Here is a 56,685-nt window from a genome sequence, read left to right as displayed (position 1 = left end):
GCGGAGTCGGAGAGGCGGCCCTCAGGACCTACGAGCACATTCCCGACCCGGCGGAGTCGGGGAGTGGGCCCGGCGGAAGAACTGGATGTCAGACCTCGGTGCGCTGGGCCGGAATACCGGCCAGCAGGGCGCGCACCTCCGCCTCGCGGTAACGGCGGTGGCCGCCGAGGGTCCGAATGGACGTGAGCTTGCCGGCCTTGGCCCAGCGGGTCACCGTCTTGGGGTCCACGCGGAACATGGTGGCGACCTCTGCCGGTGTCAGCAGGGGCTCGGCGTCAGGGGTACGAGCGGTCATGAGCGGCCTCCTCGGGAGAACCGAACCAGGGCGGTTCTATCCTTCAAATTCTGCACCTTGACCCGCGATGCCCGAAATGGCACAGACGGGCCGAGTCGGTTATAGGACGAACGGCTTGTCCTGGTGTCTACAACTACACCATCCGTCCAGCCCTATCGGCCAAACCGCCAAAATTGACCCCTCACGGGTTCAAGGGCGACGGATGGCCATGGACCACCCCATAGCGGACAGTCACGCACCGGTGACGTCCGGTCACGGTGCGGCACGCCTGAGTGAGCTTGGGCTGGTTGTCCCATTTTGACACATAGGTCTGAGTTGGCGTCAACGGTGAGTAGTGTCACGTTTCTCAGCTATTGACCCGATCTGGGACCATGGTCCCAAAAACCCTCCCAATGGTATGGACCATCCTCTCCTGCCGCACTGGCATTCGACCAGGGGGCATTTTCTGACACCTCTTCAGTCCCCCTGAGCCTCCCCCGTCCCGGCACCGATCAAGCTCAGGAGGAGTACCGCAGCGCCAGCACTCGCCGCCAGCGCGCCGACAGGGCCTCGTAGTGGCGCAGCGCCCCCGCCTGATCGCCGGCCCGCAGGGCGGCCAGGCCGTCCGCGAGTTCGCCCACCGAGCGCTCCTCGGCCACCGCCTGCGGGCCGAGCAGGTGCACCAGGCCCCCGTAGTCGAGCTCCACCACGGACCGCGGATGGAACTCCTCCAGCCAGCGCCCGATCTCCTCCACGCCGTCGGCGAGGGCCACCCCCGCCGCCCTCTCGCGCAGCACCCGGTAGGCCCGGGCGATCCGGCGGCGGGCCTGCACCATCGGCGTCAGATAGAACAGCGCGGCGGGTTCCGGCCGTTCACCGTCCCCGGCGGAGCCGTACTCGCCGGCCGGCAGGTGGTGGCGGTCCTCCTCGCCGAACGCGGGGAACCAAGCCAGCGGCACCTCCCAGCGGCTGGAGCGGATCCACGGCCGGGCGTCGGGGTGGTCCTGCTGCCACTGCGTCCGGGAGTCCTCGGCAGCGGCCCGCAGGGCCGGCGGCAGCACGGTGTCCACCAGGTGCGCGGGAAGCGTCCGGCGCAGCTCCTGCAGGGCCAGCCAGCCCCTCAGCCGGGTCGTCCAGGGGCAGATGTAGGTGACGCCGTCCGCGACCCGCACGTAGGCGTGCCCGTCCTCCTGGTCGGGCAGCGGACGGGGCGTCAGGGCCGCCAGCGAGGCCAGGGCGGCGCGCTGTTCGGCCAGCGCGGCACCGGTCACCGGCCGGCCCGGCCCGTCGGCGTCGGGGCCGTGTGCGGCGGCGTAGGCCTGCCAGCGGCCCCGGTCCGGTTCGGGGTAGGCGGCCAGCGGCTCGTAGACCCGCAACTGCGCGGTGTACGGCGGGAGCACGGAGGTACGCGGGGCAGTCACGCTCCGCATGTTCGCATGCGCCTCAGGGACGCGTCAGGGTGTCGCGGAGACGGCTTCGATCGTTATAGCTCGGGGCCCGCCCAGGGGCAGATTCGAAGGCAGCCCCGGAGCTAGGCTTCGACCAGACGCCCGCACCACCGTCGCGGGCCATCATTGCTGGAGTCACCACCGTGACCGACGTACACACCACGCACCCCGCACACGGCGTGCTGGGCCGAGTCTTCGGCACCGGCCAGGAGGGCGACGGGCACGAGCAGGTCGTGCTCTGCCACGACCGTTCCACCGGCCTCAAGGCGATCATCGCCGTCCACTCGACGGCCCTCGGCCCGGCCCTCGGCGGCACCCGGTTCTTCCCGTACGCGAGCGAGGAGGAGGCGCTGACCGACGCGCTGAACCTCTCCCGCGGAATGAGCTACAAGAACGCCCTCGCCGGGCTCGACCTCGGCGGCGGCAAGGCCGTGATCATCGGCGACCCGAACAAGGACAAGAACGAGGCGATGCTGCGCGCCTACGGGCGCTTCGTGCAGTCCCTGCGCGGCCGTTACATCACCGCCTGCGACGTGGGCACCTACGTGCAGGACATGGACGTGATCGCCCGGGAGACCGAGTTCGTCACCGGCCGCTCGCCCGAGCACGGCGGCGCCGGCGACTCCTCCGTCCTCACCTCCTTCGGCGTCTTCCAGGGCATGCGCGCCTCCGCCCAGGCCCGCTGGGGCCAGCCCACCCTGCGCGGCAAGCGGGTCGGTGTGGCGGGTGTCGGCAAGGTCGGCCACTACCTGGTCGGCCACCTGGTCGCGGACGGCGCCACCGTGGTCGTCACCGATGTCTCCGAGGCCGCCGTGAACCGGGTCCGGGCCGCCCATCCGGAGGTCGAGGTGGTGGCCGACACCGCCGCCCTGCTCGCCTCCGACCTGGACGTGTACGCCCCGTGCGCGCTCGGCGGCGCGCTCACCGACGACACGGTGGGGGCGCTCGGCGCGGCCGGCACCTCGATCGTCTGCGGCGCGGCCAACAACCAGCTCGCCCACCCGGGCGTGGAGAAGGACCTGGCCGACCGCGGCATCCTGTACGCGCCCGACTACCTGGTGAACTCCGGTGGCGTGATCCAGGTCGCCGACGAGATCGACGGCTTCAACTTCGACCGGGCGAAGAACAAGGCGACGAAGATCTTCGACACCACGCTGGAGATCTTCACCCGGGCCGCCGCCGACGGCATCCCGCCGGCGGTCGCCGCCGACCGGCTCGCCGAGAAGCGGATGCGGGAGATCAGCGCGCTGCGCTCGGTCCTGCTGCCGGCCGCCCGCCGGAGCTGACCGCGACATCGTGATGCGCGGGGCCGGCGCCGCCCGGCCCCGCGCATCACGATGTGGAACCGGATTCTCAGTCAGTCCCCCGAACGGGCGATACCGCGCCTCCTTCGGGGGATAATCTCTGCAGGAACGACGGGACCGGCATCGCGCCGGACAGCCTGCAAAAGCCCCGAAATTCCCCTCTGACCTGGGAAGACCTGGTTCGAGGGGGCTTGGGTGCGCGCCACGTCACACCGGCGACGTACCGTCCGGCGGCGGAAACAGGTACCGTTAATGCTCCAAGGGACGGTTTCCCACTTCGGGCAGGCCGGACCTGATCATCAACACGTGTCAGACTCGGGGCCGTGAGCCCCACCGTTGAGGGGGTCGACCCATGGGGCGCGGCCGGGCCAAGGCCAAGCAGACGAAGGTCGCCCGCGAGCTGAAGTACAACAGCGGCGGGTTCGACGCTAACCGTCTGTCTCACGAGCTGGGTGTATCTCCGTCGACCGCGATCGAGCCTGAGCCGATCGAGGACGACGACGAGGACGACCCCTACGCGGCGTACGCGGACAGGTACAACGACGACGATGACGACGACGAGGACACCCCTCCGGCTCGTCGCCGCGCGTAACGTTCTTCGACCGGACCGGTCCGGCGCTCCCTGTGGGCGCCGGGCCGGTTTTCGGCGTACCTGATCGCGACTCGCCCGGGCGGACGGCCCTACGGGACCTGATCGCGGCCCGCCCGGGACGGACGGCCGTACGAGAAAGGCCCCGCCGGTGGCGGGGCCCTTCAGCGTGTCCGGATCAGAACGCCTCGTAGGCGTTGTACAGCGCCGCGCCGCCGTCGTGCTCGGCGTCACGGTCGACCACGTCGCCGAGCAGCCACGCCTCGACGCCGCGGTCCTCCAGCACCGACAGCACCACGTCGACCGACTCCGGCGGGACGACGGCGACCATGCCGACGCCCATGTTGAGGGTCTTCTCGATCTCCAGGGTCTGCATCGCGCCGACCTTGGCGACGGTCTGGAACACCGGCAGCGGGGTCCAGGTGCCGCGGTCCAGGCGGGCGTGCAGGTGGTCCGGGATCACCCGGGCCAGGTTGGCGGCCAGGCCGCCGCCGGTGACGTGCGAGAAGGCGTGGATCTCGGTGGCGCGGGTGAGCGCCAGGCAGTCCAGGGAGTAGATCCGGGTCGGCTCCAGCAGCTCCTCGCCGAGGGTGCGGCCGAACTCCTCGACCTTGCGGTCGAGCTTCCAGCCGGCCTGGTTCAGCAGCACGTGCCGGACCAGCGAGTAGCCGTTGGAGTGCAGACCGGACGCGGCCATCGCGATCACCACGTCGCCGGCCCGGACCCGGTCCGCGCCGAGCAGCGCGTCGGCCTCGACCACGCCGGTGCCGGCGCCCGCCACGTCGTACTCGTCCGGGCCCAGCAGGCCCGGGTGCTCGGCGGTCTCGCCGCCGATCAGCGCGCAGCCGGCCAGCGTGCAGCCCTCGGCGATGCCCTTGACGATGGCCGCGACCCGCTCCGGGACGACCTTGCCGACGCAGATGTAGTCGGTCATGAACAGCGGCTCGGCGCCGCACACCACCAGGTCGTCGACGACCATGCCGACCAGGTCGTGGCCGATGGTGTCGTGCTTGTCCATGGCCTGGGCGATGGCCACCTTGGTGCCCACGCCGTCGGTGGCGGAGGCCAGCAACGGGCGCTCGTAGCGCTTGAAGGCGGAGGCGTCGAACAGTCCGGCGAAGCCGCCCAGACCGCCCAGAACCTCGGGACGGTTGGTCTTCTTCACCCACTGCTTCATCAGCTCGACGGCACGGTCGCCGGCCTCGATGTCGACACCCGCGGCGGCGTAGGTCGCCCCGGTCTCGTTGCTGGTCACCTGGTGTGGCCCTTTCGAAGTGGTGGTGCTGCCTCCCCCGGCCTGGGCCGGGATGGGGTGCCCCCGGCCCGTGCCGGGGGCGGTGCGCGCCGTCAGGGGCGTCGCAGCGCGTCCGCCGCGCCCGCGCCACCCAGCAGCGACTGCACGCCGTCGAGGTCGCTGGTCTGCTTGCCGCGGACCGGCGGCTGCTGCTTGGCCTGGCCGCCGGCGATCTCCGCCTCCAGCAGCAGCTTGCCGAGCAGTGCCGGGTCCGGCAGCTCCATCGGGTACTCGCCGTCGAAGCAGGCCCGGCAGAGCTTGTCCTTGGGCTGCTTGGTGGCCTCGATCATCCCGTCGATGGAGATGTAGGCCAGCGAGTCGGCGCCCAGCGAGCGGCCGATCTCGTCGACCGACAGGCCGTTGGCGATCAGCTCGGCGCGGGTGGCGAAGTCGATGCCGAAGAAGCACGGCCACTTCACCGGCGGCGAGGAGATCCGGATGTGGACCTCGGCCGCACCGGCCTCGCGGAGCATCCGGACCAGCGCGCGCTGGGTGTTGCCGCGGACGATCGAGTCGTCCACGACCACCAGGCGCTTGCCCCGGATGACTTCCTTGAGCGGGTTGAGCTTCAGCCGGATGCCCAGCTGGCGGATGGTCTGGTTGGGCTGGATGAAGGTACGGCCGACGTAGGCGTTCTTCACCAGGCCGGAGCCGAACGGGATCCCGCTGGCCTCGGCGTAGCCGATCGCGGCGGGCGTGCCGGACTCGGGAGTCGCTATCACCAGGTCGGCGTCGGCCGGGGCCTCGGCGGCCAGCTTGCGGCCCATCTCCACCCGGGAGAGGTGCACGTTGCGGCCGGCGATCGAGGTGTCCGGGCGGGCCAGGTACACGTACTCGAAGACGCAGCCCTTGGGCTTGGCCTCGGCGAAGCGCGAGGAGCGCATGCCGTTCTCGTCGATGGCGATCAGCTCGCCGGGCTCCACCTCGCGAATGAAGCTGGCGCCGACGATGTCGAGGGCGGAGGTCTCGGAGGCGACCACCCAGCCGCGCTCGATCCGGCCCAGCACCAGCGGGCGGATGCCCTGCGGGTCGCGGGCGGCGTAGAGCGTGTGCTCGTCCATGAAGACCAGCGAGAAGGCGCCCTTGACGTCGGGCAGCACCTTCTGCGCCGCCTCTTCGACGGTCAGTTCGGGGTGGCCCGCCAGCAGGGCGGTCAGCAGGTCGGTGTCGTTGGTCGCGGCGGTCCGCCCGGAGCGGGAGACGTGCTCCTCGCCGGGCAGTTCGGCGACCCTCGCCGCGAGTTCGGCGGTGTTGACCAGGTTTCCGTTGTGGCCGAGGGCCAGCGAACCGTTGGCGGTCGCCCGGAAGGTCGGCTGGGCGTTCTCCCAGACCGAGGACCCGGTGGTCGAGTAGCGGGCATGTCCGACGGCGATATGCCCGTGCAGCGACCCCAGGGAGGTCTCGTCGAAGACCTGGGACACGAGTCCCATGTCCTTGAAGACGAGAATCTGGGAGCCGTTGCTCACTGCGATGCCCGCGGATTCCTGTCCGCGGTGCTGCAGGGCATAGAGGCCGAAGTACGTGAGCTTTGCGACCTCCTCGCCGGGAGCCCAGACACCGAAGACGCCGCAAGCGTCCTGGGGGCCTTTCTCGCCGGGAAGAAGATCGTGGTTGAGTCGTCCGTCACCACGTGGCACGTCTCCGAGTCTAGGGCAGATGGGGGGAACGCCCTGATGGCAGCCTCGCGGTACGCGCGTAGACCCCACCCCTTACCAGTTTTTCGGCCCGCCCGCGACCGGCTTCACGCCCTTGTCATCAGGCCTTCGCACGGCGGACGGGCGGCCCGGACGGCCCGGCGCTGTGAGCCTGCTCACCCGGCGGGCAGCAGCAGCCGCCAGGAGTCCGGACGGACCGTCCAGGTGCGGTTGCGGACCGGGCCGACCGGGCAGCCGTCGGCCTCGTAGCCGAAGCCGCGACCGGCCACGGTGAGCCGGCCGGCCCGCAGGCGGTGCGGGCTGCCGTCCAGGTCGAGGGCGAGTTCCATGGCGTCGCCGACCATGGCGACCCGCAGGTGGCGGACCCGCTGGTGGACGTCGGCCAGCAGCCGGCCGTCGACCTCGATGCGCAGTTCCTCGGATCCGGAGGGGCTCGCCTGCTCGGCCGCAGCCAGTTTCGCCCATAGCGAACGCCAGCCACCCGTTCGGCCCTGCCTCGGGCCGGTGAAACGGACCTCGGAGAGCACCACTCCGCCGCCGTCGTCGAGCAGCAGTCCGAGCCGCCGGGCGCTGCCCGCCAGCACCGTCCGGGCGGCCGCGACCGGCTCGGCCGGCACCCCCAGCAACCGGGCGGTCGCGGTGGCCACCGGACCCCCGACCGGGACCAGGCCGACCGGGTCGGCGTCCAGCTCCCGATGCCGGTGCAGGGCCTGCAACACCCGCTGCAGCGCCTGGTCGGAGCCGATCACCACGGCGCGCCTGCGACCCCGGTGCGCGAGCACCCGGTCCAGCTCGGACGGGCTCTCCGGAAGGGTGACCTTCACGTCGGCCCCGCCGCGCAGCACATCCTTGGCGATCCGCACCGATTCGCCGTCCGCCTGCCTGGCCGACGGGTCCAGCACCACCAGGAGCGGCCCGGCCCCCTCGGCGTCCGGGGGGCGGGATACGGGCGTGGACAGCGACGACACGACCGGTCCTTCCTCAGGTAATCTCTCGGTGCAAGAGCCCCTTGCGCCATTGCGCCAGGGGCTTCGTCCATCTCGGGGCAGACTGCGGTCTTCGCAGGATGCCCCAACCGGAAGGGGTGTACGCCTGTGCCGGCACTCGTGCTCGTTGGTGCCCAGTGGGGAGACGAGGGCAAGGGGAAGGCCACCGACCTGCTCGGAGGCTCCGTCGACTACGTCGTCCGCTACCAGGGCGGCAACAACGCCGGTCACACGGTGGTCATCGGCGACCAGAAGTACGCCCTCCACCTGCTGCCTTCCGGCATCCTCAGCCCGAACGTGGTGCCGGTGATCGGCAACGGCGTGGTGATCGACCCGGGTGTGCTGCTCTCCGAGCTGCAGGGTCTGAACGACCGCGACATCGACACCTCCAAGCTGCTGATCTCGGGCAACGCCCACCTGATCACCCCGTACCACCGGACGCTGGACAAGGTCACCGAGCGCTTCCTCGGCAAGCGCCGGATCGGCACCACCGGCCGCGGCATCGGCCCGGCCTACGCCGACAAGATCAACCGCGTGGGCATCCGGGTCCAGGACCTGTTCGACGAGTCGATCCTGCGCCAGAAGATCGAGGCGGCGCTGCACGACAAGAACCAGCTCCTGGTCAAGCTCTACAACCGCCGCGCGATCCCGGCCGACCTGGTGCTCGAGGAGTACCTGGGCTACGCCGACAAGATCAAGCCGTACCTGGCGGACACCACGCTGGTCCTGGACGAGGCGCTGAAGGCCGGCAAGGTCGTGCTGCTGGAGGGCGGCCAGGGCACCCTGCTGGACGTGGACCACGGCACGTACCCGTTCGTCACCTCGTCGAACCCGACCTCGGGCGGCGCCTGCACCGGCTCCGGCATCGGTCCCACCAAGATCGACCGGGTGATCGGCATCCTGAAGGCCTACACCACCCGCGTCGGCTCGGGCCCGTTCCCGACCGAGCTGCTGGACGCGGACGGCGAGGCGCTGCGGCGGATCGGCGGCGAGCGCGGTGTGACCACCGGCCGCGACCGGCGCTGCGGCTGGTTCGACGCGGTCGTCGCCCGCTACGCGACCCGGGTCAACGGCCTGACCGACTTCTTCCTGACCAAGCTGGACGTGCTGACCGGCTGGGAGCAGATCCCGGTCTGCGTGGCGTACGAGATCGACGGCCGCCGGGTCGAGGAACTCCCGTACAACCAGACCGACTTCCACCACGCGAAGCCGATCTACGAGAACCTGCCGGGCTGGAGCGAGGACATCTCGAAGGCGAAGACCTTCGGTGACCTGCCGAAGAACGCGCAGGCGTACGTGAAGGCGCTGGAGGAGATGTCGGGCGCGCCGATCTCGGCGATCGGCGTCGGTCCGGGCCGGACCGAGACCATCCAGATCAACTCCTTCCTGTAGGACGGGGCTTCGGGCCCGGCACCCCTGTCACGGGGGTGCCGGGCCTTCTGCATGGGCCGAGAGTTTTGCACTAATACAGATATCACTTGCGCCTAGTGCAAAGCTGCGCCTACGGTGTGGATCATGACTGCGAAGCTGCCCGCCCCCGTTGTCCTGACCGGCCGCCACATCCGGCTGGAGCCGCTGACCCGTGCCCACGTGCCCGACCTGTTCGCCGCCGGCGGCGGGGACGAGGAGGTGTGGCGCTGGGTGCCCGTGCCGATGCCGCGCACCCTGGAGGAGATGGCACAGGTGATCGACGCCCGGCTGGCGGACCCGCACTGCGAGCCGTACGCGGTGATCTCGCTCGCCGACGGCCGGGCGATCGGGGTGAGCTGCTACTTCGAGGCCGGCGCGGCCGAGGAGCAGGTGGAGATCGGCGGCACCTGGTACGCGCGCTCCGCGTGGCGGACGGCGGTGAACACCGAGGCGAAGCTGCTGCTGCTCACGCACGCCTTCGAGGACCTCGGCATGGGCCGGGTCAGCTGGCGCACCGACATCCGCAACGAGCGCTCGCAGAACGCGATCCGGCGGCTCGGAGCCTCCTACGAGGGCACCTTCCGGCGCAACAAGCAGCGCGTGGACGGCAGTTGGCGGGACACCGTGTTCTTCTCGATGCTGGCCGACGAGTGGCCCGCCGCGAAGGCCCGGCTGGCCGGGCGGCTGGCCGCGGGCTGACCGGGCGTCAGCGGCCGGTGCGGCTCCTCGCCGGCCGGCGGTTCGCCCGGCCCGCCGGGCCGTCCGCCGGCCGGCCCCGTGCCGGGGGACGGCACAGCACAGCGCACGGGGCTGGCGGCGGCGCGGGGCGCCCTTCAGTCGTTGTGCTCGACCAGCCGGTCCAGGCAGACCGCCACGGCGATCATCAGCGGGATGTCGACGCCGTCCTCGATGTGCACGCCGTACGCGTCACGGATGCTGAACCACTTGCGGGAGACCTCGCCGATCCGGTGCCCGTCGTGCTTGACGGTGTACTCCTTGTCGATCAGGTCGCCGTGCACCTCCCACTCGCCGCCGTCCTCCAGCTCCACGTGGTACTTGTCGTGGAACGGGGTGAACAGCTTCTTGCGGACGGTGGCGACCGCGTGCCCGTCGGCGTTCTCGATCTTCATCGCGTCGCGGACGGTCAGCACCTTCTCCCGGACGGTGGCGACCTTGTGGCCGGCGGTGTCCTGCAGCACGAAGGTGTCGCGGATCCGCAGCACCTTGCCGTCCACCAGGAAGCACTTCTCGCCGTGCTCGTCCTCGACCCAGTAGTCGTCGCCGATCGCGAACAGGCGCTCCTTGACCACGAACTTCCGACCACTCATGAAACGCTCCCTCGTCACGTGCCGGCCCGCCGTCGGGCGGCCCTCGACATGCTGCCAGCCGGCGTTACGTCAGGTCCCACAACAGGCGGTAGTACGCGAGACGTTCGTCGTCCGGGGTGACGCCGTAGGCCTCCAGCAGGGGACGCTCCCAGCCCGGGCCGTAGTTCCACACCGTGCTCCAGCTCGCCACCGCGAGGTCGGCCCAGCGGTCGGCCACCCCGAGCGTGCCGAGGTCGACGTGGCCGCTGGGGCGGCCGTCGTCGCCGATCAGGGTGTTGGGGGCGCAGGCGTCGCCGTGGCAGACCACCGCGACGTCCACCGGCGGCGGGTCGGCGAGGATCGCCAACGCCCGGTCCACGGTGCCGTGGTGGCGCAGGTCCGGGTGCCAGTCGGCCGGGTCGCGGCGCAGGGCGACGGCGCGGGCGATCCGGCCGGGGGCGGACCAGTCGTACGGGCAGTCGGCGGCCGGCAGCGCCTCGTGGAAGGCGCGCAGGCCCTCGCCGATGGCGCGGACGGTGCGCGCCGGGGTCTTTCGCGGCTCCGGGTCGACGGCGGAGCGGCCGGGCAGGCCCGCCGTGAGCAGCCAGCGCCCCGTCTCGTCGCCGCCGAGCCCGAGCACCTCGGGCACGGCGGTGAACTCCCCTGCCCAGCACAGGCGTTCGGCCTCCGCGTCGAGATCGGCCCCGCTGCCGGCGGGCGCCCACTTCACGAACCGGCGGTCCGGGCCGTCGCCCAGACGGAACGTCACCCCGCCGAGCTCGTTGCGCCACACCGGCGTCGGCGGGACGCCGCCGGCCAGTTCGGCGATCGCGGGCGGGACGACGACGTTCTCCTCGGAGGCGATGGCGCTCATCGGACCAGTCTCGCGCACCGTCCGGCGAACCCTCCTGCGGTTTTCCGTCCCGGGCCGACCTCGCGGACGCACAACGATCCGCCGCAGCCCCTCCCCACCGACCGGTCCGGGGCGCTAGCTTCTGCTCGCATGGAGATCGGCGAACTGATCGGGACCGGCCGCACCGCGGACGTCTGGGCACTGAAGGACGGGCGGGTGCTGCGCCGCTACCGGGACGGGCTGAGCGCCGACGGCGAGGCCGAGGTGATGACGCACCTCGCCGAGCACGGCTACCCGGTGCCCGCGGTGTGGGCCGCCGAACGGCCCGAGGACCTGATCATGGAGCGGCTGGGCGGCCCCACCATGCTGGACTCGCTGCTCGCCGGGACGATCAGCCCCGCCGCGGCCGGCGAACTGCTCGCCGAGCTGCTGCGCCGGCTGCACGAGATCCCGCCGCGGGCCGCCGCCCGGGCCGGCGACCGGATGCTCCACCTCGACCTGCACCCCGACAACGTGCTGCTCACCGCGCACGGACCGGTGGTCATCGACTGGTCCACCGCCGCCGAGGGCGAGCCCGGCCTCGACAACGCGATGAGCGCCGTCATCCTCGCCCAGGCCCTCCACGACCGGCCCGACGCGGCCCACGCCGTCCTGGCCCCGCTGCTGCGCGGCCTGCCGCCCCTCACCGACCGCCACCTCGCCCAGGCCCACGCCCGCCGCGCCGCCAACCCGACCCTGTCCGCCGAGGAGGTCGCCCGCCTCGACGACGCCCTCGCCCTGATCCGCGCCTGCGCTCCGCGCTGACGGGCGACCGGCTCCCCGAGCAGCCCGGTGAGGAACTCCAGCCGGGCGGTCGCCGGGCCGTGCCTGCGGGCCTCGTCGAGCGCGGCCCGGGCCTCCGCGGCCCGGCCGGCGCGGTGGAAGGCCAGGGCCGGCGTCGCGTACGCCATGGTGCGGCGCAGCGGCGCGCTGCCGGCCTTCGCGGCGGCGCGCGCCTCGTCGACGGCCGGGCCCGGCCGGCCCTCGGCGAGCTCGTGCAGTACGGCCAGGTCGCTGCCCACGCGGTACGCCCGCGGGGCGCGGCGCACGGCGCGGTACAGGGCCACCTTGACGCGGGTGTGCCCCGAGGTCTCGACGAGCCGCCCGATGTCCACCGGGTCGTCGGTGAGAATCGGCGCGTCGAGCAGTTCGATCGACGCCAGGACGACGCTCGCGTCCACAGTGTCCCGGCTTCCGGCACGGTGGCACAGCTCGGCCGCCGCCTTGGCCCGCTCCTCCGTCAGCGTCAGGACTTCGCAGCCGCGCCCGGGCGACCCGTCCCGTGAGCGCGTCGACCCGTTCCGAAGCGACCCGGCGCTCATCGGCGGTGAAGGCCCCGTGCTCGTACCGGTACTCGTGCATGGCGGCCAGGCCGTCCGCTCGGCGTTCCTCGTCGGCGGAGAAGTCCACCGGGGCACGGCTGACCACCGTAGAGGTCTGCTCCTGCCGCCGTTCCGCGACAGCGCGCAGTCCCGCCCCGGGCTCCTCGTCGATGCCGATGCTCGACTTCGTCTTCTCGCCCGTGTTCCGGCCGTCGTACGGGATCTCCCGCCACTTCGCGGGATTCGCCCGGAATCACCCGCCCCGGCCATGGGGTTGGATGGCTGTATGACCTCTCGTGCGCGTGTCCGGGCCCCTGAACTGGTCGGCAAGGGCGGATGGCTGAACACCGGCGGCAAGGATCTGACGCTCGCGGACTTCCGCGGCAAGATCGTGATCGCCGACTTCTGGACCTTCTGCTGCATCAACTGCCTCCATGTCCTCGACGAGCTGCGGGAGTTGGAGGAGCGGCACCGCGACACCGTGGTGATCGTCGGGGTGCACTCGCCGAAGTTCGTGCACGAGGCCGACCACACGGCGGTGGTCGACGCGGTGGCCCGGTACGAGGTCCACCACCCGGTGCTGGACGATCCCGAGCTGGCGACCTGGAAGCAGTACGCGGTGCGGGCCTGGCCGACGCTGGTGGTGATCGACCCGGAGGGGTACGTGGTCGCGCAGCACGCCGGTGAGGGGCATGCGCACGCGATCGCGAAGCTGGTCGAGGAGCTGGAGGCGGAGCACGAGGCGAAGGGGACGCTGCGGCGCGGCGACGGGCCGTACGTGGCGCCCGAGCCGGAGGCGGGCGACCTGCGGTTCCCGGGGAAGGCGGTGCGGCTGCCGGACGGGCACTACCTGGTCGCGGACTCCGGCCACCACGCGCTGGTGGAGCTCGCCGAGGACGGCGAGACGGTGGTGCGGCGGATCGGTGACGGGATCCGCGGGCTGGTGGACGGCGCCGAGCCGCGGTTCAGCGAACCGCAGGGCCTGGCGCTGGCTCCCGACGGGCTGGACTTCGACGTGGTGGTGGCGGACACCGTCAACCACGCGCTGCGCGGCGTGCGGCTGGCCGACGGCACGGTGACCACCCTGGCCGGCACCGGCCGGCAGTGGTGGCAGGGCTCGCCGACCTCCGGGGCGGCCACCGCCGTCGACCTGTCCTCGCCGTGGGACGTCGCGTTCTTCGACGGCAAGGTGTGGATCGCGATGGCGGGCGTGCACCAGCTGTGGTCCTTCGACCCGGTGGCGGGGACGGTCGCGGTCGCGGCCGGCACCACCAACGAGGGCCTGGTGGACGGCCCCGCCGAGCAGGCGTGGTTCGCCCAGCCGTCCGGTCTGGCGGTCGCCGCGGACGGCGAGCGGCTGTGGGTGGCCGACTCGGAGACCTCGGCGCTGCGCTGGATCGCCCGCGGCACGCACCGGGTGCACACCGCCGTCGGCACCGGCCTGTTCGACTTCGGGCACCGCGACGGGGCGGCCGAACAGGCCCTGCTCCAGCACCCGTTGGGCGTCACGGTGCTCCCGGACGGCTCGGTCGCGGTCAGCGACACGTACAACCACGCGCTGCGCCGCTACGACCCGGCGAGCGGCGAGGTCTCGACGCTGGCCACCGACCTGCGCGAGCCGTCCGGCGCGGTGGTGGTGGACGGCGACATCGTGGTGGTGGAGTCGGCCCGGCACCGGCTGACCCGGCTGCGGCTGCCCGAGGAGGCCGTCCGGGTGGAGGCCGTCGCGCACCGCACCCGGCGCGCCGCGACCGAGGTCGCGCCGGGCACGCTCCGGCTGGACGTGGTGTTCTCCGCGCCCGCCGGCCAGAAGCTGGACGAGCGCTACGGCCCGTCGACCCGGCTGCTGGTCAGCTCCACCCCGCCCGGGCTGCTGGCGTCCGGCGCGGGCGCGGACAGCGCGCTCTCCCGCGAGCTGGTGCTCGCGGACGGCGTGACGGAGGGCGTGCTGCACGTCTCTGCGATGGCCGCGTCCTGCGACGACGACCCGGCGATCGAGTACCCGGCCTGCCACGTCCACCAGCAGGACTGGGGCGTGCCGGTGAAGGTGGTGCCGGGCGGCGCGACGCGGCTGCCGCTGGTGCTCGCCGGAATGGAGTGACGCCCCGTCGGGGTGCGGGCGCGGCCCGCACCCCGACCGCGCTCAGCCCTCCAGGAACGCCTTGATGGCGCCGGCCAGGTAGTGCGGGTCCTCGGCGCCGCAGAGCTCGCGGGCGGAGTGCATGGACAGCGCCGCGATGCCGCAGTCGACGGTGGTGATGCCGAGGCGGGCGGCCGTGATCGGGCCGATGGTGGTGCCGCAGGGCATCGCGTTGTTGGAGACGAAGCTCTGCCACGGGACGCCGGCCTTCTCGCAGGCGTCGGCGAACACGGCCCGGCCGATGCCGTCGGTGGCGTACCGGTTGTTGACGTTGACCTTGAGGATCGGGCCGCCGTTGGGCAGCGGGTGGTGGCCCGGCTCGTGGCGCTCGCTGTAGTTGGGGTGGACGGCGTGCCCCATGTCGGAGGACAGGCAGATGGTGCCGGCCAGCGCGCGGGCGCGGTCCTCGGCGGTGCCGCCGCGGGCGTAGCAGGAGCGCTCCAGCACGTTGCCGAGCAGCGGGCTCTGCGCGCCGGTGTCGGACTCGCTGCCGGTCTCCTCGTGGTCGAACGCGGCGAGCACCGGGATGCAGGGCAGGTCGCCGCCGGCCTCGGCGACGGCGGCCAGCGCGGCGGTGGCGGCGTGCACGGACAGCTGGTTGTCCAGGCGCGGGCCGGCCAGCAGTTCGCGGTCGCGGCCGAGGTAGGAGGGCGGCTGGACGTCGTGGGCCATCAGGTCCCAGCCGACGATGTCGTCGGCGGCGAGGCCGGCCTTCTCGGCGACGTACGCCAGCAGGGCGCCCTCGGTGGTGTCGCCGAGTCCCCAGATCGGCGTCAGGTGGCGCTGGCGGTCGAGCTTGAGGCCGTCGTTGACGCCGCGGTCGAGGTGGATGGCGAGCTGCGGGACGCGCAGCAGCGGCTCGTCCAGGTGGACCAGGCGGGTGGTGCCGTCGCGCAGCACGAGCCGGCCGGAGAGGCCGAGGTCGCGGTCGAGCCAGGTGTTGAGCGGGACGCCGCCGTAGATCTCGACGGCGATCTGCCGCCAGCCGGCCGAGCCGGTGTCCGGGATGGGCTTGACCCGCAGGTTCGGCGAGTCGGTGTGGGTGCCGACCACCCGGTAGGGGGTGGCGGGGCCGGCGCCCTCGGGGACGTACCAGGCCATCAGGGCGCCGCCGCGCACCAGGTAGCGGCCGCCGCTGCCGCCGTCCCAGGCGTCCGTCTCGCGGACCTCGCGGAAGCCGACCCGCTCCAGCCGCTCCACCGCGCTCTGCACCGCGTGGTACGGGGAGGGCGAGGCGGCGAGGAAGGCGATCAGGTCGTCCGTGTGCTTCCGGTCGAAGTGGGCCGTGCGGGCGGCGGTCGACATGTTGCTCCTGGGTTGAGGGCGTCCGGGCCTGATGGGGGTTGCGAGGCCCGCCCCTTGAGCATATGCCCGTACACGGACAGGACCGTGTGAAGTCCGCAATGGTGACACAACAGTGAGCGGGACGCGACACGAACGCCGCGGGGCCCGGTGGTGTACCGGGCCCCGCGGGGTGAGGGTGGGTCAGGCGGTCATGGGAACGCCCTGCCGGCGGTCGGTCAGAACGCCTCTTCGGCCAGGTCCATCAGCTCGTTGTCGACGGCTTCGGCGATCTGGCGCTGCGCGGCGGTGGTGGGCAGCACGGTGCGGGCGAAGTGCTTCGCCGCGGCGATCTTGCCCTGGTAGAAGGGGACGTCCTTCTCGGAGGCGCCGGCCTCCAGCTTGGCCAGCGCGACCGCGGCCTGCCGCAGCAGCAGCCAGCCGACCACGACGTCGCCGGAGACCATCAGCAGGCGGGTGGTGTTCTGGCCCACCTTGTACATGTTCTTGACGTCCTGCTCGACGGCCGTCAGGTCGGCGATCAGCTTGCCGACGATGGCCTCCAGGTCGCCGGCGGCCTTGGCGAGCAGGTCGCGCTCGGGGGCCAGGTCGGCGCCGCCCTCGTTCGCGGCGAGGAACTTGGTGATCTGCTCGTTGACCGCGGTCAGCGCCTGGCCGCCGTCCTTGACGATCTTGCGGAAGAAGAAGTCCTGGCCCTGGATGGCGGTGGTGCCCTCGTACAGGGTGTCGATCTTGGCGTCCCGGATGTACTGCTCGATCGGGTACTCCTGCAGGTAGCCGGAGCCGCCGAAGGTCTGCAGCGACTGGGCGAGCTGCTCGTAGGACTTCTCCGAGCCGTAGCCCTTGACGATCGGCAGCAGCAGGTCGTTCAGGCGCTCGGCGGCGGCGTCGTGCTCGCCGCGCAGGCGGGCGGCCAGCATGTCGTCCTGCACCGAGGCGGTGAAGAGGACCAGGGCGCGCATGCCCTCGGCGTACGCCTTCTGGGTCAGCAGCGAGCGGCGCACGTCCGGGTGGTGGGTGATGGTGACGCGCGGCGCGGTCTTGTCCATGAACTGCGAGATGTCGGCGCCCTGCACGCGCTCCTTGGCGTACTCCAGCGCGTTCAGGTAGCCGGTGGACAGGGTGGCGATGGCCTTCGTGCCGACCATCATCCGGGCGAACTCGATGATCTTGAACATCTGGCGGATGCCGTCGACGGTCTCGCCGAGCAGCCAGCCCTTGGCGGGGTGCTTGGCGCCGAAGGTCATCTCGCAGGTGTTGGACGCCTTGAGGCCCATCTTGTGCTCGACGTTGGTGGCGTAGGCGCCGTTGCGCTCGCCGAGCTCGCCGGTCTCCCAGTCGAAGTCGTACTTCGGCACGATGTACAGGCCCAGGCCCTTGGTGCCCGGCTTGCCGCCCTCGGGGCGGGCCAGCACCAGGTGGATGATGTTCTCGGACATGTCGTGCTCGCCCGAGGTGATGAAGCGCTTGACGCCCTCGATGTGCCAGGAGCCGTCCTCCTGCTTGATCGCCTTGGTGCGGCCGGCGCCCACGTCGGAGCCCGCGTCGGGCTCGGTCAGCACCATGGTGGCGCCCCACAGGCCCTCGACCATGCGCTGGGCGACCTTCTGCTGCTCCTCGGTGCCCTCGTCGTAGACGACGCCGGCGAAGGCCGGGCCGGAGGAGTACATCCAGATCGCCGGGTTGGCGCCGAGGACCTGCTCCGCGTACGCCCAGACCAGGGAGTTCGGGGTGACCTGGCCGCCGATGCCCTCCGGGATGCCCAGGCGCCACCACTCGGCGTCCATGAAGGTCTGGTAGCTCTTCTTGAAGGTCTCGGGGATCGGAGCGGTGTTGGTCTCCGGGTCGAACACCGGCGGGTTGCGGTCGGTGTCGGTGAAGGAGGCGGCCAGGTCGTTCTCGGCCAGCCGGGAGATCTCGCTGAGGATGTTCTTCGCGGTGTCGACGTCCATGTCGGCGAACGGACCGGTGCCGTACACCTGGTCGCGGCCGAACACCTCGAAGAGGTTGAACTCCACGTCCCGCAGGTTGGACTTGTAGTGACCCATGACCGTATCTCCGGTTCGTCTTCCACGGGCGAGCCGCTTACGGCGCACCGCTTACCCACCAGTACGCCCCATGATGCTACCCAGCGGTAACTTGTTCAACCCCTCCGGCGTGAAGCACCTATGAACGTGGTCACGTCCCACAATGCGGCCCGCCGCCGGATTGTGCGGATCACCCGCCCCCAAGCGGGGCCCGGCCCGATAGGCTCCTCCCCGTGTACGGCTACGAGCAGAGCGCCTACCAGGACCCCTATCAGCAGCAGATGCAGCAGGGGATGTCCGGCATGCCCGGCGCCGGGTACGGCGACCCGCAGGCCGCCCAGCAGTCGCTCTACCCCGAGCCCTCGCCGCCCTCGCTGGCGGACGCGGTGCGCGCCTTCACCACGGGGGCGATGCCGGTGGAGGACTTCCAGGCCATCTTCATCACCTCGAAGGTCTACTGCCCGCGCGGCGACCGCCCCGGCTTCCTGGCGCTGCACAACACCCCGACGCCGGTGATCCCGATGTTCAGCTCGCTCAAGGAGCTGAAGCGGTACGCCGGCAAGGACTCCAAGCACTTTTCGGTGACCGGCGCCGAGGTGCTCGACCTGCTGCCCACCGGCTACGGCTTCGCCCTGGACATGGAGGGCGAGCACCGGATGGTGTTCGACGCCCGCGCGGTCGAGCAGATGGTGGACTTCACCATGCGCCGGATGTACGGCTGACCACCCCTTCCCGCCCCTTCCCGGGCTGGAATACGTCCACATAGTTCAATGTTCAACCTTGCGAGTGGTTGAGAGTTGAACTACTGTGGTGGACGTAGGCCACAGACCCGCCGAAGGAGGCCGACATGCCCGCCGTGACCGTCGAAAACCCGCTGACCCTGCCGCGTGTCACCACGCCCGACCCGGTGCACGCCACCGCTCGGCCGGTGCTCACCGTGGCCACCGCCCCCGAGGGCTACGAGGGCGAGGGCTTCCCCGTCCGCCGCGCCTTCGCGAAGATCAACACCAAGTTCCTCGACCCGTTCATCATGATGGACCAGATGGGCGAGGTGGACTACGCGGCCGGCGAGCCGAAGGGGACGCCCTGGCACCCGCACCGCGGCTTCGAGACCGTCACCTACGTCATCGACGGAACGTTCGTCCACCGCGACTCGCACGGCGGCGGCGGCACCATCACCGACGGCGACACCCAGTGGATGACGGCCGGCTCCGGCCTGCTCCACATCGAGACTCCCCCGGAGTCCCTGGTCATGTCCGGCGGCCTGTTCCACGGCCTCCAGCTCTGGGTGAACCTGCCCGCCTCGGACAAGATGATCGCCCCGAAGTACCAGGACATCCGCGGCGGCAGCGTCAAGCTCCTCAGCACCGAGGACGGCGGCGCACTGCTCCGGGTGATCGCGGGCGAGCTGGACGGCCACCAGGGCCCCGGCGTCACCCACACCCCGATCACCATGATCCACGCGTCGATCAACCCCGGCGCCCAGATCACCCTGCCCTGGCGCTCCGACTTCAACGCCCTCGCCTACGGCCTGGCCGGCAGCGGCTCGGCGGGCGCCGAGCAGCGCCCGTTCCACATGGGCCAGGCGGTCGTCTTCGGCGACGGCAACACCCTGACCATCCGCGCCGACGAGAAGCAGGACTCGCGCAACGCCAACTTCGAGGTCGTCATCCTCGGCGGACAGCCGATCCGCGAGCCCGTCGCCTGGTACGGCCCGTTCGTGATGAACAGCCACCGCGAACTCCAGCAGGCCATGGAGGACTTCCAGGCCGGCCGCCTCGGCACCGTCCCGGCCGACGAGAACTGATCGACCGACCCCCGCAGGGCCCGGACCGTCCGGTCCGGGCCCTGCCCTTTTCGGCCGCCGTCGGATCCGCCCGGGCCGGACGGCGGCCGGGCGGATTCACTGTGCGGCGGGGAGGGCCGGTTCGGGGGTCAGGCGAGGGCGAGGCTGACCTGGTCGTTGAAGACCACCCAGTGCTGGCCCTTGTCGTTGGCGTCACAGGGCTTGGTGGAGACGTCCGGGGTGCCCCACTTGTTGGCGAGGCAGTAGCCCGGGGCGAAGGTCAGCGAGATCCGCTGGCCGTCGATGCTCCAGTACTGGCCCTCGTCACCCGGGTTGCAGGGCTTGCTGGAGACGGTCGGGGAGCCCCAGGTGTTGGCGAGACAGTAGCCGCGGGCGTCGGTGAGGGAGATCTGGTCGCCCGCGACCGTCCAGTGCTGGCCCTTGTCGTCGGTGTTGCACGGCTTGGTGGAGACGGTCGGGGAGCCCCAGGTGTTGGCGAGGCAGTAGCGGCCGGGGGTGCGCGTGGTCGAGTGGCCGGTGTCGGCGGCGCCGGCCCCGGTGGCGGGCAGGAAGGAGGCGGCCAGCCCCAGCGCGGCGATGGCGAGCGTCCTGCGGAAAGCGATGGCCATGAGCTGCTCCGTTCTCGCAGCGGCCGCACGGTCCCCGGCGGCCGCAAGGTGCTTCTCTCGGCTCGGATCCGAGCGCAGGAACTTTGTAGCAGCGCCGGTTGCGCACCGTCGGCGCTGTTCGTCGCATTCATCCGAACGGGAATTCGTCGGCTGATCCGACGAACTCCGTCGCCCGGGCGCCCTCCGGCGCCGGTCGCGGTTCGTAGGCTGACCCGGGCAAGGACACACCGCGCGAGAGGGAGCACCGCGATGGCGACGATTCATCAGACCACCATGGAGCCGGGCAAGTTGGAGCTGCTGGCCGACTGGCTGCCGAAGCAGCCCTGGTTCCGGCCCGGCCACGGCGAACCGGTGCGGGCCGGCGGGTTCCGGCTGGACGACCCGGCGGGCGAGGTCGGCATCGAACTGATGGTGGTGACGGACCGCCGGTCCGCCTACCTGGTGCCGATGGCGTACCGGGGCGCGCCGCTGGACGGGGCGCCGGAGGGCGCGCTGATCGGGATCGCCGAGCACGGGGTGCTGGGCACCCGCTGGTTCTACGACGGCGAGCAGGACCCGGTGGTCCGCGCGCAGTTGGCCGAGCTGCTGCGCGGGCGGGCGGTGCCGCAGAAGCAGAGCGAGAGCGACGCGGTGGACGACACCGTGGCGGTGGCCCCCGTCGCCGGCGAGGTGACGGTGACACTGCGCCGGGAGCTCGTGCCCGCCGGGGAGCCCGCGCCGGGCGAGGTGGTCGCCGGGTACACCGCACCGGACGGAGCGGCGGCCCGCGCGGTGTTCGTGACGGCGGGCTGACGCGTCGTCAGAGTCGGGCGTAGAGCGCCGCGGCGTCGTCGTGGGCCTTGCCGCGGGGCCACCGGAGGCAGTCGGCGTCGGTGAGCTCCGCGGCGCGGACCTGGGCGATCAGCTCGGCGGGGCCGGCCTCGGCCAGCAGGCGCACAGCGTCGGCCCAACTGCCCAGCCCCAGGCGGTCGGTGAAGCGGGCGGCGCCGTCCGACAGGGCGGCCACCCCGTGCAGGTCGGCGCGGGCGACCGCGCCGGTCTCGGCGTGCTCGGCGGCCTGCGGGGTGGCGGCGGCGATCCACGGTCCGTGGCCGGTGTTCCGGGCGGCGCGGACGGCGGTCGCGTACCGCAGGTAGAGGTCGGCGCGTTCGGCGGTGCCCGGGACGGTCGACCAGACCTGGCGGCGCAGCGCCTCGCCGCCGGGGAAGCGCTGGTTGTCGCCGATCACCCGGGGCGGGCCCTCCTTGGGGTGCAGCACCAGCAGCGAGTCGCCGAGCGCCAGGTACTCCAGGGCGTCGCCGCGCAGCCGGGCGGCGACCACCATCGCGGCGGGCGTGTTGGGGTTGGCCAGGTCGCAGCTGTCGCCGTGCAGGGCGGCGGTGTCGGCGATGGCGTCGGCCAGGCAGGCGGTGGCCGGACGCTCGGGGTGGTCGGTGAGCCGGGCCACCAGGTGCGCGCCGAGCCGGCGCACGTACCAGGGGATGCCGTGTCCGCAGCCGGACTCCAGGGTGTCCGGGGCGCTGGAGCCGTCCAGCAGCACCAGGACCTCCGGGGTGGCCACCACGAAGTCCTCGCAGGCCCGGTCCGGGCGGTGCGCGTCGACTGCCAGCTGTACCCGCATGGCCCCCAGTCTGCGTCGGCCACCTGCCGTTCGAACAGGGGCTGTTCGGCCCTCCGTTCGACCCTCCCGCGCGGCGACCTGGACATAATGGGGCGAGATAGGGCAACTCGCCAAGGCTCCGTGACAGGAGAGTCCCATGGTCTGGCAGTTCTTCGTACTGGTGATCGCCTCGTTCGGCTTCCCGACCCTCGCCCTGCTGTTCATGATGGGCGGCCTGCAGTACCGCGACGAGCGGCACCACCATCACCTCCGCGCGGCGCACCGGGGCTGACCGATCCGGTGTCGGCCGACAGCACCCCCGGCCGACATGGGAGGGTGTGCTCCAGCACACCCCACTCCCGTCCAGGAGGTCCCCGAATGAGCAGCGACACCGCCCCGGCAGCCGAGCCCGCGCCGGACAACACTGCCGACGCCACCGCCGACACCGCCGCCGAGGCGTCCGGGCAGGACGACCAGAAGGCCAAGTTCCTGGCCGCGCTGCAGCGCAAGGGCGGCAACAACCGGGGTGCCGGAGGCGGCCCCGGCGGCGACTCGAAGATCCACGGCACCGCCGGCGCGGCCGGCGGCAAGCGCACCTTCCGCCGCAAGAGCGGCGGCTGAGCACCCGTCGATCCGCAGCGCGAACGGCCGGTCCCCGCACGGGGGCCGGCCGTTCGGCGTCTCCGCAGCGGTCCGTCAGATCCCGGCCGGGGCGGCCCGGGCGGCGTCGGGCGCGGCGTCCGGGGCGGTGGCGAGCGGGGCGGGGAGCGGCTCGGCGAGGAAGGCGAGCACGTTGTCGACCACGGTCGGCTCCGTCAGCACCCGGCGGTGTCCCAGGCCCCGGGTGGTGATCAGCCGCAGCTGCGGCTCGCCGTAGGCCTCGTGCAACAGGCGGGCCTGGCGCAGCGGGACCACGTCGTCCTGTTCGTCGTGCACCACCAGGATCGGGGCGGTGACCAGCTCCGGGCGGCGGGTGGCGTCGAAGCGCTGCCAGATCGCCTCGGTGTCGGGGAACAGGTGGTGCTCGATCCGCCGGGCCAGGTCCTGCTCCAGTCGGTCGTTCAGGCCCAGGGTGGTGGCGAACCCCTCGACCAGGAAGCCGAATTCGGCGACTCCGGCGACGGCGACCAGGCGGCGGGCCGGGACTCCTTCGGCCAGCGCGAGGAACGCGCAGCAGACCCCGAAGGAGTGCGCCAGCACCGCTTCGAACGGGCCGTGCCGCTCGGCGAGGCGGCCGATCACTTCGCGGTACTCCAGGATCGTGGTGGCGCGGCCGCCCGAGTCGCCGTGGCCGGGGGCGTCGAAGCCGATCGGGCTCATCCCGAGGTCCAGCAGCGGGCGCACGTACGGGGCGAACCGGGACGCCCGGGACTTCCAGCCGTGCACCAGCAGCACCGGGCGCCGGCCGTCGCCCCAGCGGTAGACCCGGACCCGCTTGCCGTTCACCGTCAGCTCCTCGGTGGCGGCCAGTTCGTGCAGTTCGCGTTCCGAGCCGCGCACCCGGCTGCGACGGATCGGGTGCCGGAACAGCTCGAAGGCCACCCGGCCCGGCGGGGCGGCGGCGATGTGGGAGGTGGCGTTCAGCGCGGTCCGCACCAGGGCGGCGAGGGGTGCCATGGGCGGGATATTAGCACGACCGTTCGTGCAGTTTTGGGGGCCGGAAAGCGGTTTCCCGTTGCGGATTGACGGAGCGTCAGACTGCGGCGACGCCGAGCAGGCGGCAGATGGTGCGCATCGCCCGGTCGTAACGGGACGGGTCGTCGTGCAGCACGGCGTGGCAGTTCGCACTGTCCATCAGGCTGCCGATCAGCAGGGCCAGTTCCTCCGGCTCCGCGCCGGCGGGCAGGTCGTCGGCGGCCCGCAGCACGCCGGTGAGCTGCTCCTCCCACTCCCGCGAGGCGGCCGCGAGGGCGTCCCGGACCGGGCCCGGCCGGGCGTCGAACTCGGCCGTCACCGAGTAGAAGAAGCAACCGCCGTCGAACACCCGGTCGCGCGAGTACGCCATCCAGTGCTCGCACAGCGCCAGCACCTGGGCCGCACCGGGCGGCAGGTCGAGCACCGGGGCCACCACCCGGTCGTAGAAGATCCGCCGCGCCGCCCGCACGGTGGCCAGTTGCAACTCCTCCTTGGAGCCGAAGCCGGCGAACACCCCGCTCTTGCTCAGCCCCAGGTCGGTCGCCAGCCGGCCGATCGACAGGGCGCCCAGGCCCTCGACCGACGCGATCTGCACGGCGCGGCCGAGCACGGCACGACGGGTCTCGTTGCCGCGCCGGACCCGGCCGTCCGTGGAGGACTCGACGACCACGGGACACCTCCGGGAACGGGAATGGGGCACCGGACAGCGTACGACGCGCCCGGACGCGCCGAAGGGCGCCGGAACGCGTCCCGGGCGCCCTTCGGCCTGTCCGCTTCACGGGTCAGTCGGCGTGTTCGTCCGGGAGGTACGGGGACTCACGGAGGAACAGCGCACCGCAGGTGTGGCAGTTGTGGTCGGGGTCCAGGGTCCAGCGGGTGGCGTCCTGGACGGGGGCGGCGGCGGAGAGCGTCTTGCCGCACAGGGCGGTGAGGTCCGCGTCGCGGACGATGTGCCAGCTGACCACGGAGTCCGTGGCGCCGTCGGGGCCGGTCTCGGCGCGCATCTGATGCATCATGATCACCATCGTCCGCCGACCGGACAGAACCGGCAATTCGCCCACCGTCACGGCTGCGCCGGAGGCTCCGACAGCACCTCGCGGACTTCGATCGGCATGTTCATCGGCCGGCCGTCGTGGCCCGGCGCGGCGGACAGCAGGGCGGCGATCTCCAGCACCCGCTCCTCGCTCGCGCAGCTGACGACCCACCAGCCGAACAGGAACTCCTTCTCGGCCGGGAACGGCCCGCCGGTGACGGTCGGCGCTCCCCCGTCGGACCGGACGATCCGCGCGGTGTCGGGCATCGCCAGGCCGCGGGCCTCGACGAGTTCGCCGGACGCGGTGAGCTCGGCGACCGAACGGCGCATGAAGGCGATGTGGGCGGCGGTCGCCGCCGGGTCCCAGTCGGGGATCGGCGGGACGTCGGTGTCCGACCGGCTGAAGTGCATCTGCAGCATGTGCGTCACGGCGGACGGCTCCTCTCGGTGGGGGCGGATCCCGCTCCTCCGCCCCTGGGACGGAGCCGCGGCCCGGTTCTCGACACCGGGCGCTGTGCCCGGCGGCCCGCACGGCCCGCTCAGCGGGCGGGCCGCAGCGCCCGCCACGCGGCCAGGGTGGCCAGCAGCAGGGCCGCGCCGCCGAGCGAGAAGCCGGTCCGGGCGCCGACGTGCTGGGCGACGAAGGTGACGGCGAGTCCGGTGAACGGGAGGGTACCGGTCATCGCGCTGCCCCACAGGGACATCACCCGGCCGCGCATGTCCGGGTCGGAGCGCAGCTGGGCCAGGGTGTTGGCGGTGGCGATGAACCAGATCGAGGTGACGCCGACGGCGGCCATGCCGGTCACCGCGAGCACCGCGTTCGGCGCCAGCGCGGTGGCCAGCACGGCGACCGAGGTGGCCAGGGCCAGCGTGCGGACCCGGCGCGGCGTCGGCTCGGGCGCGGAGGCGGCCAGCAGCGCGCCGGGCAGGCCGCCGAGTCCGAACGCGGCCATCAGCAGGCCGTAGCCGCCGGGGCCGAGGTGCAGCGAGCGGTCGACCAGCGGCGGAACGGTCAGGTTCATCGCGAAGATCAGGCCGCTGGCGGCGGACATCGGCAGCAGGCCGCGGATGATCGGCGAGCGGCGGACGTACGCGAGCCCGCCGCGGGCGCCGGCCCCGGGCCGCGGACGGCCGGCGGGGCGCTCGACGGGGGCGGCCGGGCGCAGCCTGCTCAGCGCGAGCAGCGGGGCGAGGTAGCCGAGGGCGTTGAAGGCGAACGCCCAGGACGGCCCGCCGACGTTCAGCAGCACGCCGGCCACGCCGGGGCCGATCACCCGGGAGGCGTTGAGCGCCACCTCCCAGAGCCCGACGGCGCTGGCGACGGCCCCGGTGCCGACCAGGTCGACCACGAACACCTGGCGGGCCGGGGCATCGACGGTGGCGACCAGTCCGGTGCAGGTGGCGAGGACCAGCAGCAGCCACAGCCGCTGGCCGAACAGTGCGGTGGTGACGGCCAGGGCGAGGCCGAGCAGCAGCATCAGGGACTGGGTGACCATCAGCAGGCGGCGCCGGTCGGAGCGGTCCACCACGGCGCCGGCCCACGGGCCGAGGAGCAGCGTGGGGCCCCAGGTGCAGGCGGTCAGCACGGTCAGCCAGACGGCGTCCCCGGTGAGCCGGTAGACGATCCAGGAGAGCACGACGCCCTGGGCGAGGGCCCCGGACGCGGAGGTCAGCTGGCCGGCGAACCAGATGCGGAAGTCCCGTCCGCGCAGGGCCTGTCCCATCCGGGCCAGTGGGCGGCTGGGGGCGGAGAGCGGCTCCGCGGCAGTGCTGGTCATGGTCCCCTCCGGTCAATGGACTAGACCATAACCGGAGCACCCGCACGTTCGACCGGCGGGTTTCGGACCGTGGGACCGGCCGGCCGTCAGGACGCGGTGCGCAGCAGCGGGGAGGTGAGGATCTTGTCGAAGCTGACGGTGGCGCCGCGCTGCGGGTGGGTGCGCAGCTGCACGTGGTCGGCGAGGGCGTGGATGAGGAACAGGCCGCGGCCGGACTCGGCGGTCAGGTCGGGCAGCACGCCGGGGTCGGCGATCGGGAGGGCGGGGCGCAGCGCGGGCAGCACGTGGGTGTCGTAGGGCGCGGGCCGGTCGGCGGCGGGGCTGCGGGTGGTCAGCACCCGGGCGGGGACGGAGGCGCGGCCGCGCCGGGTGCGGCAGTACGGCGCGGGCCGGTCGGCCGCCGGGCGGTCGACGGCGGGACGGTCCGCGACGGGACGGTCCGCGGCGGGACGGCGGCGCGGGCCCGGGCGGGACGCGGCGGGTGCGCCCGGGGCCGGGCCGGTGTTGGCGACCTCGATCCGCAGGCGGTCCCCGAGGAGCGCGGCGGTGACCTGGAAGGTGTCCCCGAGGTGCCCGGGCCCGGCGTGTTCGACCGCGTTGGCGCAGGCCTCGGTGAGAGCGAGGCCGAGGTCGAAGGCGTCCTGCGGGTGGACTCCGGCGGAGTCCATGGCGCCGAGCAGGATGCGGCGGGCGAGCGGCACGCTGGCCGGGTCGCGCTTGAGGTGCAGAGTCCACCAGATGTCCACGGGAGATCCCTCCTGGCTGCGGCTCCACATACAACTAGCTATCTCCTCGGCGGTGCGCGGTGAACCGTCCGCACGCGCCGGTACCGCCCGTTCGGCGGATGGACTGCCGCTGTCCGGTGTGCCGATCGGCGCGTGGGCGGGTGCGTGCGCCGGTCGGGTTCTCGCCATTCGCGGCGGGTTCCGGGGCCTGCCCCGGGAGCGGGTGTAGGCGGTGAGATGATGGCCCGGCCATGACTGACCCGACCGCCGCCGCCCGCCGGGGCGCCGCCCTGCCCGCCGCGCGGGCCTCGGTGGCGGCCGCCTGGGATCTGCGGGTGCTGCGCGCGGTGCCGTTCGCGCTGGTGTGCACGGTGGTGGCGGCTTTCGGGCACGCCCGGGCGGGCGGGGCGGTCGCGCCGGACACGCTGGCGGCGGGCTTCGCCGCGGTGTGCGCGGCGGCGGCGCTGCTCGCCGGGCGGGAGCGCTCGCTGGGGTCGATCGCGGCGGCGCTGGGCGCCGGACAGCTCGGCCTGCACCTGCTGTTCCACCGGTTCGGCGACGGACTGGGCGGCGGCACGGCGATGGCCCGGATGTCCGGGAACGGCGGGCCCGACGCGCTGACGTCGGTGGCGGGCCGGCTGCTGTGCAACGACACCCCCGGCGACGGCCTGACGGTGGTCCCGCTGGACACCACGCCCGACCAGGTGGTGAGCGCCGCGGGCCTGGATCCGCAGGCGTACGCGGCGGCGATGCCGCACGCGGCGGGCTGGCTGGGGCTGACGCCCGGCATGGTGCTGGCGCACCTGGCGGCGGCCGTGGTCGCGGGCTGGTGGCTGCGGCGCGGCGAGGCCGCGCTGTGGCGGCTGCTGCGGACGGCGGCGCTGACCGCGCGGGAGTGGGCGGCGCCGCTGCGGACGGCGGTGGCGCTGCTGGTGGCGCTGCTGCTGGGCGGGCCGCGACCGGCGCCGGTGCGCCGGGGCGGGCGGCCGGAGGACTGGCGGCTGCCGGTGGCGGCCGTGCTGCGGCACAGCGTGCTGCGCAGGGGACCGCCCGCGGTGGCGTTCGCGCGCTGATCCGGGCCCGAGAGGGGCCGGGGCGCGCACTGGCTGCTGCCGTGCCCGCGTCGAGTGCGGGCCGGCCGAGTTCCCGCCTCCCCTTTCTGTCGCGCGTTGTCGCGCGGCCTCTCCCCACAGGAGTCCCCTGATGCGTTCGCTTTCCGTCCGTCGTTCCGTCGGCACGCTCGTGGTGGCGGCCGGCGCCCTGCTGGCGTCCGCCGTTCCCGCCTTCGCGCACGTCTCCGTCCAGCCGGGCACGGCCCAGCAGGGCGGGTACACCGCCGTGGCGTTCCGGGTGCCGAACGAGAGCGACACCGCTTCCACCGTGAAGCTGGAGGTCAGCCTGCCGCTGGACCACCCGATGGCGTCGGTGCGCACCCAGCCGCTGCCGGGGTGGACCGCCACGCTGGAGAAGTCGAAGCTCGACAAGCCGCTGGACTCGCACGGCCAGCAGATCACCGAGGCCGTCTCCAAGATCACCTGGACCGCCGACCCGGGCGCCAAGATCGCCCCCGGGCAGTTCGAGGAGTTCAAGGTCGCGCTGGGCGCGCTGCCCACCGACACCGACAAGCTGACCTTCAAGGCGCTGCAGACGTACGACAACGGCGACGTGGTCCGCTGGATCGAGGAGACCAAGGACGGGCAGCCGGAGCCCGCCAAGCCCGCCCCGGTGCTCAACCTGACCAAGGCCGACGCCGCGTCCGGCGCCCAGCACTCGGCGGACACCACCGCGAAGCAGGACGCCGCCGCGCCCGTCGCGAAGTCCTCCGACTCCACCGCCCGCACCCTCGGCGTGGTCGGCATCGTGGTCGGCGTGATCGGCGCGGCGCTCGGCGTGGCCGGGCTGCGCCGCCGCTCCGCCTAGTACCGCCCGCGGGGAGGGGCCGTGCCCGCGGCCGGCCCCTCCCCGCGAACTCCCGCACCGCCCTCCCGCACGGAACGGAAAGTCCCTTGGCAACCCTCCGCAGCACCCGGCCCCGGCTCCTGACCGCCGCCGCCCTCGTCCTCGGCGCCTCGCTCGCGCTGTCCGCCTGCTCCTCGTCCTCCCCGACCGGCGGGGAGGGCAGCGGGGCGGCGAAGGTCAGCAAGCAGGCGTCCGGCAGCCAGTACCAGGGCACTGTGCTCAGCAAGCACTTCGACAAGCCGGACCTGGTGCTGAACGACACCTCCGGGCAGCCGTTCGACCTGAAGGCGCGCACCGCCGGCAAGACCGTGCTGCTGTTCTTCGGCTACACCAGCTGCCCGGACGTCTGCCCGACCACCATGGGCGACATCGGGGTGGCGATGTCCAAGCTGACACCGGAGGACCGGCAGAAGATCGACATCGTGTTCGTCTCCACCGACCCGGAGCGCGACACCCCGCAGGTGCTGCGGACCTGGCTGGACTCGATGGGCACGGACTTCATCGGGCTGACCGGCGACCTGGCGAAGGTGAAGGCCGCCGCCAAGCCGCTGGGCATCCTGGTCGAGGACCCGGTGGTCGCCGCGAACGGCTCGGTGACCTCCACGCACGGCGCGCAGGTGCTGACGTTCCTGCCGGGCGACGACAAGGCGCACCTGCTGTACATGGCCGGCACCTCGGTGGACACCTACCGGCACGACCTGGAGCTGCTCGCCAAGGGGGTGGCGGTGTGAGCCGCGGCTTCCGGCGCAACGCGCTGATCGGGGCCGGGCTGGCGACCGCCCTGGCGGCGGGCACCGTGGTGGTGGCCTGCCAGTCCTCGGGCGGTTCGTCCGCCGCGCCGAAGCTGTCGGTGGCCGACCCGTACATACCGCTGCCCGCCACCCCCGGCGGGATGGGCGCGGGCTACCTGACGGTGCGCAACGACGGCGGCTCGGACCGGCTGATGAAGGTGACCAGCCCGAGTGCCGGGTCGGTGACCATGCACCGCTCCACCGAGCAGACCATGGAGGAGGTCGGCGAGCTGGACGTGCCCGCGCACGGCACCCTGGACCTGGCCCGCGGCGGCAACCACCTGATGATCATGGGCTGGGCGAAGCAGCCGGCCCTCGGCGACGAACTGGAACTGGACCTGGAGTTCGCCAAGGCGGGCACCGTGGTGGTCAAGGTTCCGGTGAAGCCGTTGACGTACCGTCCGGGAAGTTAGGTCCCGGCGATGACAGCAGACGGCGCGGTGACGAGAAGAGGCGCACAGGTGAGCACGGTGGTGGATCGGCGGCGGCTGGGCGCGCTGCTGGCGGTGCTGGTGGCGGCACTCGCCCTGGTGCTCGGCGGGGCGACGGCGGCGTCCGCGCACGCCACCCTGGAGAGCACCGACCCGGCCCAGGGCTCGGTGGTGCCGACCGCGCCCGCCGCGGTCACGCTGAGCTTCAGCGAAGGCGTGTCGCTGTCCGCGGACTCGGTGCGGGTGCTCGACCCGCGGGGGACCGCCGTCGACGACGGCAAGCCCGAGCATGTGGACGGCAAGGCCTCCACCGCCCGGGTGGCGCTCCGCCAGGGCATCGAGAACGGCACCTACACGGTGGCCTGGCGGGCCGTGTCGGAGGACTCCCACCCGATCGGCGGCGCGTTCACCTTCTCCATCGGCGCGGCCTCCGACACCAGCGTGAACGCCGCCGCCGTCCAGGGCGCCAAGGCCGACGGCGCGGTGGCCTTCGCCTATGGCACCGCCCGCACCGTCGCCTACGGCGCGTTCGCGCTGCTGGCCGGCGCCGCCGCGTTCGTCATCGTGGTCTGGCCCGGCGGCGCGGCCGTGCGCGGCGTGCAGCGGCTGCTGATGACCGGCTGGGTCGCGCTGCTGCTGTCCACCGTCGCCGTGCTGATGCTTCGCGGCCCCTACGAACGCGGCACCGGCCTCGGCCAGGCCTTCGACCTGTCGCTGGTGCGCGCCACCCTGGACGAGCGGATCGGCACCGCGCTCGCCGCCCGGCTGCTGCTGCTCGCCGCCGCCGGCGTCTTCCTGTCGCTGCTGGTCGGCCAGTTGGGGCTGCAGCCGAAACCGGCCGCGGCGACCCCGGACCCGGACGACGCGGGGATCGACGAGGAGGAGGCGGAGCTGCGCCGGCTGGAGCGGGCCGCCGCCGAGCGCCCGCAGCGCGACACCCGGCTCGGGCTGGGCCTGGCCGGACTCGCGCTGGCCCTCGCGCTGACCGCGACCTGGGTCGGCGCCGACCACTCCTCGGTCGGCATCCAGGTCCCGCTGGCGCTGCCGCTGGCGGCACTGCACCTGCTCGCCATGGCCGGCTGGCTCGGCGGCCTCGCCGTGCTGGTCACCGGCCTGCGCCACGGCCTGCCCGCCGCCGCCGTCGAACGCTTCTCCAAGCTGGCGTTCTGGCTGGTCGCGGTGCTCGCCGGCACCGGCGTCTACCAGTCCTGGCGGGGCCTGGGCAGCTGGGGCGCGCTGGTGGACACCGCGTACGGACGGCTGCTGCTGATCAAGGTCGGCTGCGTGGCGGCGATGCTCGGCGTCGCCTGGATCTCCCGCGCCTGGACGGCCCGGCTGCGCACCGCCGACGAGGCGGCGGCCGCCCCGGTGGCCGTCCCCGCGCTCGCCGTCGCGGGCGAGGAGACCGGCGGGGAGACCGGCACTGAGACCGGCGGGGAGACCGGCACGGAGACCGCCGCCGACCCGGTCGCCGCCGAGGACGCGCCGGCCGGCGACGCCGACCCCGAGCGCGCCGCCCAGCTCGCCCGCCAGCAGGCGGTGCGGGCCAGGGCGCACCGGCAGAGCACCGCCGAGGGCTCGCCCGTGCGGGCCGGGCTGCGACGCAGCGTGCTGGTCGAGACGGCCGTCGCCGTGCTGGTCCTGGTGGTCACCACGATGCTCACCAACTCCCCGCCCGGGCGGGTCGCCCAGGCGATCGCCGCACAGCCCGGCGCGGCCGGCGCCCCGGTCGCGGGGGCGTCCGCGGCGCCCGGCCGGACCCAGGAGCTGAAGCTGCCGTACGACACCGGCGGCCGCACCCCGAACGCCAAGGGCACCGCCCTGGTCACCGTCAACCCGGTCGGCACCGGCCCGAACGCCGTCACGCTGAGGCTCACCGACGCCGCCGGGCAGCCGGTCGAAGTCCCCGAGGTGCAGCTGGCGTTCACGCTGCCCGACCGCGACCTCGGCCCGCTGCCGGTCACCCTGCAGGCCGAGGGCACCGGCGCCTGGAACGGCACCGCCCAGCTGCCGCTGGCCGGCGAGTGGGTGGTGTCGGTGACCGTCCGGTCCTCCGACTTCGACCAGGTGACGGCCACTCAGCAGTTGAAGGTCGGCCAGTGACGGGGATACCGGCGGTCTCCCGGCGGGCGGTGCTCGGCGGCGCCGGGGCCGGGCTGGCCGTGGGCGCCGTCGGCGGGGCGTGGGGCGGGCGGGCCTCGGCCCGGGAGTCGAAGCCGCTGCCGGGGACCGCCCGGGTGGCGTTCCACGGGCCCCGGCAGGGCGGCATCGTGGAGCCCGCGCAGGCCCGGGTGGAGTGGGCGGCGTTCGACCTGCTGCCCGGGACCGGACGGGACCGGGCGGCCGGGCTGCTGCGGGACTGGTCGGCGGCCGCGGCCCGGATGTCCGTCGGCGAGCCGGGCGGCGACGGCGGCGGCGGGATCGCGCTGGACGCCGGCCCGAACTCGCTGACCGTCACCTTCGGGTTCGGCACCGCCCTGTTCGACAAGCTGGGCCTGGCCGACCGCCGCCCGCCCGCGCTGGCCGCACTGCCCGCGTTCCCCGGCGACGCGCTCGACCCGGCCCGCTCCGACGGCGACCTGTGGGTGCAGATCGGCGCGGACGACGCACTGGTCGCGGTGCACGCGCTGCGGGTGCTGCGCCGACTGGCGGCGGGGGTCGCCGCGCCGCGCTGGCAGATGTCGGGCTTCGCCCGCACTCCCGGCGCGACGGCCCGGCCGACGACCGGCCGCAACCTGATGGGCCAGGTCGACGGCACCAACAACCCGCGCCCGCAGGACCCCGACTTCGCCGCGAAGGTGTTCGCCGCCGGCCCCGACTGGATGGCCGGCGGCAGCTACGCCGTGCTGCGCCGGATCCGGATGCTGCTGGACGACTGGGAGTCGCTGCCGACGGACCGTCAGGAACGGCTGGTGGGACGCCGCAAGAGCGACGGCGCCCCGCTGTCCGGCGGCCCGGACGCCGGCGAGCGCACCCCCGTCGACCTGGCGGCGACCGCCCCCGACGGCACCCTGGCGATCGCCCCCGACGCACACGTCCGGGTGGCGGCCCCCGACTCCAACGGCGGGGCGGCGATGCTGCGCCGCGGGTTCTCCTTCCACGACGGCCTGCTGGCCGACGGCTCGCCCGACGCGGGCCTGCTGTTCGCCGCGTTCCAGGCCGACCCGGCGCGCGGCTTCGTCCCGGTGCAGCAGCGGCTGGCGCGCGGCGACGGCCTGTCACGGTTCCTGCGGCACGAGGCGGGCGCGCTGTTCGCGGTGCCGCCGGGCGCGCCCGAGGGCGGGTACGTGGGACAGCCGCTGCTGGAGGGTTAGGCCCTCTCCTCCGGATCCCGCCGAGCACCCGGCGTCGGGCGGGAGCGCCGGGCGCCGCACGGCCGTTCGACGCCGCTGCCCGTCGGCCGGACGACGGCACGGCGGGGCCGCGGAAGTGGCTAAGGTGGCAGACCGAGCCCCCGGTGGGCTCCACGCAGTTCGCATCACGCTGTTCGTTCGGAGGCGGTCATGTCGGCGACCCGTTACACCTATCTCGGGCCCGCGGGCACCTTCACGGAGGCCGCGCTGCGCACCCTGCCGGAGGCGGGGACGCGGGAGCTGACGCCGGTGGCGTCGGTGTCGGCGGCGCTGGACGCGGTGCGGGCGGGCGAGGCCGCGGGCGCGATGGTGGCGATCGAGAACTCGGTGGACGGCGCGGTCACCACCACCAGCGACGAGCTGATCAACGGCAGCGCGCTGATGATCTACCGCGAGGTGCTGCTGCCGATCTCGTTCGCGCTGCTGGTCCGCCCGGGCACCGCGCTGGGCGACGTGAAGACCGTCACCGGCCACCCGGTCGCGCAGCCGCAGGTCCGGCACTGGCTGGCGGCGAACCTGCCGGACGCGCAGTGGGAGTCGGCGGCGTCCAACGCCGAGGGCGCCCGGCTGGTCCAGGACGGCCGCTACGACGCGGCGGTGGCGGGCGCGTTCGCCGCCGAGCTGTACGGGCTACAGGCGCTGTCGGACGAGATCCAGGACGCGGCGGCGCCGACCACCCGGTTCGTGCTGGTCGGCCGGCCGGGCCGGGTGTCCTCGGCGACCGGCTGGGACAAGACCTCGATGGTGGTGTGGCTGCCGGACGACCACCCGGGCGCGCTGCTGGAGCTGCTCCAGGAGTTCGCGGTGCGCGGGATCAACCTGATGCGGATCGAGTCCCGGCCGACCGGCGAGGGCATGGGCAGCTACTGCTTCCTGATCGACTGCGAGGGGCACCTGAGCGAGCGCCGGGTCAGCGAGGCGCTGATGGGCCTGAAGCGGATGTGCCCGCAGGTGCGTTTCCTCGGCTCGTACCCGCGGGCCGACCGGGGCACCGCTTTCCCGCTCCGGCCGGGCACCTCCGACCTGGATTTCACGGACGCCGCGGACTGGCTGTCGCGCTGCCTGGACGGCCGCGGCGAACTCTGACGCCGCCCGACGGGACCCGCCTCCACCGCCGACTCGACCACCGGCTCGACCGCCGTCCCCACCGCCGCGACGCGCAAGAACGCGATTCCGGCCGGAACGGGGCCGCACCCGGCCGCGGTCCGTTCATTTTCGACACGCCCGAACGTCACCTGCCCGGCCGACCTGCGTTCATCGGCGGCGCTCCGGGGACGCCGAGGAGCGGCGCGGGGCGGGGCAGTTCATCCACAGGACGGCGCCCGGCATCCACAGGGGCGGTTGTCCCCAGCTTCCGTGAAGTTATCCACAGGGAGGGTCGGAGTCGACAAACCGGTAAAGACATCCACAGGCCTGGTCAGATCATCAGCTAGGGGCATAGGGAGGACTAATCGGACCAGAGTCACCCTTGCGCTAACAAATCACCTGTGCGAGCGAGCGAATTCCCTCACTCGGGAAGCCGAATCGAGGTTTGAAACCTGGAATTGCTGGTTCGAGGGTTCACGGACCATCGGTTCTCCCCTGTCCACAGGCCCACCGGCAAACCTGTGGATAACCGGCCCCCGGAAGGGTTGTCCACCGGGGTTATCCACAGGCTGGCGGGAGTTATCCCCAGGCCCGGACCGCTTTCCCACACCCCTCGCACCGACGACCGGGCGCAGGATGCCAGATTCAGGGACAGAGCGCGACATACCGGCCCAAGCCTCGCGGTGGCCGGAACCGGACCACCCTGCCACCGGTAGGCTGGATCCGTGATCGACCTTCGCCTGCTCCGTGACGACCCGGACCGCGTACGTACCTCGCAGCGCTCCCGTGGTGAGGACGTCGACCTGGTCGACGCCCTGCTCTCCGCCGACGAACGCCGCCGTGCGGCCGGCACCCGCTTCGACGAGCTCCGCAGCGAGCAGAAGCAGCTCGGCAAGCAGGTCGCCGCCGCCAAGGGCGAGGAGAAGGCCGCCCTGCTGGCCCGCACCAAGGAGCTGGCCGCCGAGGTGAAGGCCGCCGACGCCGCGCAGAGCGAGGCGAAGGAGGAGGCCGAGCGGCTGCAGCGCTCGCTGGCGAACCTGATCGACCCGGCCGCCCCGGTCGGCGGCGAGGAGGACTTCGTCACCCTCGAGGAGATCGGCACCCCCCGCGACTTCGCCGCCGAGGGCTTCGAGCCCCGCGACCACGTCGAACTCGGCCAGCTGCTCGGCGCGATCGACACCGAGCGCGGCGCGAAGGTGGCCGGCGCCCGCTCCTACTACCTGACCGGCCCGGGCGCGCTGCTCGAACTGGCCCTGGTCAACATGGCGATGGCGCAGGCCTCCGCGGCCGGCTTCACCCCGATGATCACCCCGGCGCTGGTCCGCCCCGCCGCGATGGACGGCACCGGCTTCCTCGGCCAGGCCGCCGAGAACGTGTACTACCTCGAGGACGACGACCGGTACCTGGTCGGCACCAGTGAAGTACCGCTGGCCGCCTACCACATGGACGAGATCCTGGACGCCGACAAGCTGCCGCTGCGGTACGCCGGCTTCTCGTCCTGCTTCCGCCGCGAGGCCGGCACCTACGGCAAGGACACCCGCGGCATCATCCGGGTCCACCAGTTCGAGAAGGTGGAGATGTTCGTCTTCACCACGCCCGAGGACGCCGAGGCCGAGCACCGCCGCCTGCTCCAGTGGGAGAAGGACTTCCTGAACGCGCTGGAGCTGCCCTACCGGGTGATCGACGTCGCCTCCGGCGACCTCGGCGCGTCCGCCGCCCGCAAGTTCGACATCGAGGCGTGGATCCCCACCCAGGGCAAGTACCGCGAGGTCACCTCGACCTCCAACACCACCGAGTACCAGGCCCGCCGGCTCTCCATCCGGATGCGCGACCGGGACGGCGTCCGTCCGCTCGCCACCCTCAACGGCACCCTGGTGGCCGTCCCCCGGGTCATCGTCGCGCTGCTGGAGAACCACCAGCAGGCCGACGGCTCGGTGGTCCTGCCGGAGGCGCTGCGGCCGTTCCTCGGCGGGAAGGCCGTCCTGGAGCCCGCGGCCAAGTAGCCGTCCGCCGGGCACCGCCGTTTCCGCCCGTCACCACCGTTTCCGCCGTTCCCGGAGCATCTGGAGCACTTCGCGCATGAGCACCGACGCCCTGCCCTACCGGCTGGTCGCCACCGATCTCGACGGGACGCTGCTCACCAGCGCCGAGGACGTCTCCGCCCGCACCCGGGAGGCGTTGGCCGCCGTCACGGCGCTCGGGGCGCAGCATCTCATCGTCACCGGCCGCTCGGCGGGCTGGACCAGGCCGGTGCTGGACGAGATCGGCTACACCGGCATAGCGGTGTGCGGGCAGGGCGCCCAGGTCTACGACGCTGGCGCGCACAAGCTGCTCACCTCGGTCACCCTGGACCGGCAGCTGGCCGCGCTGGCGCTGGCCAAGATCGAGGCCGAGGTGGGGCCGCTGGCGGTCGCCGCCAGCCAGGACGGGCTGGACGGCGAAGTGGTCGCCGGGCCGGGCTACCGGCTGCGGATCGCCACCGGGCTGCCGGTCCGCGAGGTCGCCGCGGAGCAGTTGCTGGCCGCGCCGGTCAGCAAGCTGTACATCCAGCACCCCGAGCTGACGGACGATCAACTCGCGGACACCGCCCGCACGGTGGCCGGTCAGCTGGTCGGCGTGGTGATGGCCGGCGACGGCATCGTGGAGCTGCTGCCGCTGGGCCTGACCAAGGCCACCGGCCTGTCGCTGGCCGCGCGGCGGCTGGGCGTCACCGCGGCCGGAACCATCGCGTTCGGCGACATGCCCAACGACATACCGATGTTCCGGTGGGCCGCCCACGGGGTGGCGATGGGCAACGCGCACGAGCAGCTGCGGGCGGTGGCCGACGAGGTGACGGTCTCCAACGACGAGGACGGTGTCGCCGTGGTGCTGGACCGGGTGTTCGGCCTCGGCGGCTGATCCGCGCAGCAGAAGGCGAAGGACGGCGAAAGCGCCACCGGCCCGGGGCCGGTGGCGCTTTCGTGTGCGCGCTGCGGGTCGGTCAGCTGCCGTAGCTGACGTTGGAGCAGACGTCGTCGTCCGCCGAGCGGGCGGTGTTGGCGACGCTGGACGACACCGGGCCCGGGTCGGCGGCGCCGCCGCTGGTCGTGGTGCCCGCGCCGGCGCCCGCGGCGTAGTCCTTGCCGAGCACCAGCGCGATGCCCGCGGCGGAGCCGGCCTCGACGGTGGCACCGGGGAACAGCGCGGCGACCTTCTCGGCGTTGGCCTTCTGGCCGGCACCGTACTGGACCACGGTGGTGGCGTGGTTCTGATTGGTGGCGTTGCTGGTGCTGGTGACGGTGAAGCTGGCGCCCTTCAGCGTCGCCGCGGCCTTGGTGCCGAGGCCGGCCGTCATGGTGCCGTTGTAGACGCCGACCTTGATGCCGGCGCCGTTGGCCGCCGGGGCCGCCGGGGCGCTGGCGGACGGGGCCGGCTCGCTCGGCGCGGGGCTCTGCTCGCCGCCGCCGCTGGCGTCCTCGCCGTCGAGGGTGCGGTCGGCCTTGAGGGCGGCCCACAGCTGGTCGACCTGGGGGTGGTTGAGGCCGATCCGTTCCTTCTCGTAGTGCCAGGGAGTGGTGAGGAACTTGATGTCGTGCAGGTCGATGTCCTTGAGCGACATCCCGAGGTCGAGCAGCTTGTCGACGCCGGCCAGCTCGGGGTCGACGGTGAGCGACTTGGTGGCGGCGTCGGCCAGCGGGAGCAGGTTGGTGGGGCTCATGCCCTTGCTCTTGACCGTCTTGATCAGCGAGGCGAGGAACGCCTGCTGGCGCTGCATCCGGCCGACGTCGGAGTTGTCGCCGATGCCGTGCCGCAGTCGGACGTAGTCGAGGGCGGCCTGGCCCTGGACGGTCTGCACGCCCTTCGGATATATCTCCTTGCCCTTCTTGGGCAGGTTGGGGTTGAGGTCCTTCTCGTAGATCGCGTTGGGCAGGCAGACCTCGACGCCGCCGACCGCCTTGGTCATCGCGGCGAAGCCCTCGAAGTTGACCACCATGGTGTGGTCGACGCGCAGGCCGGTCAGCGCTTCGACGGTGTTCTGGGTGCAGGCCGGGTTGCCCTGCTCGCTGCCGCCGACCGAGAAGGCGCTGTTGAACATGACGTTGTTCTGCGGCTTGGTCCAGTTCTTGTTCGGCAGCATGCACTTGGGGATGTTGACCAGTGCGTCGCGGGGGAACGAGACGCCGACGGCGTGCTTGTGGTCGGCGTAGACGTGCAGCAGGATCGTGGTGTCGGAGCGGGCGCCGCCCTCGTCGCCGCCGCCGAGGTCCTTGTTGCTGCCGGACCGCGAGTCGGAGCCGATCAGCAGGATGTTCATCGGGCGGCGGCCCTGGGAGTCGGCCGCCGCTGCCTCCGGGCGGTCCTTGCTGATGCCCTCGCCGTCGAAGGCGGAGATGTTGGCGTTCAGTCGCCAGTAGAAGTAGCCGCCGGTGCCGACCACGGCGACGCTGGCGCCGACCAGCGACCAGATGATGATCTTCTTGGTGCGGCGGGGCTTGCGGCGTCCCTGCGCGGCCGCCCGGCGGGCCCCGGCCCGGCCACCGCCACCGCCCGTCGACTCGGTCTCGGGCTCGGCGGCGGGAGCGCCTCGGCGCCCGCCCCGCCCCTGTGCGCGGCGGGCCTCGGCCCGGCCGCCGGCCGCCGGTGCGTCGTCGTGGCTGCCGGCCCGCCGGTGCGGGACGCCGCGGGGCGGCGTGTCGTCGCGGTGGGGCGCGTCCTGCTGGTAGGCGTCACCCTGCGGCGGCTCGTTCTCCCACCAGCCGGCGCCCGCGTCGGACGCCCCCGCCCTCTGGCCTGCCATACAAACACCCTTCACCGGAGGCGGCCGCCGGGGCGCCTCAGCACACTCCGTCTGCTGGGCGGACGGATGAAGCCATGAGAGCGGAGCATATAAAGGGATCATTGCCGAGTCACGGCCCGGGGCACCGCTCCGAGCTCTCGAACGACGTGTGCGGACCGACGGTTCCCGTTCTCCCGTGTGAGACAGGCGACTTCGGCGTGCTCGCCGGTTCCGCACGGCCCCTTCCGCACAGTGACGAACCCCGGATCTTCCTTACGTTTCCGCACGCCAGGGCAGTTGTAGGATGACCGGACAAGAGGTTGTAGGATGACCGACATCGAACCGTGGACGTGAAGGGAGCCCGGCGTGGAGGCACTGCAGGCCGCCGGGCGGCGTTCGCTGGTGGACGAGGCGATCGAACAGCTGCGGGAGCAGCTGGCCGGCGGGGCGTGGCCGGTGGGGTCGCGGATCCCGACCGAGCACGAGCTCGCCGAGCGGCTGCGGGTGGGGCGCAACACCGTGCGGGAGGCGATCCGGGTGCTGGTGCACGCGGGGATGCTGGTCTCCCGGCAGGGCGAGGGGACGTTCGTCCGCTCGACCAGCGACCCGGCGTCGGTGCTGCGCGGGGTGCAGCGGTCGGGGGTGCGGGACGTGCTGGAGGTGCGTGCCGCGCTGGAGACCGAGGCGGCCCGGCTGGCCGCCGAGCGGCACACCCCGGACGACCTGGCCCGGATGCGGGCGGCGCTGGCCCGGGAGGCCGAAGTGATGGCCGCGCACCCGGAGCGGGCCGGCCGGGAGGCCACCGTCGAGCACGACCTGGAGTTCCACACGGCAGTGGTGGAGGCGGCGCACAATCCGGCGCTGGCCGAGGTGTACCGGTACTTCGGGGCCTCGGTGCGGGAGGCGATGCGCGCGGCGTTCGGCGACCACGAGATGCCCGAGGTGGCGATCGGCACCCACGCGGCGCTGGTGGACGCGATCGAGAGCGGTGACCCGGAGCGGGCCGAGGCGGCCTGTCGGGCCCTGCTGGCGGAGCCGACGGCGGCGGTGGAGCAGCTGCTCGCCGAGATCGCCGCGCGCAAGTAACGCCCCGTCGTCTGCCCGGTCCTCCTTCTTCGTTCACCCGCACAGAGAGTCAGCCCCGCCATGTCGGCCACCCGTACCGCGCAGCCCGTCCTCGATCCGAAGGTCGGTACTCGAACCGCCAAGTTCGCGCACCCCGCCCTGCTGTTGGCGGGAATCGTGCTGGTGGCGCTGAACATGCGGGCCTGCCTGGCGGCGGTCTCGCCGATGGTGGAGGAGATCCAGCACACCTTCGGCCTGTCCGCGGCGGCGAGCGGTCTGATCACCACGGTGCCGGTGCTGTTCCAGGGCGTGGGCGCGCCGCTGACGCCGCGGCTGACCCGCCGGTTCGGCACCGAGCGGGTGGTGCTGGGCGCGGTGCTGGCGCTGGGCGCGGGCGTGCTGCTGCGGGTGCTGCCCTCGGTGTGGACGCTGTACGCGGGCTGCGTGGTGATCGGCGTGGCGATCGCGGTGCTGAACGTGTCGATGCCGGGTCTGGTGAAGCGGGAGTTCCCGCACCGGGCGGCCATGATGACCGGCGTCTACTCGACCACCATGCTGGTCGGCGCGACCCTCGCCGCGGCGCTGTCGGTGCCGCTGGAGCAGGCCCTCGGCGGCGGCTGGCAGGCCTCGCTGGGCGCCTGGTCGGTGCTGGCGCTGGTGGCGGGGGTGGTCTGGCTGCCGCAGGTGCTGAAGGCCCGGCAGGAGCCGACCGTTCCGCTCCGGGTGGCCCCGGCGGCGGCGCCGCAGCGGCCCGCCGTCAGCCCGTGGAAGTCCCCGCTGGCGTGGCAGATCAGCGCGTTCATGGGCATCTCCTCGCTGCTCGTGTACACCCTCGTCGCGTGGATGCCGACCATCCTGCGCTCGCACGGGATGCCGCAGGGCGAGGCCAGCCTGGTGTTCGCGTTCAGCAACCTGGTGCAGGTGGTCGGCGCGTTCCTGGTGCCGCTGGCGGCGGGCCGGATGACCCGGCAGCGCGGGCTGGCGCTGGCGATGGCCGGGCTGAACGCGGCCGGCATCGCCTGGCTGCTGCTGGCCCCGGTGTCGGGCGCCTGGTTCTCGGCGACGGTGCTGGGCCTGGCGCAGGGCGGCTCGCTGGGTCTGGGCCTGGCGTTCATCGTGCTGCGCACCGACAGTGTGCTGGGTGCGGCGCGGCTCGGCGGGATGAGCCAGGCGGTGGGCTACCTGGTGGCGGCGGCCGGCCCGGTCGGCGGCGGCACGCTGAAGCAGCTGACCGGCAGCTGGGACGCGACGCTGATCGTGATGCTGGTGCTGGCCGCGGTGGCGGCGGTGGCCGGCTGGGGCGCGGGCCGCGACCGGACGGTCTGACGGGCGCGTCGTCCGGGAACGACGAACGGCGGGGACGGCACGCAGCCGTCCCCGCCGTTTCGCTCTCCGCCCCCGGGCCTACTCCTCGCCGTTGAGGGTGAGGCCGGCCAGCTTGACCGAGGCCAGTGCGGTGGCGCCGATGGCGACGACGATCAGCAGCCAGACCGCGGTGCCCAGTCCGACCGGGGCGGTGACGGTGCCGTCGGCGGCGACCGCCCGGGTCAGCGACAGGCCCCACTGCTGCACGGACAGGGTGCGGGCGCCCTCGACGTAGTTGCCGATCAGGCTCTCCCAGATCAGCGCGTAGGCGAGACCGGCGATCACCGCGTGCCGGGTGACCACGCCGAGCAGCAGGAACAGCGCGCTGTAGGCGGTGCCGGCGACCACGGTGCCGAGCGCGTAGCCGAGCGCCAGGTTGTCCGCGGTGCCGTAGAGGATCAGGCCGGCCACGTAGGTCGGCAGGGCGGCCAGCAGCCAGGTGGCGCCGATGGCGACGGCCAGTTTGGTGGTGACGATCTTCCAGCGCGGCAGCGGTTTGGCCAGCAGGTAGACGATCGAGCCGTCCTCGATCTCGGTGGCGATCACGCCGGTGCCGGCGATCAGGCCGGTGATCGGGACCAGGGTGCCCAGGGCGAGGTTGCCGAGGATGCTGTGCGCGAGTTCCAGCTTGTCGAGGGTGCTGTTGCGGGCGATCACCGAGATGACCAGCAGCAGGACCGGGACGGCCAGCAGGATCAGGATGCGCCGGCGGCCGAACAGGCCTCGCGCGGTGAGCCTGGCGACGGTGGTGTTCATCGGGGGCCCTTCAGGACGAGACCAGGTACGAGAAGACGCTTTCCAGCGACTCGTCGGCCGGGGAGACGGTGTACAGCCGGATGCCGGCCTCGCGGGCGACCTTGGGCAGCAGGGTGGTGAAGCCCTGGAAGTTGATCGCCTCGATGCGCAGCGCCTGTTCCTTCGCGTCGAGTTCGATGCCCGCCGTGGAGCCGTCCGCGATCAGCGCGGAGGCGAGCCGCCGGTCGTCGCTGGACCGCACCAGGTAGCGGTGCGGGCGGTCGGTCATCAGGCGGCGGATCTCGCGGAAGTCGCCGGAGGCCGCGTGCCGTCCGGCCACCACCACCTCGATGTGGCGGGCGAGTTGCTCGACCTCTTCGAGGATGTGCGAGGAGAACAGCACGGTGCGCCCGTCGGCGCCGAACCGGCGCAGCAGCTCCATGAGTTGGAGGCGCTGGCGGGGGTCCATGCCGTTGAACGGCTCGTCCAGCAGCAGCACCGCCGGGTCGTGGACCAGGGCGGAGGCCATCTTGACGCGCTGCTTCATGCCCTTGGAGTAGGTGCCGGTCTGCCGTTCCTGGGCGTACTCCATCTCGACCAGCGCGAGCGCCCGCTCGGCGGCCGCACCGGGGTCGGCGAGGCCGTGCAGTTCGGCGTTGGCGAGGACGAACTCCCAACCCGTCAGGTAGTCGTACATCGACTCCTTCTCGGGGACCAGGCCGATCTGCCGGTAGACCTGCTGGTTGCGCCAGATCGGGGCGCCGTCCAGGGTGACCGCGCCGGAGGAGGGGGCGAGGAAGCCGCTCATCATGTGGATGAGGGTGGACTTTCCGGCGCCGTTGGGGCCCAGGAGGCCGGTGATGCCCGGTCCGATGGTCATGGTGACGTCGTTGACGGCGACCACGTTGCCGAACCAGCGGGAGACCTTGTCGATGGTGATGACGGCCATGGCTGCCTCTCAGATGTTCCGGTAGCGGCGCAGCGTCAGCGCGTAGCTGCCGGCCGTGAGGAGGACGATCGCCGCGGCGAACACCAGCACGCCGGCGGTGCCGGGGGCGAGCAGCTTCCCGAAGTCGTCGCCGCCGAGGCCGAAGAGCTTGTTGACCAGTGCCTCGACGGTCTGGCCGGGCGAGAGCAGGTCGGCCCACTGCGAGGACTCCGTGGGGACGGGCTGGAAGCCGCCGGTCAGGCCGCGGACGATCTGCGAGAGCACGCTGGTGATCATCAGGGTGCCCATGATGGCGGCCACGCCGAAGCCGCGGCGCGGGGTGGCGGCGGCGATCAGCAGGCCGAGCGCGGAGATCACCAGCGCGAACAGGACGACGGTGACCAGGCCGTACAGCAGGTGGACCAGGTTGTCGCCGAACGGGAAGCTGTTGAGCAGCGCGCCGACGAACAGCACCAGCAGCGGCAGCGTCAGGAGGATCAGCAGCGCACTGAACATGGCGCCGAACTTGGCGACCACGTAGTCGGTCCGGCTGGCCGGCCGGGAGAAGTACAGCGGGACGACGTGGTGGCGCAGGTCGCGGGACATCAGCACGGGAGCCTGCGCGGCCAGGAAGATCTCCGCCAGCACCCCGAACTTCGACACGTACGCGGTGTAGTCCATCGGCATCTGCTTCAGGCCGGCGAAGGCCACGATGGCGATCATCGCCAGCGTCGGCGCGAGCAGGCTGCCGAGCAGCAGGAACGGCAGCACCTTGGACTTGCCGGAGCGGCCGAGGCCGAAGGCTCCGCGCAGGCTCTGCACGTACAGCGAGCGGGTGGCGTAGCGGCGGCCCAACCGGGGCCCGGTGTACGGGCGGTAGCCGATGTCGTGGATGACGCCGCTCTGGGTCTGGGCGGGGGTGGTCATGCCTGCTCGCCTCCTGCCGGCACGGCCTCGGCCTGCTCGTGGTGTGCGTCGTGCGGTTCGGCTGTCGCGGAGCCGGTGCTGAAGATCTCGGCGACCCGGTGGCGGCGCTGTTCCAGCCGGATCAGGCCGAGGCCGAGGTCGTCGACGGTGTCGCGGACGGTGTCGTAGGTCGCGTCGCCGGCGAGTTCCACCAGCAGGATGCGGCCGCCGTCGGGGCGCACCGCCAGCCCGGCGGCGGTCAGCCGCTCGCGCAGCACCGTCTCGGAGTCGAAGGCGCGGTCGGTGGGGTGGTCGGTGACCTCGACCGCGAGCAGCTGGGTGGCCTCGGTGAACGAGGCGGTGGAGGAGGACCGCAGCAGCTTGCCGCCGTCGATCACCACCAGGTGGTCGCAGGTGCGTTCCAGCTCGCCCAGCAGGTGGGTGGTGACCAGCACCGAGATGCCGAAGTCGGTGTGGACGCGGCGGATCAGCCCGAGCATCTCGTCCCGGCCGACCGGGTCGAGGCCGTTGGTCGGCTCGTCCAGCAGCACCAACTGCGGGTCGTGGACCAGGGCCTGAGCGAGCTTCACGCGTTGCTTCATGCCGGTCGAGTAGCCGCCCATCGGGCGGTAGCGCTCCTCGTACAGGCCGACGTGGCGCAGCGTGTCGGCGGTGCGCTCGCGGGCCGCGGCGGCGGGCAGGCCGGACATCCGGGCCATGTGCACCACGAACTCGGTGGCGGACACGTCCGGCGGCAGGCAGTCGTGTTCGGGCATGTAGCCGACCCGCTCGCGGATCTCCGCGCCCTGGGTGGCGATGTCCATGCCGAGCACCTGGCCGGTGCCTTCGGTGGCGGGGGACAGCCCGAGGAGGATCTTGATGAGGGTGGACTTGCCCGCGCCGTTCGCTCCGACCAGTCCGACCACGCCGGGCTGCACCTCCACGGTGAGCCGGTCGAGGGCGGTGACCCGGGGGAACCTCTTGGTGAGGCCGTCCGTCTTGATGACTGTGGACACGGTCATCAACGTAACGTCGGTCACGTCGGTGCGGAATGCGCTGAGAAGCTGACCTTCCGTCCGCCCATGGGATGACGCACCGGGCCCGCCCCCTAAGGGTTCCGGGGGCGGGCCCGGCCTCGCTGCGGCGTTGACGGCCTGTCATCCCGGCCGTCCGGCGGCCCGGTTCAGTCCAGCATCGCGCTCTGCAGCATCAGCATCTGGCGGAACGCCTGGTCCGGGACGCCGTTCGGGTTGGTCAGCTGGATCAGCCCGACCACGTCGCCGTACTGGATCCAGCCGACCCGGCCGGTGGGCACGTCGCCGGCCTTCGCGTCCGAGATCCGGGCGTTCACCTGGCCGCTGCGCACGGTGTACGCCTTGGCCGAGATGTCCACGCGGGTGGCCTCGATGTCCTTGGTCGCGGGCATCAGGTTGACGTTCGAGCAGAAGTGGCTCGCCTCGTCCTGCGAGCCGAACCGGATCAGCCGCAGTTCGGCGTGGGTCCCGTCCTTGGCGGTCCAGCTCTCGGCGGCCGCTCCCCGGCAGGCGTCGATGACCAGGTAGCGCGCGTACTTGTCGTCCTTGGCCAGCATCATGTCCTGGTCGCACGGGACCCAGCGGCCCACCACCGGCGGCAGGCTCGCCGTCGCGCTCGGGGACGCCGCCCCGGACGCGTCCGGGGACGCGCTCGCGCTCGCGGACGCACTCGGGCTCGCGCTCGGGGCGGCGGACGGACCGGTGCCGACGGCGCCCTTGGGCATCGGCAGCAGCAGCCCCCGCAGGTCCGCGGCGTGCGTCTTGATCTTGTAGTCCGACGGGGCCGAGGCACCCGCCGGCAGCGGCGGAAGCGTCAACTCGGGGAATGCGTACCGGCCGTCGTTCGGCGTGGCCAGGCCGGGCACGTCGGTGCGGTCCGGCAGGGTCACCGCGACAGCGGTGGCCGAGCCGAGCAGCAGCGTCACCATGACGGCCGTGCCGATCTGCCAGAACCGCTTGTGGTCGCGCTTGCGCTCCTCGACCGACGCGGCGTCGTCGGCCTCGCCGGGGACGGACCACGGGTCGGCCGACGGGTCGCCCGGCGCGGCGTCGCCCGCCGATGCGCCGGGGGCGGCCCAAGGGTCGGCCGACCCGGCGGGCGCGGCGGATCCGGTGGGCTCGTCCGGCCCGTTCGGGGTGATGTCGGTGCTCATGCGGTGGCTCCCGGGGTGGCCAGTCGTTCGAGTTGCTGACGGAACAGGTCGACGACCGTGCCCTGGTCTAGCGGCGCGACCTCGGCGACCTCCATCTGCACCAGCAGGTCGCCCACGCCGGCGTAGCACTGGAAGTAGTCGAGCTGGTCGCCGGCCTTCAGCGTCGGCAGCGCGCAGTGCGCCTCCGGATGCCCGGGGACACCCGGACCCAGCCGGTACAGCTCGTTGTCGGTGTACCACTTGCCGTACGAGTTGTTCTCCGCGGCCACGGCCTGCTGGTTGAACTGGCTCAGCACCAGCGTCACCATGCTGCGGTTGTCCGAGGCGACCAGGCTGCGCGCGCCGATCGCCTGGAGGTGCAGCGAGGACAGCACGCCCTCGGCGTCCTTGCGGTACTTCTCCGGGATGTCGGCGACGATCTCCTGGAGCGCCGTGGCCAGGTCCTCGTCGCGGATCTCGTTGTCGTTGCCGATCGACTTGTAGTCCGGGCCCAGCCGCCACCCGGACGGCACCGGCAGCAGCAGGTCGCGCATGCTGCCGAAGTGGTTGCCGTTGGACTTCGCGCCCCACGGCTCGCTCGCGCTCGCCGAGGGGGCGGGCACCGCGGCCACGGGCGCCGGGGAGTCCTTGTAGTGGACCTTGATGATCACCTCGCCGATGCCGACACCGACCAGCGCCGCCGCGACGACCGCGGCGACGGCCTTCTGCACGGTGCGGCGCGGCTTCGCGGCCGGGGCGGACGGCGCGTCGGCAAACGGCGCGGCGAAGACCGGCGCGGCATCGTGGACGGCGGCCGGTGCGGCGAACTCCGGTGCGGCTGCGGCCGGTTCGACGGTCGTGGCGTCGGCGGCCCGGGCGTCGGCGGGCGGCTGCGCGGGGGCGGCCGGCTCGGGGGATTCGATGTCGGTCACGCGAGACGCTCCCACTGTCGCTTGGCGATGTCCTCCAACTGGGCCCGGTCCACCGGGTTCTTGGACTGGACGGAGACGGACATCAGCACGGTGCCCTTGCGGGCCAGGGCCTCGCCCCAGTAGTACTGCTCGGTCGAGCGGGCGTACGTCGTGGGCTCCTTGGAGATCAGAACCAGGCTGTCGTCGTTGCCCGGGATCTTCGACGTCTCCTTCCCGGACGAGTACGGGCTCATGGCGAGGATGGTCTGGTCCGCGGACTCCGACGTGAACTGGTGCAGGTTCACCCAGTACTGGGTGTTGTCGTCGGCGTACCAGGCGACCACCGCCTGCCGACGGAAGCCCGAACGCAGCAGGTCGCCGAACGCCTGGGCGCTGTCGCCGTAGGTCTCCGCCTGGTCCGCGACCGACATCCAGCCGTCGCCCTCCCCTTCGAGCATTTCCTTGGCGCCGTCCGGACGCTTGATCAGCAGATCGCGCAGGTCGCCGTCGATGTTCAGCGGCTGCGGACCGGCCGCGGCCAGCGCCTTGGCGTCGATCCGCTCGGCCGAGTAGCTGAGCTTCGGCGCGACGAGCTCGGGCAGCGGCGTCGCCGGACGGGCGGCCTGGATGCCGTAGCCGACGACCGCACCGATCACCGGGCCGGCCAGCACGGCGATCAGGAACATCGCGCCCACCCCCAGCTTCCGCTTCGGGCGCGCGGGTTCCTCGCCGGCCGCGAGCGTCTCGATCCGAATGAAGCCCTCGACGTCCGACGCCTCGGCGACCAGCCCGGCCGGCCCGTCCGGCTCGGTCGGCTCGGTCGGCTCGGTAGCCGGGATGTCTGACGGGGCGTCAGCGACATCGGCCGCCCCGCCCGTCGAGGGGGCCTCGGTGACTGCGGGGGGCCCGGCCGGTGCGGGCGGGACGGCCGCCGGGGGTTCGGACGGCACGGCGGGGGCCGCCCCGGGCTCCGCGGCGCCCGTGGACTCGGTGCTCAACTGGTGCTCCTGGGAGAAGAGTTCGGGACGGACGTCAGCCGTTGGTGAGGCGGTCGCGCTCGCGCTTCATGGCGTCGAAAAGCAGCGCCTTGTCGGGGTCGCCCTGGACCTCGACGGTGATCTCGTAGACCACGTCGCCGACCACGCCGATACCGATCAGCGCACCGGTGTACGCCTGCTGCTTGGGCTTGAAGATGTAGCCCTTGGCGTTGGCCACCCCGTCGATGTCGAAGGAGTTGTCGCCGTAGCCCGAGTGGTCGGCGAAGCCCTGTGCGCGGTCGGTGCGGCCGAAGCGCTTGAGTTCCGAGCGCACCTCGGTCTTGCCGTCCCGGAGTCGGTAGGTGCGGCCGGCGGCGTCCTTGAAGCCCCAGGAGTCCAGCACCTCCTTGATGTCGACGCTGTCGCTGTACTGCGCCTGGAGGTCGTCCGTGCTCATCATCGCGCCGTCCGGCGAGCCGTACGGGTCGGCGTCGTCCGGCACCGGCAGCAGGAAGTAGCGCAGGTCGCCGCTGTGCTTGCCGCCGGAGACGCTGCCCTGCAGCGTGCTGACCGGGCGCGGCGCCGCGATCGGCGACGGGGTCGAGGTCGGGGTGGGCGTGGCCGACGGGCTGGGCGAGGCGCTCGTACTGGCCGAAGCGCCGGCAGTGGGCGCCGGGGCGGCGGCCACCCGCTTGGACTGGTCGGGCTTGCCGACCGCGACGGTGACGGCCGCGCTGGTCGCGGTCACCGCGAGCAGCGCGGCCACCGACAGCGCCACGCCGGCCGCCCGGGGCAGCCCGCGGCCGGCGGCCGGCTTCTCGACCGCAGGCTGCGAGGCGTCTTCCTGCTCGGACCCGGCCGGGGCCGGCTGCTCGACGGCGGCCTGCCCGGCACCGGCCGGAGCCGGGGCCGGGGCGGACGGAGCGGGTTCGGTGACCGCCGACTGGTCGGCGGGCTCGGCGGCCGGCTCCTGACCAGGGGTCGGTTCGGAAACGGACAAGGGTCTCCCCCCAAAGTGCGCATGGACGACCGCACGACCCGGCTGGAGCCGTCCCCCCGGTCGGCTCGAACTCCGGTGTCTCCGTGCGGTGCACGAATTATGAAAGACCTGTGCAGTCGTCAACAACACGATTGGGAGGTCGATTCACGGCAATTCCTGGCCAATCGGACGTGCCGTGATCGAACCGCAACCCCGCCCGGATCAGCTCGCGCCCGAGCCATCCTTCGTGGGCGGAGCAGGCGGCCCCGAAGGGGCGTCGGCGGGCGGAGCGGGCGGGGCCGCCGGAGCGGGCGGGGCGGGGTGCCCGGGGTACGCGGGCGGCGCCGCCGGAGCGGGCGGAGCAGGGTGCCCGGGGTACGCGGGCGGGGCCGCCGGGTCGCTCAGCCGGATGCCGGCGGCCTCGGCCAGGGCGACGTCGAGGCGCTCGTTGCGGATCCGGCGGTCGATGTAGTTCACGCCGTTGGCGAGCGGCGAGAGCGGCGCCGTCACCAGGACGAGCAGCATCCCGAACAGCGCGCCGGCCAGCACCAGGGTGGTGATGGCACCGGCGCCGGGCACCCCGGCCGACAGCTGCGTGTCGGTGTCGTCGAGCACCACGGTCGGCATCATGCCCATACAGATCATCCAGAACGGAATGATCAGGATGTTCGCCGCGAACCGGCCGACCAGCGCCACCACGACGCTCAGCAGCGCGCTGCGCCACCAGTTGCCCTCGTTGAGCCGCCAGGCCCGACGGATCGCCGCGACCGGCGCGGTCTCCTCCAGCATCAGCACCGGCACCTGGAGCGACAGCCGGACGGTGACGAACAGGACGGCGACCCCGACGGTCGGGAGCAGGATGAACAGGAACGGCAGCGGCGCCACGCTGTCGGACTGCACCGCGAGGACGATCGGAACGCCCAGCGCCAGCACGTACGCCAGGCCCCCCGTCAGGGTCACCATGCCCTCGGACAGCAGGACCGGCCACAGCCGGGGCCGGGTCTCCTTCCACGCCTGACCGACCGTCATCGGGCGCCCGAGGGTCGCCGCCCGCAGCACCACGGCGGACAGCGGGCCGGCGACCACGTACACGGCGAGCACCACCAGTCCGAACACCAGGCCCATCAGCAGGATCGGGCTCAGCAGATCCCACACCTGCTGACCGGTGGCCGGGTCGCCGTCGTCCGGCAGACGGGACATCGCGTCATACAGGTTGCCCGTGCAGAGCAGCGTCACCAGCACCACCGGCACCGCGCCGATGCCCGCCACCGCGAGCAGCGGCAGGTAGAGCGCCTTGGGGTAGCGGCGGATGGTGTCGAACACGGCGCCGAACATCTCGCCGAACGCCAGCGGGCGCAGCGGGACGACGCCCGGCTTCGGGGCGACCGGCGCGGCCCCCCAGGGGCTGTGCCCCCACCCGCCGCCGGGAGCGCCCTGCCCGGGCTGCGCGTACCCCGGCCAGTAGCCCTGGCCCGGGGTCTGTCCGTACCCCCACTGCCCGCCGGGCTGCTGCCCGGGGCCGCCGTTCTCCCCGCTCATCCGTACCCCCTCCAGAGGCTCTCGCCCCGGCGCGCGCCGGGTTGCGACGAGCCTAGGACTCCCGGTCGCCCCCGCCTGCGGCGGCCCCTGACCTGCCTCGCCGCCAAATCCGACGCGTCGTCAGTTCAGCTGTCGCAGGCCCTCGGTGGCGATCCGTTCGAAGACGTCGAGGTCGTTCGCGAAGATCGAGTCCGGCACCGGCCAGTGCACCACCAGTTCGGTGATACCCAGTTCCCGGTACGTTCCCGCCCAGTCGACGAACGCGTCCACGGACTGCAACGGCCGCTCGGCGGTCGAGCCCTGCAACAGCACCTTCTCCAACTCCCCGACGTCCCGGCCCTGTTGCTCGCAGGCCGCGGTCAGCTTCGCGAGCTGCCGGGCAATCACCGCGGGCGCCTGCGCCACCGGCACCTCGGCGGGCCCCTTCGGGTCGCCGTACGTCACCCAGCCCTGCCCGTACTCCGCCGCCAGGCGCAGTCCGCGCGGCCCGGTCGCCGCGACGTAGAACGGCACCCGGGGCGTCTGCACGCAGCCGGGGATGTTCCGCGCCTCCACCGCCGAGTAGTGCGCGCCGTCCCGCGTGGTGGTGTCCTCCCGCAGCAACTCGTCGAGCAGCGGCAGGAATTCACCGAACCGGTCGGCCCGCTCCTTCGGCGACCAGGCCTGCTGCCCGAGCGCCGTCGCGTCGAAGCCCGTCCCGCCGGCCCCGATGCCGACCGTCACCCGGCCGCCCGACACGTCGTCCAGCGTGATCAGTTCCTTCGCCAGCGTCACCGGGTGCCGGAAGTTCGGCGACGTCACCAGCGTCCCGAGCCGGATCCGCTCGGTCGCACAGGCCGCCGCCGTCAGCGTCGGCACCGCGCCGAACCAGGGCTCCTCCCGGAAGCTCCGCCAGCTCAGGTGGTCGTACGTGTAGGCCGCGTGGAACCCGAGGTCCTCGGCCCGCTGCCACACCTTCTGTCCCTCGCTCCACCGGTGGATGGGGAGGATCACCGTGCTCAGTCGCATACTGCCGACCCTACGTCGCGGGGCGGGCCGCATCCCTTTCTCGGTCAACGGAAGGTGACGTGGACGCCGGTTCTCCGCAGGACGGACAGGACGTATCCGAGTTCGTCCCGGTCGATGCTCTGTTCGGAGTCGCGGAAGTTCCGCCAGATCAGCCTGAGCGGGGGCTGGTCCGGCATCCGGTTGGTGAGGCAGTCCTCGAGGGCGCTGGGATTGGATCCGAAGTAGCCCCCCGGCCCGTTCACGGCCTCTCCGAGGGCGCAGTAGAAACCGGCGATGTTGACCATCTCGGCGCCGTCGACGACGGGCTCCGGTTCGTCGCCGTACCTGATGGCCTGGTGTCCGGAGGCGAACCACGCATGCTGGACCACGTGCAGCCAGCTGTCGTACTCGTCGGGCGGACAGGTCCGCCACTCGCCCCGTTCGATGGGTTCGCCGGAGGCCCAGCGGGGCCAGATCCGACGCGCCCCGGGGTACGGAAGGGTGTGGCCGAAGAACGAGACCCGCACATCCGTGGACCCGGCGACGGTCTCACTGGGCCGGGCGAGCTCCAGCGCGGCCCTGCCGATGTAGTAGTACGCCAGTGGCTTGCCCGAGGCGTCGACCACCCGCAGTTCCACGTCCTCGATCTGTCGCGGCCGGGTGTCCGACGGGACGGCAGTCCCGATGAACGTCACAGACTCGGGTTCCGCCGACGGCTCGGCGACGAAGAAGCCGTCGAGGTCCTGGGAGGAGAGGACCTCACGGTCCAGCTCGTCCTCGACCAGCCGGTAGAGCGGGGACGCGGGCGAGTCGGCAGCCACCTCGGTGTCCTTCCTCCTGTGCCAAGCCGGGCATCCGTGCGGGTGCGGGTGCGGGTGCGGGTGCGGGTGCGGGTGCGGGTGCGGGTGCGGGTGCGGGTGCGGGTGCGGGTGCGGGTGCGGGCAACACTAGCTCCACCCGGCGTCGGGGAAGTGCGGGGCGGAGAAGGGATGGATGGTGGTGTAGTGGTCCGTGGTCCACCCCATGACCTTTCGGCCGTCGGGGAGCGTCTTCTCCAGGATCCGCCAGGTGTCGCCGTCCTTCTGGCCGGGCACTCGCCACTCCTTGGACCCGGCCCAGAACTTCTCGTGGGGCTTGTTTCCCCCGAAGATCTTCTGGTTGTTCGTCCCCGGGTGGTTCTGCGGTACACCCCGGCCGGCCCGGATCTGCTCGTACGCGTGGACGTGGGATTTCGGAAGTCCCTGGGGCCACGGGTCCGACAGGCGGCCGGGGCCCGTGGGCTTCGGCTTCTTCTTGGGGTGCGGGGACAGGCCGAGCGGGTCCGCCCAGGTGTGCGGGTTGTGGACGTAGGCCTCGGGATTGGGGGCGGGCGAGAGGCCGAGCGGGTCGGGGCTGGTGTAGCGGGCGGTCTCGGGGTCGTAGTAGCGGTTGAGGTTGTAGTGGAGGCGGGTCTCGGGGTCGAAGTACTGGCCGGGGAAGCGCAGCGGGGTGTAGGTGGTGCTGTCGCTGGGCCAGGTGGTGTTGCCCCAGAGGCTGGGGGCGGTGTGCCAGGCGATGGCGTCGGTGGCGGTGTCGATCAGCTCCGTCGGAGCACCCACGAGGTCGGTGACGATGGCGAAGAACCGCCGGTTGACCTGGTTCCGGTCGGTGATGGTCTCGCTCTGGGTGAGCGGCTGGAGGCCCTGATGGTCCCAGCTGAGGGTGTGGGGGCCCGGCAGGTAGTCGGCGTGGGTGGTCTGTTCCGCGAGCGTGTCGCCGTCCCAGGTGAACTCGGTGCGCTCCTCGACGGTGACTCCGTCCGTCGCGAGACGGTGCTTGGCGAAGCGACGCCCGAAGGGGTCGTAGAGGTAGTGCCACCGGGTGCCGTCGGGGGTCGTGACGGCGGTGAGCCGGTCCTCGGCGTCCCAGGTGTAGTGCCAGGTGTCGGGTTTCCTGGAGAGCCGGGTGACCTGGCGCAGGGTGGTCCGGCCGGCGGCGTCGTACTCGTAGCGGACGCGCCCGGCGGTGGTGATCGCGCCGCCGGAGAAGGTACGGGTGCCGACCGCGGCCCTGGCGCCACCGGTGGCCGGCCAGTCGGCGGCGGCCAGGTTGCCGGCCGGATCGTAGGCGTAGCTCTCCGACCAGGTGGCGGCCTGGACAGCGGTGACCCGTCCAACCGCGTCGAGCTCGAAGGCGCGGTGTCCGGTCAGCAGGTCGTCGACGCCGACGAGGCTGCCGTCCGTGCGGTAGGAGTACGCGCGGCGCTGAAGTACCTGCTGCCGACCCGGCCTTGCGGTCCGGAGGGTCTGTTCGACCAGACGGTGCGAGGCGTCCCACGAGTTGGCCAGGGCGAGCTGGTCTCCGAACGTCCGCAGACGTTCACGTCCTGCCTGGTCGTAGCTGAAGTGCAGGCTCCCGCCGGTGGTGGTCAGGGCCGCAGGGCGTCCGGCTTGGTCGTAGCTCCACGTGGAGGTGTGACCCGTCGGCGTGGTGCGAGTGGTGCGGCGGCCCAGGAGGTCGTGTCGACAGCTGACGGTGCGGCCGTTGACGCTCTCGCTCAGCAGGTTCCCCCGGTCGTCGAAGGTCCTGACCACGTCGGCATCCTCGTTGGACGCCCGGACCAGGTGACCGGCGGTGTCGTAGTCGTAGGTGGTCACTCGTCCGGCAGCGTCCTTCGTCACCGGCCGGCCGAGAGCATCGTGCACGTAGCGGGTGACCTCGCCCAGGGGGTTGGTCATCGACGTGATCTGCCCGGTGGCATCAAGCTCGTACTGGAGCCTGCGTCCGTGGAAGTCGCTCTCCCCGACGAGGCGTCCGGCAGCGTCGTGGGTGTACGTCCACTCCTGGCCGAGTTCGTTGGTGACGCCCACCAGCTGCATGTTGGCGTCGTGGGTGAAGGTGATGCGGGAGCCGTCGGGGGCGGTGCGGGCGGAAAGGGTCTCGAAGTGGGTGTACTCGCACGTGCTGGTGTTCCCGACCGCGTCGGTGTGCGTCAGCAGGTTCTCCTCACCGTCGTACGTCCACGACTCGGTTCCCGCGCCCGGGGCGGTACGGGTGGCGAGGAGGCCCTCGACCGTCCAGGTCAGCCTGGTCACCGCGCCGAGAGGGTCGGTGACGGCCACGATGCGGCCGAAGGCGTCGTGCTGGTAGGACGTGCTCACGCCGGTCGCGTCGGAGATCTCGGTCGGGAGGCCGGCCGGGTTGCAGCGCACCGACGCGGTGTTACCGAGCGCGTCCGTCGCCGAGGTGGAGTGGCCGAGTTCGTCGTAGCTGTAGCGGGTGACGGCGCCGAGGGGATCTGTGACGGAGCGGCAGAGGCCGACCTCGTCGTAGGTGTAGCGCCAGGTGGCGCCGCCGGGTTCGGTGATGCGGGTGGGGAGGCTGAGGCCGTCGAGGTACTCGGCGGTTCCTTGCCGGCCGTCGGGACGGACCAGGGCGATCAGGTCGCCGGCGCCGTCGTACGCGTAGCGGGTGGTGCGGCCGAGGGGGTCGGTCTCGGCGAGGAGGCGGTCGTAGTCGTCGCGTTCGTAGTGGGTGGTGTGGCCGAGGGGGTCGGTGACGGCGGTGACCTGGGCGTGGTCGTTGATCAGGTAGCTGGTGGTGTGGCCGAGGGCGTTGGTCTCGGTGTGGGTCTTGAGGCCGGTGGTCGGGTCGGGGTCGCCGTAGGTGAAGGTGAAGCGCAGGGCGCCGGTGGTGCCGCCTTCGTCGACCACGCGGTCGTGGGCGTCGTAGGTGTAGCGGTACTGGGAGTCGTTGCGGTCGGTCCAGGAGGTGAGGCGGCCGGCGGCGTCGTTGGTGAACCGCATCGGCTTGCCGCTGGAGTTGTAGACGGCGGTGAGGTGGCCGTCGGTGTAGCCGTAGCGGGTCAGGAGGGCGTCGCCGCCGGTGTCGGTGGCGCCCGCCAGGCGCAGGGCGGTGATGCGGTCGTTGTCGACGGTGACGAGGAGTCGGTAGCCGGCGGAGTGGGTGATCGAGAGGGGGATGCCGTCCTCGTCGTAGGCGAGGGTGTAGTGGCGGCCGTGGCGGTCGCGGACCTCGGTGAGCAGGGCCTCGTCGCCGTCGGGGGTGGGGGTGAAGGTGCGCACCAGGCCGGTGGCGGGGTCGGTGACGGTGAACTTGCCGTCGATCAGGTCGAGTTCGTGGCGTGAGCCGGCGGAGGCGTGGACCGGGTCGCCGGGTTCGGGGTGGGGGTAGGCCTGGGTGATGCGGTCGGCGCGAATGTGGACGACGCCCTGTTCGTCGATCTCCAGGCGTTCGTCGAAGGTGCAGATCCACTTCGGGCCCATCCAACGGCCCGTCAGCAGGCCCGACTCGAAGCTGCGGGTGAAGTCCAGTGGGAGGGAGCCGGGCAGGGAGGCGTCGGTCTGGTCGATGAACATCCGCCCCGTGGCGATGTCGACCGGCTCGCCCGGGCAGGTGCGGGAGCCGTGGTCGCGGCCCTCGGTCCGGGGGCTCTTCACCTGGTCGCGGCCCCGGCCCTTCGGATGCGAGCCGCCGCCCTTTCCCCGCCCTCCACCGCCCGAACGCGGATGATGGAGACCGCCCTTGCCGTCGCCCTTGAAGATCTTCTCCAGGTCCTTGGCGTGCTTGGCCTCGATCTCCCGGGTGTTCCTGGCGACCTTCTTCAGGTTGTCG

General features: G+C 72.6%; 52 protein-coding genes. 22 read left to right on the top strand and 30 right to left on the bottom strand.

Annotated elements, in window-relative coordinates; translation table 11 throughout:
- Window positions 1–88: 88 nt before the first annotated feature.
- On the bottom strand, window positions 89–295 hold the full coding sequence (gene bldC, locus ACIQF6_RS30095) for a developmental transcriptional regulator BldC (protein WP_030459248.1): 207 nt from the start codon (window positions 293–295) through the stop codon (window positions 89–91).
- Window positions 296–792: 497 nt separating this feature from the next.
- The gene (locus ACIQF6_RS30090; RefSeq protein ID WP_400900598.1) at window positions 793–1,695 is read right to left on the bottom strand and encodes a hypothetical protein; all 903 of its coding nucleotides are present in this window, start codon (window positions 1,693–1,695) and stop codon (window positions 793–795) included.
- A 170-nt stretch (window positions 1,696–1,865) separates the two neighbouring features.
- Between ACIQF6_RS30090 and ACIQF6_RS30085 the strand changes: the two genes are divergently transcribed.
- A complete protein-coding gene (locus ACIQF6_RS30085; RefSeq protein ID WP_400900596.1) occupies window positions 1,866–3,008 on the top strand; it encodes a Glu/Leu/Phe/Val dehydrogenase dimerization domain-containing protein in 1,143 nt (380 codons plus the stop codon).
- 370 nt (window positions 3,009–3,378) lie between these two features.
- Window positions 3,379–3,618, top strand: coding sequence for a DUF3073 domain-containing protein (locus tag ACIQF6_RS30080; protein ID WP_033217334.1), 240 nt, complete (start codon window positions 3,379–3,381; stop codon window positions 3,616–3,618).
- Window positions 3,619–3,793: 175 nt separating this feature from the next.
- On the opposite strand, the gene purM is transcribed toward ACIQF6_RS30080, so the two are convergent.
- From purM to ACIQF6_RS30065, 3 genes are all read right to left on the bottom strand, one after another.
- Entirely contained in the window at window positions 3,794–4,870 is a 1,077-nt protein-coding gene (gene purM, locus ACIQF6_RS30075) for a phosphoribosylformylglycinamidine cyclo-ligase (protein ID WP_400900594.1), read from the bottom strand.
- A gap of 92 nt (window positions 4,871–4,962) precedes the next feature.
- Complete coding sequence (gene purF, locus ACIQF6_RS30070; RefSeq protein ID WP_400900590.1) at window positions 4,963–6,546, bottom strand: amidophosphoribosyltransferase; 1,584 nt, start codon at window positions 6,544–6,546, stop codon at window positions 4,963–4,965.
- Window positions 6,547–6,719: 173 nt separating this feature from the next.
- Window positions 6,720–7,532, bottom strand: a complete 813-nt coding sequence (locus tag ACIQF6_RS30065; protein WP_400900588.1) for a diacylglycerol kinase — start codon at window positions 7,530–7,532, stop codon at window positions 6,720–6,722.
- 126 nt (window positions 7,533–7,658) lie between these two features.
- Between ACIQF6_RS30065 and ACIQF6_RS30060 the strand changes: the two genes are divergently transcribed.
- On the top strand, window positions 7,659–8,942 hold the full coding sequence (locus tag ACIQF6_RS30060; protein WP_400900586.1) for an adenylosuccinate synthase: 1,284 nt from the start codon (window positions 7,659–7,661) through the stop codon (window positions 8,940–8,942).
- Window positions 8,943–9,065: 123 nt separating this feature from the next.
- Window positions 9,066–9,659 carry a GNAT family N-acetyltransferase gene (locus ACIQF6_RS30055; protein WP_400900584.1) on the top strand — a complete coding sequence of 198 codons (594 nt, stop codon included), beginning with the start codon at window positions 9,066–9,068 and terminating at the stop codon, window positions 9,657–9,659.
- A gap of 134 nt (window positions 9,660–9,793) precedes the next feature.
- Here the strand turns inward: ACIQF6_RS30055 and ACIQF6_RS30050 are convergent, their stop codons facing one another.
- Window positions 9,794–10,288, bottom strand: coding sequence for an LURP-one-related/scramblase family protein (locus ACIQF6_RS30050; protein ID WP_400900582.1), 495 nt, complete (start codon window positions 10,286–10,288; stop codon window positions 9,794–9,796).
- Window positions 10,289–10,352: 64 nt separating this feature from the next.
- Complete coding sequence (locus ACIQF6_RS30045; protein ID WP_400900580.1) at window positions 10,353–11,141, bottom strand: aminoglycoside 3'-phosphotransferase; 789 nt, start codon at window positions 11,139–11,141, stop codon at window positions 10,353–10,355.
- Window positions 11,142–11,270: 129 nt separating this feature from the next.
- On the opposite strand from ACIQF6_RS30045, the gene ACIQF6_RS30040 reads away from it, so the two are divergent.
- Window positions 11,271–11,924 carry a phosphotransferase gene (locus tag ACIQF6_RS30040; RefSeq protein WP_400900578.1) on the top strand — a complete coding sequence of 218 codons (654 nt, stop codon included), beginning with the start codon at window positions 11,271–11,273 and terminating at the stop codon, window positions 11,922–11,924.
- An 843-nt stretch (window positions 11,925–12,767) separates the two neighbouring features.
- Window positions 12,768–14,582: an NHL domain-containing thioredoxin family protein gene (locus tag ACIQF6_RS30035; protein WP_400900576.1), complete on the top strand. Its 1,815-nt coding sequence runs from the start codon at window positions 12,768–12,770 to the stop codon at window positions 14,580–14,582.
- Between the two features lie 42 nt (window positions 14,583–14,624).
- Here the strand turns inward: ACIQF6_RS30035 and ACIQF6_RS30030 are convergent, their stop codons facing one another.
- Window positions 14,625–15,926 carry a M18 family aminopeptidase gene (locus ACIQF6_RS30030; RefSeq protein WP_400900574.1) on the bottom strand — a complete coding sequence of 434 codons (1,302 nt, stop codon included), beginning with the start codon at window positions 15,924–15,926 and terminating at the stop codon, window positions 14,625–14,627.
- Between the two features lie 215 nt (window positions 15,927–16,141).
- Window positions 16,142–17,971, bottom strand: coding sequence for an acyl-CoA dehydrogenase (locus tag ACIQF6_RS30025; protein ID WP_400900572.1), 1,830 nt, complete (start codon window positions 17,969–17,971; stop codon window positions 16,142–16,144).
- Between the two features lie 212 nt (window positions 17,972–18,183).
- On the opposite strand from ACIQF6_RS30025, the gene ACIQF6_RS30020 reads away from it, so the two are divergent.
- A complete protein-coding gene (locus ACIQF6_RS30020) occupies window positions 18,184–18,672 on the top strand; it encodes an SseB family protein (RefSeq protein ID WP_043915454.1) in 489 nt (162 codons plus the stop codon).
- A gap of 125 nt (window positions 18,673–18,797) precedes the next feature.
- Window positions 18,798–19,757 (top strand): pirin family protein, encoded by a 960-nt coding sequence (locus tag ACIQF6_RS30015; RefSeq protein WP_400900569.1) that lies wholly within the window; start codon window positions 18,798–18,800, stop codon window positions 19,755–19,757.
- A gap of 128 nt (window positions 19,758–19,885) precedes the next feature.
- Here ACIQF6_RS30015 and ACIQF6_RS30010 read toward each other — a convergent pair whose 3' ends face one another.
- Complete coding sequence (locus tag ACIQF6_RS30010) at window positions 19,886–20,365, bottom strand: ricin-type beta-trefoil lectin domain protein (RefSeq protein WP_400900567.1); 480 nt, start codon at window positions 20,363–20,365, stop codon at window positions 19,886–19,888.
- Window positions 20,366–20,614: 249 nt separating this feature from the next.
- Between ACIQF6_RS30010 and ACIQF6_RS30005 the strand changes: the two genes are divergently transcribed.
- Window positions 20,615–21,157, top strand: coding sequence for a 1,4-alpha-glucan branching protein (locus ACIQF6_RS30005; protein ID WP_400900565.1), 543 nt, complete (start codon window positions 20,615–20,617; stop codon window positions 21,155–21,157).
- A 7-nt stretch (window positions 21,158–21,164) separates the two neighbouring features.
- Here ACIQF6_RS30005 and ACIQF6_RS30000 read toward each other — a convergent pair whose 3' ends face one another.
- Window positions 21,165–21,986, bottom strand: coding sequence for an integrase (locus tag ACIQF6_RS30000; RefSeq protein WP_400900563.1), 822 nt, complete (start codon window positions 21,984–21,986; stop codon window positions 21,165–21,167).
- 136 nt (window positions 21,987–22,122) lie between these two features.
- Between ACIQF6_RS30000 and ACIQF6_RS29995 the strand changes: the two genes are divergently transcribed.
- The gene (locus ACIQF6_RS29995; protein WP_400900561.1) at window positions 22,123–22,257 is read left to right on the top strand and encodes a hypothetical protein; all 135 of its coding nucleotides are present in this window, start codon (window positions 22,123–22,125) and stop codon (window positions 22,255–22,257) included.
- Between the two features lie 86 nt (window positions 22,258–22,343).
- Window positions 22,344–22,586 (top strand): DUF5302 domain-containing protein, encoded by a 243-nt coding sequence (locus ACIQF6_RS29990; protein WP_400900559.1) that lies wholly within the window; start codon window positions 22,344–22,346, stop codon window positions 22,584–22,586.
- Window positions 22,587–22,661: 75 nt separating this feature from the next.
- Here ACIQF6_RS29990 and ACIQF6_RS29985 read toward each other — a convergent pair whose 3' ends face one another.
- The 6 genes from ACIQF6_RS29985 to ACIQF6_RS29960 form a co-directional block, all read right to left on the bottom strand.
- Window positions 22,662–23,582, bottom strand: a complete 921-nt coding sequence (locus ACIQF6_RS29985; protein ID WP_400900557.1) for an alpha/beta fold hydrolase — start codon at window positions 23,580–23,582, stop codon at window positions 22,662–22,664.
- Between the two features lie 76 nt (window positions 23,583–23,658).
- Window positions 23,659–24,270: a TetR/AcrR family transcriptional regulator gene (locus ACIQF6_RS29980; protein ID WP_400900555.1), complete on the bottom strand. Its 612-nt coding sequence runs from the start codon at window positions 24,268–24,270 to the stop codon at window positions 23,659–23,661.
- A 112-nt stretch (window positions 24,271–24,382) separates the two neighbouring features.
- Entirely contained in the window at window positions 24,383–24,616 is a 234-nt protein-coding gene (locus tag ACIQF6_RS29975; protein ID WP_400900553.1) for a hypothetical protein, read from the bottom strand.
- 47 nt (window positions 24,617–24,663) lie between these two features.
- Window positions 24,664–25,053, bottom strand: a complete 390-nt coding sequence (locus tag ACIQF6_RS29970) for a YciI family protein (RefSeq protein WP_400900797.1) — start codon at window positions 25,051–25,053, stop codon at window positions 24,664–24,666.
- 119 nt (window positions 25,054–25,172) lie between these two features.
- Window positions 25,173–26,411, bottom strand: coding sequence for an MFS transporter (locus ACIQF6_RS29965; protein WP_400900551.1), 1,239 nt, complete (start codon window positions 26,409–26,411; stop codon window positions 25,173–25,175).
- Between the two features lie 86 nt (window positions 26,412–26,497).
- Window positions 26,498–27,157: an ATP-binding protein gene (locus tag ACIQF6_RS29960; RefSeq protein WP_400900549.1), complete on the bottom strand. Its 660-nt coding sequence runs from the start codon at window positions 27,155–27,157 to the stop codon at window positions 26,498–26,500.
- A 230-nt stretch (window positions 27,158–27,387) separates the two neighbouring features.
- On the opposite strand from ACIQF6_RS29960, the gene ACIQF6_RS29955 reads away from it, so the two are divergent.
- The 9 genes from ACIQF6_RS29955 (at window position 27,388) to ACIQF6_RS29915 (ending at window position 37,654) form a co-directional block, all read left to right on the top strand.
- Window positions 27,388–28,209, top strand: a complete 822-nt coding sequence (locus ACIQF6_RS29955) for a hypothetical protein (RefSeq protein ID WP_400900547.1) — start codon at window positions 27,388–27,390, stop codon at window positions 28,207–28,209.
- Window positions 28,210–28,339: 130 nt separating this feature from the next.
- Window positions 28,340–29,056, top strand: a complete 717-nt coding sequence (locus ACIQF6_RS29950) for a YcnI family protein (protein ID WP_400900545.1) — start codon at window positions 28,340–28,342, stop codon at window positions 29,054–29,056.
- Between the two features lie 86 nt (window positions 29,057–29,142).
- On the top strand, window positions 29,143–29,826 hold the full coding sequence (locus ACIQF6_RS29945; RefSeq protein WP_400900543.1) for an SCO family protein: 684 nt from the start codon (window positions 29,143–29,145) through the stop codon (window positions 29,824–29,826).
- Window positions 29,823–30,299 carry a copper chaperone PCu(A)C gene (locus tag ACIQF6_RS29940; RefSeq protein ID WP_400900541.1) on the top strand — a complete coding sequence of 159 codons (477 nt, stop codon included), beginning with the start codon at window positions 29,823–29,825 and terminating at the stop codon, window positions 30,297–30,299. Before ACIQF6_RS29945 ends, ACIQF6_RS29940 begins: the two co-directional genes overlap by 4 nt.
- Before the next feature lie 9 nt (window positions 30,300–30,308).
- A complete protein-coding gene (locus tag ACIQF6_RS29935) occupies window positions 30,309–32,420 on the top strand; it encodes a FixH family protein (protein WP_400900539.1) in 2,112 nt (703 codons plus the stop codon).
- Window positions 32,417–33,631 carry a Dyp-type peroxidase gene (locus ACIQF6_RS29930; protein ID WP_400900537.1) on the top strand — a complete coding sequence of 405 codons (1,215 nt, stop codon included), beginning with the start codon at window positions 32,417–32,419 and terminating at the stop codon, window positions 33,629–33,631. Before ACIQF6_RS29935 ends, ACIQF6_RS29930 begins: the two co-directional genes overlap by 4 nt.
- Before the next feature lie 189 nt (window positions 33,632–33,820).
- Complete coding sequence (pheA, locus tag ACIQF6_RS29925) at window positions 33,821–34,756, top strand: prephenate dehydratase (protein ID WP_400900535.1); 936 nt, start codon at window positions 33,821–33,823, stop codon at window positions 34,754–34,756.
- Between the two features lie 725 nt (window positions 34,757–35,481).
- Window positions 35,482–36,759: a serine--tRNA ligase gene (gene serS / locus ACIQF6_RS29920; RefSeq protein WP_400900533.1), complete on the top strand. Its 1,278-nt coding sequence runs from the start codon at window positions 35,482–35,484 to the stop codon at window positions 36,757–36,759.
- Window positions 36,760–36,835: 76 nt separating this feature from the next.
- Window positions 36,836–37,654, top strand: coding sequence for an HAD family hydrolase (locus ACIQF6_RS29915; protein ID WP_400900531.1), 819 nt, complete (start codon window positions 36,836–36,838; stop codon window positions 37,652–37,654).
- A gap of 82 nt (window positions 37,655–37,736) precedes the next feature.
- Here the strand turns inward: ACIQF6_RS29915 and ACIQF6_RS29910 are convergent, their stop codons facing one another.
- Window positions 37,737–39,533, bottom strand: a complete 1,797-nt coding sequence (locus ACIQF6_RS29910) for an LCP family protein (protein ID WP_400900529.1) — start codon at window positions 39,531–39,533, stop codon at window positions 37,737–37,739.
- Window positions 39,534–39,878: 345 nt separating this feature from the next.
- Here ACIQF6_RS29910 and ACIQF6_RS29905 point away from each other — a divergent pair, with 345 nt between their 5' ends.
- Together ACIQF6_RS29905 and ACIQF6_RS29900 are read left to right on the top strand one after the other, a co-directional pair.
- A complete protein-coding gene (locus ACIQF6_RS29905; protein WP_400900527.1) occupies window positions 39,879–40,598 on the top strand; it encodes a FadR/GntR family transcriptional regulator in 720 nt (239 codons plus the stop codon).
- Window positions 40,599–40,658: 60 nt separating this feature from the next.
- Window positions 40,659–41,903 (top strand): CynX/NimT family MFS transporter, encoded by a 1,245-nt coding sequence (locus ACIQF6_RS29900; RefSeq protein WP_400900525.1) that lies wholly within the window; start codon window positions 40,659–40,661, stop codon window positions 41,901–41,903.
- A gap of 78 nt (window positions 41,904–41,981) precedes the next feature.
- Here the strand turns inward: ACIQF6_RS29900 and ACIQF6_RS29895 are convergent, their stop codons facing one another.
- The 12 genes from ACIQF6_RS29895 to ACIQF6_RS29840 all read right to left on the bottom strand — a co-directional run.
- Complete coding sequence (locus tag ACIQF6_RS29895) at window positions 41,982–42,698, bottom strand: ABC transporter permease (protein ID WP_400900523.1); 717 nt, start codon at window positions 42,696–42,698, stop codon at window positions 41,982–41,984.
- A 10-nt stretch (window positions 42,699–42,708) separates the two neighbouring features.
- Entirely contained in the window at window positions 42,709–43,626 is a 918-nt protein-coding gene (locus tag ACIQF6_RS29890) for an ABC transporter ATP-binding protein (protein ID WP_400900521.1), read from the bottom strand.
- Window positions 43,627–43,635: 9 nt separating this feature from the next.
- Window positions 43,636–44,532, bottom strand: a complete 897-nt coding sequence (locus ACIQF6_RS29885; protein WP_400900519.1) for an ABC transporter permease — start codon at window positions 44,530–44,532, stop codon at window positions 43,636–43,638.
- Window positions 44,529–45,533 (bottom strand): ABC transporter ATP-binding protein, encoded by a 1,005-nt coding sequence (locus ACIQF6_RS29880; protein WP_400900517.1) that lies wholly within the window; start codon window positions 45,531–45,533, stop codon window positions 44,529–44,531. The genes ACIQF6_RS29885 and ACIQF6_RS29880 overlap by 4 nt, the downstream gene beginning before the upstream one ends.
- 161 nt (window positions 45,534–45,694) lie before the next feature.
- On the bottom strand, window positions 45,695–46,699 hold the full coding sequence (locus ACIQF6_RS29875) for a hypothetical protein (protein ID WP_400900515.1): 1,005 nt from the start codon (window positions 46,697–46,699) through the stop codon (window positions 45,695–45,697).
- On the bottom strand, window positions 46,696–47,610 hold the full coding sequence (locus ACIQF6_RS29870) for a hypothetical protein (protein WP_400900513.1): 915 nt from the start codon (window positions 47,608–47,610) through the stop codon (window positions 46,696–46,698). Before ACIQF6_RS29870 ends, ACIQF6_RS29875 begins: the two co-directional genes overlap by 4 nt.
- Window positions 47,607–48,587: a hypothetical protein gene (locus ACIQF6_RS29865; protein WP_400900511.1), complete on the bottom strand. Its 981-nt coding sequence runs from the start codon at window positions 48,585–48,587 to the stop codon at window positions 47,607–47,609. Before ACIQF6_RS29865 ends, ACIQF6_RS29870 begins: the two co-directional genes overlap by 4 nt.
- A gap of 34 nt (window positions 48,588–48,621) precedes the next feature.
- Window positions 48,622–49,566, bottom strand: coding sequence for a hypothetical protein (locus tag ACIQF6_RS29860; RefSeq protein ID WP_400900509.1), 945 nt, complete (start codon window positions 49,564–49,566; stop codon window positions 48,622–48,624).
- A 201-nt stretch (window positions 49,567–49,767) separates the two neighbouring features.
- A complete protein-coding gene (locus ACIQF6_RS29855; protein ID WP_400900507.1) occupies window positions 49,768–51,084 on the bottom strand; it encodes a hypothetical protein in 1,317 nt (438 codons plus the stop codon).
- 120 nt (window positions 51,085–51,204) lie between these two features.
- Window positions 51,205–52,092, bottom strand: a complete 888-nt coding sequence (locus ACIQF6_RS29850) for an LLM class flavin-dependent oxidoreductase (protein ID WP_400900505.1) — start codon at window positions 52,090–52,092, stop codon at window positions 51,205–51,207.
- A gap of 44 nt (window positions 52,093–52,136) precedes the next feature.
- Window positions 52,137–52,892, bottom strand: a complete 756-nt coding sequence (locus ACIQF6_RS29845) for a barstar family protein (protein ID WP_400900503.1) — start codon at window positions 52,890–52,892, stop codon at window positions 52,137–52,139.
- A gap of 126 nt (window positions 52,893–53,018) precedes the next feature.
- Window positions 53,019–56,685, bottom strand: a 3,667-nt coding sequence (locus ACIQF6_RS29840) for an RHS repeat-associated core domain-containing protein (protein WP_400900501.1), incomplete at its 5' end; no start/stop codon positions are given.

The sequence above is a fragment of the Kitasatospora sp. NPDC092948 genome (assembly GCF_044754805.1).
In the GTDB taxonomy this organism is placed as follows: domain Bacteria; phylum Actinomycetota; class Actinomycetes; order Streptomycetales; family Streptomycetaceae; genus Kitasatospora.
The sequence above is the reverse complement of the archived record's forward strand: the minus strand, read 5'-3'. Positions and strand labels throughout refer to the sequence as shown.

Bases quoted from the DNA above. Each gene is read 5' to 3' on its own strand.
- bldC (WP_030459248.1), bottom strand. From the start codon at position 295: ATGACCGCTCGTACCCCTGACGCCGAGCCCCTGCTGACACCGGCAGAG.
- ACIQF6_RS30080 (WP_033217334.1), top strand. From the start codon at position 3,379: ATGGGGCGCGGCCGGGCCAAGGCCAAGCAGACGAAGGTCGCCCGCGAG.
- ACIQF6_RS30055 (WP_400900584.1), top strand. From the start codon at position 9,066: ATGACTGCGAAGCTGCCCGCCCCCGTTGTCCTGACCGGCCGCCACATC.
- ACIQF6_RS30050 (WP_400900582.1), bottom strand. From the start codon at position 10,288: ATGAGTGGTCGGAAGTTCGTGGTCAAGGAGCGCCTGTTCGCGATCGGC.
- ACIQF6_RS30045 (WP_400900580.1), bottom strand. From the start codon at position 11,141: ATGAGCGCCATCGCCTCCGAGGAGAACGTCGTCGTCCCGCCCGCGATC.
- ACIQF6_RS30040 (WP_400900578.1), top strand. From the start codon at position 11,271: ATGGAGATCGGCGAACTGATCGGGACCGGCCGCACCGCGGACGTCTGG.
- ACIQF6_RS30035 (WP_400900576.1), top strand. From the start codon at position 12,768: ATGACCTCTCGTGCGCGTGTCCGGGCCCCTGAACTGGTCGGCAAGGGC.
- ACIQF6_RS30030 (WP_400900574.1), bottom strand. From the start codon at position 15,926: ATGTCGACCGCCGCCCGCACGGCCCACTTCGACCGGAAGCACACGGAC.
- ACIQF6_RS30025 (WP_400900572.1), bottom strand. From the start codon at position 17,971: ATGGGTCACTACAAGTCCAACCTGCGGGACGTGGAGTTCAACCTCTTC.
- ACIQF6_RS30015 (WP_400900569.1), top strand. From the start codon at position 18,798: ATGCCCGCCGTGACCGTCGAAAACCCGCTGACCCTGCCGCGTGTCACC.
- ACIQF6_RS30010 (WP_400900567.1), bottom strand. From the start codon at position 20,365: ATGGCCATCGCTTTCCGCAGGACGCTCGCCATCGCCGCGCTGGGGCTG.
- ACIQF6_RS30005 (WP_400900565.1), top strand. From the start codon at position 20,615: ATGGCGACGATTCATCAGACCACCATGGAGCCGGGCAAGTTGGAGCTG.
- ACIQF6_RS30000 (WP_400900563.1), bottom strand. From the start codon at position 21,986: ATGCGGGTACAGCTGGCAGTCGACGCGCACCGCCCGGACCGGGCCTGC.
- ACIQF6_RS29995 (WP_400900561.1), top strand. From the start codon at position 22,123: ATGGTCTGGCAGTTCTTCGTACTGGTGATCGCCTCGTTCGGCTTCCCG.
- ACIQF6_RS29990 (WP_400900559.1), top strand. From the start codon at position 22,344: ATGAGCAGCGACACCGCCCCGGCAGCCGAGCCCGCGCCGGACAACACT.
- ACIQF6_RS29985 (WP_400900557.1), bottom strand. From the start codon at position 23,582: ATGGCACCCCTCGCCGCCCTGGTGCGGACCGCGCTGAACGCCACCTCC.
- ACIQF6_RS29975 (WP_400900553.1), bottom strand. From the start codon at position 24,616: ATGATGCATCAGATGCGCGCCGAGACCGGCCCCGACGGCGCCACGGAC.
- ACIQF6_RS29970 (WP_400900797.1), bottom strand. From the start codon at position 25,053: ATGCTGCAGATGCACTTCAGCCGGTCGGACACCGACGTCCCGCCGATC.
- ACIQF6_RS29965 (WP_400900551.1), bottom strand. From the start codon at position 26,411: ATGACCAGCACTGCCGCGGAGCCGCTCTCCGCCCCCAGCCGCCCACTG.
- ACIQF6_RS29955 (WP_400900547.1), top strand. From the start codon at position 27,388: ATGACTGACCCGACCGCCGCCGCCCGCCGGGGCGCCGCCCTGCCCGCC.
- ACIQF6_RS29950 (WP_400900545.1), top strand. From the start codon at position 28,340: ATGCGTTCGCTTTCCGTCCGTCGTTCCGTCGGCACGCTCGTGGTGGCG.
- ACIQF6_RS29935 (WP_400900539.1), top strand. From the start codon at position 30,309: ATGACAGCAGACGGCGCGGTGACGAGAAGAGGCGCACAGGTGAGCACG.
- pheA (WP_400900535.1), top strand. From the start codon at position 33,821: ATGTCGGCGACCCGTTACACCTATCTCGGGCCCGCGGGCACCTTCACG.
- ACIQF6_RS29915 (WP_400900531.1), top strand. From the start codon at position 36,836: ATGAGCACCGACGCCCTGCCCTACCGGCTGGTCGCCACCGATCTCGAC.
- ACIQF6_RS29910 (WP_400900529.1), bottom strand. From the start codon at position 39,533: ATGGCAGGCCAGAGGGCGGGGGCGTCCGACGCGGGCGCCGGCTGGTGG.
- ACIQF6_RS29900 (WP_400900525.1), top strand. From the start codon at position 40,659: ATGTCGGCCACCCGTACCGCGCAGCCCGTCCTCGATCCGAAGGTCGGT.
- ACIQF6_RS29895 (WP_400900523.1), bottom strand. From the start codon at position 42,698: ATGAACACCACCGTCGCCAGGCTCACCGCGCGAGGCCTGTTCGGCCGC.
- ACIQF6_RS29890 (WP_400900521.1), bottom strand. From the start codon at position 43,626: ATGGCCGTCATCACCATCGACAAGGTCTCCCGCTGGTTCGGCAACGTG.
- ACIQF6_RS29885 (WP_400900519.1), bottom strand. From the start codon at position 44,532: ATGACCACCCCCGCCCAGACCCAGAGCGGCGTCATCCACGACATCGGC.
- ACIQF6_RS29880 (WP_400900517.1), bottom strand. From the start codon at position 45,533: ATGACCGTGTCCACAGTCATCAAGACGGACGGCCTCACCAAGAGGTTC.
- ACIQF6_RS29875 (WP_400900515.1), bottom strand. From the start codon at position 46,699: ATGAGCACCGACATCACCCCGAACGGGCCGGACGAGCCCACCGGATCC.
- ACIQF6_RS29855 (WP_400900507.1), bottom strand. From the start codon at position 51,084: ATGAGCGGGGAGAACGGCGGCCCCGGGCAGCAGCCCGGCGGGCAGTGG.
- ACIQF6_RS29850 (WP_400900505.1), bottom strand. From the start codon at position 52,092: ATGCGACTGAGCACGGTGATCCTCCCCATCCACCGGTGGAGCGAGGGA.